Annotated in this window: 58 protein-coding genes, 1 tRNA gene, 1 pseudogene and 2 riboswitches (1 of these 62 only partly in view); of the genes and pseudogenes, 23 read left to right on the top strand and 37 right to left on the bottom strand. The window is 70.2% G+C overall.

Annotation, left to right across the window (positions count from 1 at the left end; genetic code table 11):
* The 4 genes in view from ACZ56E_RS24450 to ACZ56E_RS24435 are tightly spaced (at most 11 nt apart) and all read right to left on the bottom strand, a layout consistent with a single transcriptional unit that may run on beyond the window.
* Positions 1-449, bottom strand: partial view of a DUF1707 SHOCT-like domain-containing protein gene (locus ACZ56E_RS24450; RefSeq protein WP_471217305.1) — the 5' portion only. 280 nt of this gene lie to the left of the window's left edge; only the first 449 of its 729 coding nucleotides appear in the window; the start codon lies at positions 447-449; its stop codon lies off the left edge, out of view.
* Between the two features lie 11 nt (positions 450-460).
* Positions 461-1,471, bottom strand: a complete 1,011-nt coding sequence (locus ACZ56E_RS24445; RefSeq protein ID WP_471217303.1) for an ABC transporter ATP-binding protein — start codon at positions 1,469-1,471, stop codon at positions 461-463.
* 6 nt (positions 1,472-1,477) lie between these two features.
* On the bottom strand, positions 1,478-2,299 hold the full coding sequence (locus tag ACZ56E_RS24440; protein WP_471217302.1) for an ABC transporter permease: 822 nt from the start codon (positions 2,297-2,299) through the stop codon (positions 1,478-1,480).
* A complete protein-coding gene (locus ACZ56E_RS24435) occupies positions 2,292-3,113 on the bottom strand; it encodes an ABC transporter permease (RefSeq protein ID WP_471217301.1) in 822 nt (273 codons plus the stop codon). Before ACZ56E_RS24435 ends, ACZ56E_RS24440 begins: the two co-directional genes overlap by 8 nt.
* A 209-nt stretch (positions 3,114-3,322) precedes the next feature.
* Between ACZ56E_RS24435 and ACZ56E_RS24430 the strand changes: the two genes are divergently transcribed.
* Positions 3,323-5,896 (top strand): transglycosylase domain-containing protein, encoded by a 2,574-nt coding sequence (locus ACZ56E_RS24430; RefSeq protein ID WP_471217299.1) that lies wholly within the window; start codon positions 3,323-3,325, stop codon positions 5,894-5,896.
* 47 nt (positions 5,897-5,943) lie between these two features.
* Here the strand turns inward: ACZ56E_RS24430 and ACZ56E_RS24425 are convergent, their stop codons facing one another.
* From ACZ56E_RS24425 to ACZ56E_RS24415, 3 genes are all read right to left on the bottom strand, one after another.
* Positions 5,944-6,264 (bottom strand): DMT family transporter, encoded by a 321-nt coding sequence (locus tag ACZ56E_RS24425; protein WP_361166116.1) that lies wholly within the window; start codon positions 6,262-6,264, stop codon positions 5,944-5,946.
* Between the two features lie 47 nt (positions 6,265-6,311).
* Positions 6,312-6,373: riboswitch (guanidine-III (ykkC-III) riboswitch) on the bottom strand.
* Positions 6,374-6,452: 79 nt separating this feature from the next.
* Positions 6,453-6,755, bottom strand: coding sequence for a GroES family chaperonin (locus ACZ56E_RS24420; RefSeq protein WP_125517739.1), 303 nt, complete (start codon positions 6,753-6,755; stop codon positions 6,453-6,455).
* A 116-nt stretch (positions 6,756-6,871) separates the two neighbouring features.
* Positions 6,872-7,192: a DUF3618 domain-containing protein gene (locus ACZ56E_RS24415; protein WP_471217298.1), complete on the bottom strand. Its 321-nt coding sequence runs from the start codon at positions 7,190-7,192 to the stop codon at positions 6,872-6,874.
* Positions 7,193-7,340: 148 nt separating this feature from the next.
* Between ACZ56E_RS24415 and bcp the strand changes: the two genes are divergently transcribed.
* The 3 genes from bcp (at position 7,341) to ACZ56E_RS24400 (ending at position 9,587) form a co-directional block, all read left to right on the top strand.
* A complete protein-coding gene (bcp, locus tag ACZ56E_RS24410) occupies positions 7,341-7,808 on the top strand; it encodes a thioredoxin-dependent thiol peroxidase (RefSeq protein ID WP_471217296.1) in 468 nt (155 codons plus the stop codon).
* Positions 7,809-7,934: 126 nt separating this feature from the next.
* Positions 7,935-9,437, top strand: coding sequence for a glycine betaine/L-proline transporter ProP (gene proP, locus ACZ56E_RS24405; protein ID WP_471217295.1), 1,503 nt, complete (start codon positions 7,935-7,937; stop codon positions 9,435-9,437).
* A 66-nt stretch (positions 9,438-9,503) separates the two neighbouring features.
* Positions 9,504-9,587: transfer RNA gene (locus ACZ56E_RS24400), tRNA-Leu, on the top strand.
* Between the two features lie 59 nt (positions 9,588-9,646).
* On the opposite strand, the gene rdgB is transcribed toward ACZ56E_RS24400, so the two are convergent.
* From rdgB to ACZ56E_RS24380, 4 genes are all read right to left on the bottom strand, one after another.
* The gene (rdgB, locus tag ACZ56E_RS24395; protein ID WP_471217293.1) at positions 9,647-10,249 is read right to left on the bottom strand and encodes an RdgB/HAM1 family non-canonical purine NTP pyrophosphatase; all 603 of its coding nucleotides are present in this window, start codon (positions 10,247-10,249) and stop codon (positions 9,647-9,649) included.
* Between the two features lie 49 nt (positions 10,250-10,298).
* Positions 10,299-10,694, bottom strand: coding sequence for a hypothetical protein (locus ACZ56E_RS24390; protein ID WP_468601564.1), 396 nt, complete (start codon positions 10,692-10,694; stop codon positions 10,299-10,301).
* 122 nt (positions 10,695-10,816) lie between these two features.
* Positions 10,817-11,563: a ribonuclease PH gene (rph, locus tag ACZ56E_RS24385; protein WP_398298222.1), complete on the bottom strand. Its 747-nt coding sequence runs from the start codon at positions 11,561-11,563 to the stop codon at positions 10,817-10,819.
* Positions 11,564-11,640: 77 nt separating this feature from the next.
* A complete protein-coding gene (locus ACZ56E_RS24380; RefSeq protein WP_079075054.1) occupies positions 11,641-11,940 on the bottom strand; it encodes a PTS sugar transporter subunit IIB in 300 nt (99 codons plus the stop codon).
* 143 nt (positions 11,941-12,083) lie between these two features.
* Here ACZ56E_RS24380 and ACZ56E_RS24375 point away from each other — a divergent pair, with 143 nt between their 5' ends.
* Positions 12,084-13,397 carry a PTS transporter subunit EIIC gene (locus tag ACZ56E_RS24375; protein WP_471217291.1) on the top strand — a complete coding sequence of 438 codons (1,314 nt, stop codon included), beginning with the start codon at positions 12,084-12,086 and terminating at the stop codon, positions 13,395-13,397.
* Positions 13,398-13,621: 224 nt separating this feature from the next.
* Positions 13,622-14,899 (top strand): PTS transporter subunit EIIC, encoded by a 1,278-nt coding sequence (locus ACZ56E_RS24370; protein ID WP_365367034.1) that lies wholly within the window; start codon positions 13,622-13,624, stop codon positions 14,897-14,899.
* A gap of 83 nt (positions 14,900-14,982) precedes the next feature.
* Here the strand turns inward: ACZ56E_RS24370 and ACZ56E_RS24365 are convergent, their stop codons facing one another.
* Positions 14,983-15,735 (bottom strand): MBL fold metallo-hydrolase, encoded by a 753-nt coding sequence (locus ACZ56E_RS24365; RefSeq protein WP_468601575.1) that lies wholly within the window; start codon positions 15,733-15,735, stop codon positions 14,983-14,985.
* 196 nt (positions 15,736-15,931) lie between these two features.
* On the opposite strand from ACZ56E_RS24365, the gene ACZ56E_RS24360 reads away from it, so the two are divergent.
* A complete protein-coding gene (locus ACZ56E_RS24360; RefSeq protein ID WP_471217289.1) occupies positions 15,932-16,402 on the top strand; it encodes a type II toxin-antitoxin system PemK/MazF family toxin in 471 nt (156 codons plus the stop codon).
* Positions 16,403-16,488: 86 nt separating this feature from the next.
* On the opposite strand, the gene ACZ56E_RS24355 is transcribed toward ACZ56E_RS24360, so the two are convergent.
* The 10 genes from ACZ56E_RS24355 to clpS all read right to left on the bottom strand — a co-directional run bounded on the left by ACZ56E_RS24355 (position 16,489) and on the right by clpS (position 24,360).
* Positions 16,489-17,442 (bottom strand): PLP-dependent cysteine synthase family protein, encoded by a 954-nt coding sequence (locus ACZ56E_RS24355; protein ID WP_471217286.1) that lies wholly within the window; start codon positions 17,440-17,442, stop codon positions 16,489-16,491.
* A 12-nt stretch (positions 17,443-17,454) separates the two neighbouring features.
* A complete protein-coding gene (locus ACZ56E_RS24350) occupies positions 17,455-17,733 on the bottom strand; it encodes a MoaD/ThiS family protein (protein ID WP_468082708.1) in 279 nt (92 codons plus the stop codon).
* 146 nt (positions 17,734-17,879) lie between these two features.
* Positions 17,880-17,987 carry a putative leader peptide gene (locus tag ACZ56E_RS24345; RefSeq protein ID WP_398298238.1) on the bottom strand — a complete coding sequence of 36 codons (108 nt, stop codon included), beginning with the start codon at positions 17,985-17,987 and terminating at the stop codon, positions 17,880-17,882.
* A gap of 66 nt (positions 17,988-18,053) precedes the next feature.
* Positions 18,054-18,833: an ABC transporter ATP-binding protein gene (locus tag ACZ56E_RS24340; protein ID WP_471217284.1), complete on the bottom strand. Its 780-nt coding sequence runs from the start codon at positions 18,831-18,833 to the stop codon at positions 18,054-18,056.
* On the bottom strand, positions 18,830-19,831 hold the full coding sequence (locus ACZ56E_RS24335; RefSeq protein ID WP_471217282.1) for a FecCD family ABC transporter permease: 1,002 nt from the start codon (positions 19,829-19,831) through the stop codon (positions 18,830-18,832). The genes ACZ56E_RS24340 and ACZ56E_RS24335 overlap by 4 nt, the downstream gene beginning before the upstream one ends.
* Before the next feature lie 23 nt (positions 19,832-19,854).
* Complete coding sequence (locus tag ACZ56E_RS24330) at positions 19,855-20,817, bottom strand: ABC transporter substrate-binding protein (RefSeq protein WP_471217280.1); 963 nt, start codon at positions 20,815-20,817, stop codon at positions 19,855-19,857.
* Between the two features lie 44 nt (positions 20,818-20,861).
* A riboswitch (cobalamin riboswitch) is annotated at positions 20,862-20,993 on the bottom strand.
* 3 nt (positions 20,994-20,996) lie between these two features.
* The gene (locus tag ACZ56E_RS24325; protein ID WP_362987207.1) at positions 20,997-21,419 is read right to left on the bottom strand and encodes a M67 family metallopeptidase; all 423 of its coding nucleotides are present in this window, start codon (positions 21,417-21,419) and stop codon (positions 20,997-20,999) included.
* Positions 21,420-21,536: 117 nt separating this feature from the next.
* Positions 21,537-23,045, bottom strand: a complete 1,509-nt coding sequence (locus tag ACZ56E_RS24320; RefSeq protein WP_471217277.1) for an amino acid permease — start codon at positions 23,043-23,045, stop codon at positions 21,537-21,539.
* Positions 23,046-23,417: 372 nt separating this feature from the next.
* The gene (locus tag ACZ56E_RS24315) at positions 23,418-24,020 is read right to left on the bottom strand and encodes a DUF2017 domain-containing protein (RefSeq protein ID WP_468601587.1); all 603 of its coding nucleotides are present in this window, start codon (positions 24,018-24,020) and stop codon (positions 23,418-23,420) included.
* A gap of 25 nt (positions 24,021-24,045) precedes the next feature.
* On the bottom strand, positions 24,046-24,360 hold the full coding sequence (gene clpS / locus ACZ56E_RS24310; RefSeq protein ID WP_398298252.1) for an ATP-dependent Clp protease adapter ClpS: 315 nt from the start codon (positions 24,358-24,360) through the stop codon (positions 24,046-24,048).
* 91 nt (positions 24,361-24,451) lie between these two features.
* Here clpS and ACZ56E_RS24305 point away from each other — a divergent pair, with 91 nt between their 5' ends.
* The 3 genes from ACZ56E_RS24305 to ACZ56E_RS24295 all read left to right on the top strand — a co-directional run bounded on the left by ACZ56E_RS24305 (position 24,452) and on the right by ACZ56E_RS24295 (position 27,733).
* Entirely contained in the window at positions 24,452-25,780 is a 1,329-nt protein-coding gene (locus ACZ56E_RS24305; protein WP_468601589.1) for a nicotinate phosphoribosyltransferase, read from the top strand.
* Between the two features lie 134 nt (positions 25,781-25,914).
* Positions 25,915-26,499, top strand: coding sequence for an isochorismatase family protein (locus ACZ56E_RS24300; RefSeq protein WP_471217272.1), 585 nt, complete (start codon positions 25,915-25,917; stop codon positions 26,497-26,499).
* Between the two features lie 193 nt (positions 26,500-26,692).
* Positions 26,693-27,733 carry a YVTN family beta-propeller repeat protein gene (locus ACZ56E_RS24295; protein WP_471217270.1) on the top strand — a complete coding sequence of 347 codons (1,041 nt, stop codon included), beginning with the start codon at positions 26,693-26,695 and terminating at the stop codon, positions 27,731-27,733.
* A gap of 47 nt (positions 27,734-27,780) precedes the next feature.
* Here the strand turns inward: ACZ56E_RS24295 and ACZ56E_RS24290 are convergent, their stop codons facing one another.
* On the bottom strand, positions 27,781-28,095 hold the full coding sequence (locus tag ACZ56E_RS24290) for a hypothetical protein (RefSeq protein WP_468601595.1): 315 nt from the start codon (positions 28,093-28,095) through the stop codon (positions 27,781-27,783).
* 123 nt (positions 28,096-28,218) lie between these two features.
* Positions 28,219-30,594 carry an immune inhibitor A domain-containing protein gene (locus tag ACZ56E_RS24285; RefSeq protein ID WP_471217759.1) on the bottom strand — a complete coding sequence of 792 codons (2,376 nt, stop codon included), beginning with the start codon at positions 30,592-30,594 and terminating at the stop codon, positions 28,219-28,221.
* A gap of 540 nt (positions 30,595-31,134) precedes the next feature.
* Here ACZ56E_RS24285 and ACZ56E_RS24280 point away from each other — a divergent pair.
* On the top strand, positions 31,135-31,407 hold the full coding sequence (locus ACZ56E_RS24280; RefSeq protein ID WP_468601597.1) for a hypothetical protein: 273 nt from the start codon (positions 31,135-31,137) through the stop codon (positions 31,405-31,407).
* Here ACZ56E_RS24280 and ACZ56E_RS24275 read toward each other — a convergent pair.
* Together ACZ56E_RS24275 and ACZ56E_RS24270 are read right to left on the bottom strand one after the other, a co-directional pair.
* Positions 31,397-32,059 carry an RDD family protein gene (locus ACZ56E_RS24275; RefSeq protein ID WP_471217268.1) on the bottom strand — a complete coding sequence of 221 codons (663 nt, stop codon included), beginning with the start codon at positions 32,057-32,059 and terminating at the stop codon, positions 31,397-31,399. The genes ACZ56E_RS24280 and ACZ56E_RS24275 overlap by 11 nt on opposite strands.
* Positions 32,060-32,134: 75 nt before the next feature.
* Entirely contained in the window at positions 32,135-33,148 is a 1,014-nt protein-coding gene (locus ACZ56E_RS24270) for an RDD family protein (protein ID WP_471217757.1), read from the bottom strand.
* Positions 33,149-33,307: 159 nt separating this feature from the next.
* Between ACZ56E_RS24270 and ACZ56E_RS24265 the strand changes: the two genes are divergently transcribed.
* Positions 33,308-33,628: a hypothetical protein gene (locus ACZ56E_RS24265; RefSeq protein WP_471217796.1), complete on the top strand. Its 321-nt coding sequence runs from the start codon at positions 33,308-33,310 to the stop codon at positions 33,626-33,628.
* A 216-nt stretch (positions 33,629-33,844) separates the two neighbouring features.
* On the opposite strand, the pseudogene ACZ56E_RS24260 reads toward ACZ56E_RS24265, so the two are convergent.
* A pseudogene (locus tag ACZ56E_RS24260) lies at positions 33,845-33,967 on the bottom strand (DUF2510 domain-containing protein); the annotation flags it as partial.
* Between the two features lie 254 nt (positions 33,968-34,221).
* Between ACZ56E_RS24260 and ACZ56E_RS24255 the strand changes: the two are divergent.
* Complete coding sequence (locus tag ACZ56E_RS24255; protein WP_468601603.1) at positions 34,222-34,707, top strand: SsgA family sporulation/cell division regulator; 486 nt, start codon at positions 34,222-34,224, stop codon at positions 34,705-34,707.
* Positions 34,708-34,747: 40 nt separating this feature from the next.
* On the opposite strand, the gene ACZ56E_RS24250 is transcribed toward ACZ56E_RS24255, so the two are convergent.
* Positions 34,748-36,118 carry an FAD-binding oxidoreductase gene (locus tag ACZ56E_RS24250; protein ID WP_471217266.1) on the bottom strand — a complete coding sequence of 457 codons (1,371 nt, stop codon included), beginning with the start codon at positions 36,116-36,118 and terminating at the stop codon, positions 34,748-34,750.
* 107 nt (positions 36,119-36,225) lie between these two features.
* Here ACZ56E_RS24250 and ACZ56E_RS24245 point away from each other — a divergent pair, with 107 nt between their 5' ends.
* Complete coding sequence (locus ACZ56E_RS24245; RefSeq protein ID WP_471217265.1) at positions 36,226-37,683, top strand: tetratricopeptide repeat protein; 1,458 nt, start codon at positions 36,226-36,228, stop codon at positions 37,681-37,683.
* Here the strand turns inward: ACZ56E_RS24245 and ACZ56E_RS24240 are convergent.
* Positions 37,669-38,124, bottom strand: coding sequence for a MarR family winged helix-turn-helix transcriptional regulator (locus tag ACZ56E_RS24240; RefSeq protein WP_471217262.1), 456 nt, complete (start codon positions 38,122-38,124; stop codon positions 37,669-37,671). The genes ACZ56E_RS24245 and ACZ56E_RS24240 overlap by 15 nt on opposite strands.
* An 82-nt stretch (positions 38,125-38,206) precedes the next feature.
* On the opposite strand from ACZ56E_RS24240, the gene ACZ56E_RS24235 reads away from it, so the two are divergent.
* Positions 38,207-38,764 (top strand): quercetin 2,3-dioxygenase, encoded by a 558-nt coding sequence (locus tag ACZ56E_RS24235; protein ID WP_468601610.1) that lies wholly within the window; start codon positions 38,207-38,209, stop codon positions 38,762-38,764.
* Positions 38,761-39,642 carry an alpha/beta hydrolase fold domain-containing protein gene (locus tag ACZ56E_RS24230; protein WP_471217258.1) on the top strand — a complete coding sequence of 294 codons (882 nt, stop codon included), beginning with the start codon at positions 38,761-38,763 and terminating at the stop codon, positions 39,640-39,642. Before ACZ56E_RS24235 ends, ACZ56E_RS24230 begins: the two co-directional genes overlap by 4 nt.
* An 82-nt stretch (positions 39,643-39,724) precedes the next feature.
* Here ACZ56E_RS24230 and hppD read toward each other — a convergent pair whose 3' ends face one another.
* On the bottom strand, positions 39,725-40,870 hold the full coding sequence (hppD, locus tag ACZ56E_RS24225; RefSeq protein WP_468601614.1) for a 4-hydroxyphenylpyruvate dioxygenase: 1,146 nt from the start codon (positions 40,868-40,870) through the stop codon (positions 39,725-39,727).
* 121 nt (positions 40,871-40,991) lie between these two features.
* Here hppD and ACZ56E_RS24220 point away from each other — a divergent pair, with 121 nt between their 5' ends.
* The 6 genes from ACZ56E_RS24220 to ACZ56E_RS24195 all read left to right on the top strand — a co-directional run bounded on the left by ACZ56E_RS24220 (position 40,992) and on the right by ACZ56E_RS24195 (position 45,972).
* Complete coding sequence (locus tag ACZ56E_RS24220; protein ID WP_030794967.1) at positions 40,992-41,462, top strand: Lrp/AsnC family transcriptional regulator; 471 nt, start codon at positions 40,992-40,994, stop codon at positions 41,460-41,462.
* A gap of 31 nt (positions 41,463-41,493) precedes the next feature.
* Positions 41,494-42,141, top strand: a complete 648-nt coding sequence (locus ACZ56E_RS24215) for an ABC transporter permease (RefSeq protein ID WP_468601874.1) — start codon at positions 41,494-41,496, stop codon at positions 42,139-42,141.
* A complete protein-coding gene (locus tag ACZ56E_RS24210) occupies positions 42,134-43,411 on the top strand; it encodes a betaine/proline/choline family ABC transporter ATP-binding protein (RefSeq protein ID WP_471217256.1) in 1,278 nt (425 codons plus the stop codon). The genes ACZ56E_RS24215 and ACZ56E_RS24210 overlap by 8 nt, the downstream gene beginning before the upstream one ends.
* Before the next feature lie 26 nt (positions 43,412-43,437).
* Complete coding sequence (locus ACZ56E_RS24205; RefSeq protein ID WP_471217754.1) at positions 43,438-44,310, top strand: ABC transporter permease; 873 nt, start codon at positions 43,438-43,440, stop codon at positions 44,308-44,310.
* Entirely contained in the window at positions 44,307-45,275 is a 969-nt protein-coding gene (locus ACZ56E_RS24200) for a glycine betaine ABC transporter substrate-binding protein (RefSeq protein ID WP_471217254.1), read from the top strand. Before ACZ56E_RS24205 ends, ACZ56E_RS24200 begins: the two co-directional genes overlap by 4 nt.
* A gap of 76 nt (positions 45,276-45,351) precedes the next feature.
* Positions 45,352-45,972: an ArsR/SmtB family transcription factor gene (locus ACZ56E_RS24195; RefSeq protein ID WP_471217252.1), complete on the top strand. Its 621-nt coding sequence runs from the start codon at positions 45,352-45,354 to the stop codon at positions 45,970-45,972.
* A gap of 148 nt (positions 45,973-46,120) precedes the next feature.
* Here ACZ56E_RS24195 and ACZ56E_RS24190 read toward each other — a convergent pair whose 3' ends face one another.
* From ACZ56E_RS24190 to ACZ56E_RS24165, 6 genes are all read right to left on the bottom strand, one after another.
* Positions 46,121-46,927, bottom strand: a complete 807-nt coding sequence (locus ACZ56E_RS24190) for a S16 family serine protease (protein ID WP_471217249.1) — start codon at positions 46,925-46,927, stop codon at positions 46,121-46,123.
* Between the two features lie 153 nt (positions 46,928-47,080).
* Positions 47,081-47,722, bottom strand: a complete 642-nt coding sequence (locus ACZ56E_RS24185; protein ID WP_362987159.1) for an IclR family transcriptional regulator — start codon at positions 47,720-47,722, stop codon at positions 47,081-47,083.
* A 316-nt stretch (positions 47,723-48,038) separates the two neighbouring features.
* The gene (locus ACZ56E_RS24180; protein WP_468601624.1) at positions 48,039-49,838 is read right to left on the bottom strand and encodes a DEAD/DEAH box helicase; all 1,800 of its coding nucleotides are present in this window, start codon (positions 49,836-49,838) and stop codon (positions 48,039-48,041) included.
* A 181-nt stretch (positions 49,839-50,019) separates the two neighbouring features.
* Positions 50,020-51,579: an MFS transporter gene (locus tag ACZ56E_RS24175; protein WP_471217247.1), complete on the bottom strand. Its 1,560-nt coding sequence runs from the start codon at positions 51,577-51,579 to the stop codon at positions 50,020-50,022.
* A gap of 71 nt (positions 51,580-51,650) precedes the next feature.
* Complete coding sequence (locus ACZ56E_RS24170) at positions 51,651-51,932, bottom strand: DUF397 domain-containing protein (protein ID WP_471217245.1); 282 nt, start codon at positions 51,930-51,932, stop codon at positions 51,651-51,653.
* Complete coding sequence (locus ACZ56E_RS24165; protein WP_471217243.1) at positions 51,929-52,780, bottom strand: helix-turn-helix domain-containing protein; 852 nt, start codon at positions 52,778-52,780, stop codon at positions 51,929-51,931. Before ACZ56E_RS24165 ends, ACZ56E_RS24170 begins: the two co-directional genes overlap by 4 nt.
* 156 nt (positions 52,781-52,936) lie before the next feature.
* Between ACZ56E_RS24165 and ACZ56E_RS24160 the strand changes: the two genes are divergently transcribed.
* The gene (locus ACZ56E_RS24160; RefSeq protein ID WP_471217241.1) at positions 52,937-53,383 is read left to right on the top strand and encodes an ATP-binding protein; all 447 of its coding nucleotides are present in this window, start codon (positions 52,937-52,939) and stop codon (positions 53,381-53,383) included.
* Position 53,384: 1 nt separating this feature from the next.
* Here the strand turns inward: ACZ56E_RS24160 and ACZ56E_RS24155 are convergent, their stop codons facing one another.
* Positions 53,385-53,933 (bottom strand): DinB family protein, encoded by a 549-nt coding sequence (locus ACZ56E_RS24155; protein ID WP_471217239.1) that lies wholly within the window; start codon positions 53,931-53,933, stop codon positions 53,385-53,387.
* Between the last annotated feature and the right edge of the window lie 217 nt (positions 53,934-54,150).

Raw genomic sequence — 54,150 nt, 5'->3', positions numbered from 1 at the left:
ACGTCGCGCTCCGTGAACCGTGCCTCGCGCAGGTCGATCTCGCCGCCGCCCCACAGCGCGAACCCGGTGAACTGCCGGCCGACCACCCAGCCGCCCTTGCGGCTGAACCCGCTCCAGATGGCGATCCCGACCGTCGACGTCGGTTCGCCGGTCGTCATCCGCTCGTCCCAGTCGATTGCGGCGGGGTTGTCGTCGGTCGGCCGCTTCACCATGGACACCTTGGCCCCGTGCGAGGGCAGGTCGCGGGTGAGGGGCTCCAACTCCCCGTACGTACGGGCCTTGTACGTCGCGTCCAGGCGCTCCTCGAACTCCGTCATGTCGAGGCGTCCCTCGGCCATCGCGTCCCGGAGCTGTTCGGCCACCCGCTCACGGTCGGCGTCCGATGCCCGCAGGTCGGGCAGGGCCGGCCGGTCGGGCGGGTTGGGCAGGTCGGTGAGGTCGTCACTCATAAGCCAGAAGCCTACGAGGTCGGCTTCTCGGCGTACATCTTCGCGATGACCGCCTCGATGTCCGGCTCCCTGACCGAGAGGTCGGCCAGCGGATAGCGCGCCGCGATCCGCGCGACAAGCGGAGCTGCCGACTCCGCCGCCGGGAAGGCGAGCCACTGCCGCGGACCCTCGACCTTCACCACCCGCGCCGACTCCGAATCCACCTCGATCGGCGGGAGTTCGCGTTCGAAGTCGACCACCAGCGTGCGCTCGCTCTCGCCCACCTCGTGCAGGCCCGCCAGCGGCCCGTCGTACATCAGACGCCCGTGGTCGATCACCATCACGCGCTTGCAGAGCTGCTCGATGTCGGTCAGGTCGTGCGTGGTGAGCAGGACCGTCGTCCCCGCCTCCTCGTTCAAGTCCCGCAGGAAACCACGGACCTTCGCCTTGCTGATGACGTCGAGGCCGATCGTCGGCTCGTCGAGGTACAGCACCTCGGGGTCGTGCAGCAGCGCCGCCGCGATGTCGCCGCGCATCCGCTGACCGAGGGAGAGCTGGCGTACCGGGACGTCCAACAGGGCGGACAGTTCGAGGAGTTCCACGCAGCGGTCGAGGTTCTCGGCGTAACGCGCGTCCGGGATGCGGTACATGCGGTGCATCAGGCGGTACGAGTCGATCAGCGGCAGGTCCCACCAGAGCGTCGTGCGCTGGCCGAAGACCACGCCGATGCGGCGGGCGAGCTTCGCGCGCTCCCGCGACGGGTCGATGCCCGCCACCCGCAGACGGCCGCCGCTCGGCGTGAGGATGCCCGTCAGCATCTTGATCGTCGTCGACTTGCCCGCGCCGTTCGGGCCGATGTAGCCGACCATCTCGCCGCGCGGCACGGTGAAGGAGATGTTGTCGACGGCCCGCACCTCGTGCCGCTCGCGCCGCAGGAAGCCCGTCTTCCTGCGTACGTCGAAGACCTTCTCGACGCCGTCCAGCTCGATGAGGTCCGTCTGGCCCTTCAGGTCTGTGGGCGAGTCCGTCAGGTCTGTGTGCAAGGCGCTTCAGCTTCCTGTGCTGCGGTACGAACGAAGACCCGTCCGCCAGGCGAGGCCGGCGAGCGCGAGACACCCCGCGGCCACCAGCGGCGGCGTGAACGCCACCCACGTCGGCAGGTCCAGCGGATAGGGCCGCCCGAGGACGTACAGCGCGGGCAGCCAGTTGACGAAGGCGAGCGGCAGAATGAAGGTGACGCCGCGCACCAGGTCCTTGGCGAAGACGGTCGGCGGGTACTGGAGCAGGGTCGTACCGCCGTACGTGAAGGCGTTCTGCACCTCGGCCGCGTCCTGCGCCAGGAACTGGAAGGCCCCGCCCGCCACGAACACGGCCGCGAAGATGCCCGCCCCGCTCAGCAGCATCAACGGCACCATCAGGACCTTCAGCGGCGTCCAGTCGAGGTCCAGGACCACGAGGGCGTACGCGAGGACCAGCGCGCCCTGCGCGAGGCGGCCGATCCTGTGCAGCCCGAAGCGGTCGGCGGCGACCTGCGCGATGACCGGGGCGGGCCGCACCAGGAGCGTGTCGAGCGTGCCGTCGCGCACCCGCCTGCCGAGCCGGTCCATGGACCCGATGGCCAGGTCCGCGAGGCCGAACGCGGTGCACGAGGCGCCGTACAGGAAGGCGATCTCGGAGAGCGAGTAGCCGCCGAGCCGGTCCACCTGGGAGAACATCAGCAGGATGGCGACGAAGTCGAACGCGGTCACCGCGAAGTTGCCGAGCGCCGTCATCGCGAACGACACGCGGTAGGCCATGAGGGAGCGGATCCACATGGCGGAGATCAGCCGGTAGGCGCGCAGCCCCTCGCGCACCTGTCGCAGGTCAGCCACCCTGGACCACCACCCGTCGCGTGGCCGCGCCCTGCAGCAGCCGCCCGGCCGTGAGCAGCGCCGCCGCCCAGCCGAGCTGGAAGGCGTACGTCCGCAGCAGCGCGGCGCCCGAGCGCTCCCCGAGGAACACGTCGGCGGGCACCTGGAGCAGCGCCGACCAGGGCAGCGCGCGGGCGAACTCGCCGAGCGCGCCGGGGAAGACGTTCAGCGGGAGCAGCATTCCGGAGAAGAAGGTGCCCGCGAGCATCGCCACCTGGGTGGTGCCGGCGCCGTCCATCAGCCAGAAGGCGGAGAGCGCCACCAGGAATCTGATCGCGAAGCTGACCACCGCGCCGAGCAGCACGGCGGTCAGGAACGCCAGCCAGCGCAGCGCGTCCGGTGGCAGCGTCAGGTCGAAGACGAGCGCGCCGAAGATCATCGGCACGATCCCGCGTCCGAGCAGCTGGAACGCGGCCCGGCCCAGGTCGGTGGCGAGCCACCAGGCCTGGAGGTCGGCGGGCCGGTAGAGGTCGACGGCGATGTCCCCGGTGCGGATCCGCTCGATCAGCTCGTTCTCGAAGCCGCCGCCCATCAGCGCCATCGCGGTCAGGAGGCCCTGGCCGAGCCAGACGTAGATGAGCGCCTGGGACTGGTCGTAGCCGCCGAGGCCGGGCCGCTCGTCCCAGAGCGCCACGTAGGTGTAGGCGAGAATGAGGCCGAAGACCGTATTGGTGAACACCCCGGCAGCCGTCGCCACCCGGTACGTGGCGTACCTGCGGAAGCTCCCGCCGGTGACGGCCGTGTACAAACGGAACCGTCCTGCACGCACGAGCATCCCTTTCACCGTGGGCTTCGTCCCGAACCGGGCCAAAGCGCTGGAGCCTAGTGCGATCGGGGTCGCTCGTGCCAGGCATTTTCGGCGTACGGGCGCGTGCCTGGTCAAGAAGGCGTGTGACCAGGGTGTGCAATGGGGTGGCAATGGGGTTGCCATGGGGTTTACGAGGCGTGCTGGATGTACGACGCTAACCGGGAGTTCCGCAAGACATGAGTGACGAGCCGCAGCAGCAAGGTCCTGCCGGGCAGCAGGGTCCTGCCGGGCGCCGGGGCTGGCAGCCCCGTGAGCCGCAGGACACGCCCGAGGACGCGGCGACCGCCGACGACAAGACTCCCGCCGAGGCGACCCCTGCCGAGGCGACCCCCGCGGCCTCCGAAGCCTCCACGGCCTCCATGGCCTCTGAAGCCTCCGCGGACTCCGGCGACGGCCCGACGGACAAGAAGGCCAAGAAGGCCAAGCGTCCCAAGCGCAAGGGCTGGCGGCGGATCTTCCCGACCTGGCGGATGGTCCTCGGCGGCTTCATCCTGATCGTCCTGCTATGCGTCGGCGGGTTCATGGCGGGCTACATGCTGGTCGACATCCCGCCGGCGAACGCCGCGGCCACCAAGCAGAGCAACGTCTACCTGTACTCCGACGGCACCCAGATCGCCCGCGACGGCGAGGTCAACCGCGAGAAGGTGCCCCTCAAGCAGGTCCCGCTCACCGTCCAGCACGCCGTGCTCGCCGCCGAGGACCGCGACTTCTACGGCGAGTCCGCGGTCGACCCGAAGGCGATGATCCGCGCGGCCTGGAACACGGTCACCGGCAAGGGCAAGCAGTCCGGCTCCACCATCACCCAGCAGTACGTGAAGAACTACTACCTGGGCCAGGAGCAGACGGTCACCCGCAAGGTGAAGGAGTTCTTCATCTCGATCAAGCTGGACCGCGAGGTGAGCAAGAACGACATCCTCGAGGGCTACCTCAACACCAGCTACTTCGGCCGCAACGCGTACGGCATCCAGGCCGCCGCCCAGGCCTACTACGGCAAGAACGTCCAGAACCTCACGGTCGGCCAGGGCGCCTACCTCGCCACCCTCCTCAACTCCCCCAACGCCTACGACGTCGCGACGCACCCCGAGAACAAGCAGCGCGCCGCGGGCCGCTGGAACTACGTCCTGGACGGCATGGTCAAGGAGGGCTGGCTCAGCCGCCCCGACCGGGCGAAGACGAAGTTCCCGATGCCCGACGAGGCCAAGGGCGCGGCAGGCCTGTCCGGGCAGCGCGGCTATGTGGTGAAGGCCGTCGAGGACTACCTCATGGCCAACAAGATCATCGACGAGGACACCCTCGCCAAGGGCGGCTACCGCATCACCACGACTCTCCAGAAGGACCGCCAGGACGCCTTCAAGAAGGCCGTCGACGAGCAGGTCATGTCGAAGGTCGACAAGGGCGCCCGCAAGGTCGACCGGAACGTCCGCGCGGGCGGCGCCTCCATCGACCCGGCCACCGGCAAGGTCGTCGCGATGTACGGCGGCATCGACTACACCAAGCAGTACGTCAACAACGCGACCCGCCGCGACTACCAGGTCGGCTCCACGTTCAAGCCGTTCGTCTTCACCTCCGCGGTGGAGAACGGCTCGGTCACCCAGGACGGCCGGCCGATCACCCCGAACACCGTCTACGACGGCACCAACAAGCGTCCCGTCCAGGGCTGGAGCGGCGGCACGTACGCCCCCGAGAACGAGGACCACGTCAACTACGGCGACATCACCGTCCGCACCGCCACCGACAAGTCCGTGAACTCGGTGTACGCGCAGATGGCCGTCGATGTCGGCTCCGACAAGGTCAAGGACACCGCCGTCGCCCTCGGCGTCCCCAGGACCACGCCCGACCTCACCGCGTCCCCGTCGATCGCGCTCGGCCCGTCCACGGCGAGCGTCCTCGACATGACCGAGGCGTACGCGACGCTGGCGAACCACGGCAAGCACGGCACGTACACGCTCGTCGAGAAGATCACCAAGAACGGCGACGAGATCACGCTGCCGGAGCCGAAGACCCGGCAGGCCGTGAGCCGCGAGGCCGCCGACACCACCACCTCGATCCTGCAGAGCGTCGTCCAGGGCGGCACCGGTACGGCGGCGCAGGGCGCGGGCCGGCCCGCCGCGGGCAAGACCGGCACCGCGGAGAACGACACGGCGGCCTGGTTCGCGGGCTACACGCCCGACCTCGCCACGGTCGTCGCGGTGATGGGCCAGGACCCCGAGACCGGCGCCCACACCCCGCTGTACGGCGCGCTCGGCGAGCCCCGCATCAACGGCGGCGGCTATCCGGCACGCGTCTGGGCCGAGTTCACCAAGGACGCCCTGGAGGGCAAGCCCGTCAAGGACTTCGACCTGGAGCTGGAGCAGGGCGCCGACGTGCCCGAGGTGCCCGACCCGACGACCGGCGGCACCGACGAGCCCGGCACCGGCGGCACCACGGACGGTGGCGCCACCACCGGCGGCGAGCAGGACACGGGCGGCGCCCAGACGGGCGGTCAGGACACCGGCGGCGGCGCCACCACGGGCGGCCAGGACGGCGGCGCCCAGACGGGCGGCCAGACCGGTGGGCAGGACGGCGGCCAGACGGGTGACCCGACCGGCGGCCAGGACCCCGGCGGAGCCGCCGACGGAGGCGCCGCCGACGGCGGACCGACCGACGGGGGCGCCCAGGGCGGGCCGACGGGTGGCGGCACCGACACGGGCGGCGGGGCGGTCGACGGCGGCATGGACGACGGGGGCGCGATCGGCTTCCCGGAGGGCTAGCGGCTCACTGGGAGGCCGGGGGCGCACCCGGCCTCCCCCAGTGCCCTTCAGTGGCCCGAGGTCGCCTTCAGGCCGACCACGGCCACCAGCAGCAGACAGACGAAGAAGATCCGGGCGGCGGTGACCGGCTCACCCAGGATCACCATGCCGAGCACCGCCGCGCCGGCCGCGCCGATACCGACCCACACGCCGTACGCCGTACCGATGGGCAGCGTCTTGGCGGCCTGCGACAGCAGCATCATGCTGGCGACGATGCCCACGCCCGTGAACAGGCTGGGCCACAGCCGCGTGAAGCCGTCCGTGTACTTCATCCCGATCGACCAGCCCACTTCGAGCAGTCCGGCGACGATCAACAGAACCCAGGCCATGACGGCACCTCCGACGAGTAGAAACGCTCAGCGCGTTACCTGATGGGGGTGCGTCGTCTTTGCGATAACCCGGTACGGCGCGTCTCGTCGGGGTCCTTCCAAGGTAGCAAAACCCATGGACAAGGGCTGGTGACGATGGTCACCAGCCCCTCAGGTCATCAGTCCCGCACCCGGACGTGCGCTGTGCGCTACAGGTACAGGCCCGTGGAGTCCTCCGACCCCTCGAAGCGGTCGGCGGCCACGGCGTGCAGGTCGCGCTCCCGCATGAGGACGTAGGCCACGCCCCGCACCTCGACCTCGGCGCGGTCCTCCGGGTCGTACAGAACCCGGTCGCCCGGCTCGACCGTCCGGACGTTCTGCCCGACGGCGACCACCTCGGCCCAGGCGAGCCGCCGGCCCACGGCCGCGGTCGCGGGGATGAGGATGCCGCCGCCGGAGCGCCGCTCGCCCTCGCTGGTGTCCTGCCGCACGAGCACGCGGTCGTGCAGCATGCGAATGGGCAGCTTGTCGTCGTGGGGGGTCTGGGAGGTCTTCTCGCTCACGACCCCGAACCTACCTGGCCCGGCCGGGGCCGTGGGCTCCCGGGTGGGCACTGTCTTCGGCGGGCTCAGTGGCCGCGGCGCCGCGAGCTCACCACGAGAAGGCCGACGAGGCCCACGGCCACCAGGGCGACCGGCACGATCCGCTCGATGCGCGGCGAACCGTCCGCCGAGACGAGCTGGCCCCGCAGGTCCGAGACGATGCGGTTCGCACCGACGTACGCCCGGCCGAGGGAGTTGTCCACGCTGGAGACGACCTTCGCCTTGGCGTCACCGACGATCGTCTTCGGGTGGACACGCACCCCGATCTCGTCGAGGGTCTCGGCCAGCTGGTCGCGCCGGCGCTTGATGTCCGCCTCGATCTGCGCAGGGGTCCTGGCATCCGACACCGCGCTGCCTCCGTGGTCGTATCGATGATGTGGACGTGATCTGTGACCACAGTCTGTCAGCTTCGCGCGCGCCGCACCCCACGGCACCCCTATTACGCTCGACTCCGTCACCCACCCTTTGCGAAGCACGCGTACGAGGAGACCGACCATGAGCGAGCGACTGCAGCCCGGCGACACCGCCCCCGCCTTCACCCTGCCCGACGCCGACGGCAAGGACGTCTCGCTGGCCGACCACAAGGGCCGCAAGGTCATCGTCTACTTCTACCCGGCGGCCCTCACCCCCGGCTGCACCAAGCAGGCCTGCGACTTCACGGACAACCTCGACGTGCTCGCCGCCGCCGGTTACGACGTGATCGGCGTGTCGCCGGACAAGCCGGAGAAGCTCGCCAAGTTCCGTGCGCAGGAGAACCTCAAGGTCACGCTGGTCGGCGACCCCTCCAAGGAGACCATGGAGGCGTACGGCGCCTTCGGCGAGAAGAAGCTGTACGGCAAGACGGTGACCGGGGTGATCCGCTCGACCGTGGTGGTCGACGAGCAGGGCAAGGTCGAGCACGCGTTCTACAACGTGAAGGCGACGGGCCACGTGGCGAAGATCATCAGGGACCTCGGCGTCTGAGCCGTTCCGGCCGCCCGCGCCGCGATGTGACGAAGCCCCTCTCGCGAGGGGCTTTCGTTTGCAACGGCCATCTTCGAGCAAGTGATCCCCCGGGGAACTTGTACGAAGAACGAAAGGAACCACTCCATGGCGGCCCACGAAGAGCTCGACGCCGAGGCCGACCCGGAGGCGATCAGACGCCACCGGACCCTGTTCCGGGCCGTGAAACGCCGCAGGAACCCTCCCCTGCGCCGCACGGACATCACGGTCACGGACGAGGCCGCCGTCAAGCGGGCCGTCAAAGCGGCCTCGCTCGGCAACGCCATGGAATGGTTCGACTTCGGCATCTACAGCTATCTGGCCGTCACCATCGGCCATGTCTTCTTCCCTTCCGGGAACGAGACGGCACAGCTGATCTCCTCCTTCGCCACCTTCGCGGTCTCCTTCCTGGTCCGCCCCATCGGCGGCATGGTCTTCGGCCCGATGGGCGACAAGATCGGCCGCAAGAAGGTCCTCGCGCTGACGATGATCCTGATGGCGATCGGCACGCTCGCCATCGGTCTGATCCCGTCCTACGCGACGATCGGCTTCTGGGCGCCGGTCCTGCTGATCTTCTTCCGCCTTGTGCAGGGCTTCTCGACGGGCGGCGAGTACGGCGGCGCCTCGACCTTCATCGCCGAGTACGCCCCCGACAAGCGCCGCGGCTACTTCGGCAGCTTCCTCGAGGTCGGCACGCTCGCCGGCTACACGGGCGCGGCGGGCCTGGTCCTCATCCTCAACACAACCCTCGGCTCGGACGCCATGGACTCGTGGGGCTGGCGCATCCCGTTCCTCGTCGCGGGTCCGCTCGGTCTCGTCGGCCTCTACCTCCGGCTGAAGCTGGACGAGACCCCGGCCTTCCAGAAGATGGAGGACGCGACCTTCCACTCGGCCTCCGAGGGCGCCTCCACGGTGGAGACCACGGCCAAGGGCGACCTGGCGAAGATCTTCCGCGACTACTGGCCGACGCTGATCCTCTGCATCGCGCTGGTCGGCGCGTACAACGTCACGGACTACATGCTCCTGTCGTACATGCCGACGTACCTCTCGGACGAGCTCGGGTACGACGACTCGCACGGTCTGCTCATCCTCATCGGCACGATGATCGTCCTGATGCTGATCATGAACCAGGTCGGAAAGCTCTCCGACCGGTTCGGCCGCAAGCCGCTCCTGATGACGGGCATGCTGAGCTTCCTCGTCCTCTCCGTCCCCGCCTTCCTGCTGATCAAGCAGGGCAGCCTGCTGGCGGTCTCCGGCGGCATGCTGATGCTCGGCCTCTCCCTGGTCTGCCTCCTCGGCACGATGTCGGCGACCCTGCCCGCCCTCTTCCCCACCTCGGTCCGCTACGGCTCCCTCTCCGTCGGCTACAACCTCTCCGCCTCCCTCTTCGGCGGCACGGCCCCCCTGGTGATCACGTCCCTGATCAGCATCACGGGCACGGACATGGTCCCGGCGTACTACTCGATGGCGGCGGCCCTGGTCGGCGTCATCGCGGTGGCCTGCATGAAGGAAACGGCCCAGAAGCCCCTGTCGGGTTCGCCGCCTTCGGTGGAGACAAAGGAGGAGGCAGCAGAAATGGTCGAGGCCCAGGCAACGGCACCGAGGTTCTGACCTCGGCCCTGTGGCGAAACCCGTGATCAGCCGGAGCCGCCTGCCCGGTACGATGGCAGGCGGCTGGCGGCGGTGGCGCAACGGCGACGCAGCAGACTTAGGATCTGTGGCCCTTGATCGGGCTTGAGGGTTCGAATCCCTTCCGCCGCACGTGAATGGCCTGCGAATCAGCAGAATGATTCGCAGGCCATTTGTGTGCGCCGTTCAGTTCAGCCCAACAGCTCCCGCACCACCGGCGCCAGCGCCCGGAACGCCTCCCCCCGGTGGCTGATCGCGTTCTTTTCTGTTGGCGTCAGCTCCGCGCATGTGCGGGTCTCGCCGTTCGGCTGGAGGATCGGGTCGTAGCCGAAGCCGCCCGTGCCCGCGGGGGTCGTGCGGAGGGTTCCGCGGAGTTGGCCCTCGACCACTCGTTCCGTGCCGTCGGGGAGGGCCAGGGCCGCCGCGCACGCGAAGTGGGCGGTGCGGTGGGGGGCGGAGATGTCCGACAGCTGGGCCAGGAGCAGGTTCAGGTTCGCGGTGTCGTCGCCGTGGCGGCCGGCCCAGCGGGCGGAGAAGATGCCGGGGGCGCCGCCGAGGACGTCGACGCAGAGTCCCGAGTCGTCGGCGACGGCGGGCAGGCCGGTGGCCTTGGCGAGGGCGTGGGCCTTGAGGAGGGCGTTCTCCGCGAAGGTGACGCCGGTTTCCTTGACGTCGGGGATCTCGGGGTAGGCCTCCGCGCCGACGAGCTCGTGGGTGAGGCCTGCGTCGGCGAGGATCGCCCTCAGTTCCGTGATCTTGCCGGTGTTGCGGGTGGCGAGGATGAGGCGGGTCATGTCCTCAGTATCGCCGCCGCCCGCTCCCCCCTCCGGGCCGGGCGCTCTCTTACGGCGTGCAGACCTTCGTCAGTTCGCCTGCCGCGTCCGTGACGCCGGAGACGTCCGGGGTGGCGTCGCCCTTGTCGATGGCGTCGCGGACGTTGTCGACGGCCTTGTCGAGGTCGTCGACCGCCTTGTTCACGTCGGTGTTGTCGGTCTTGTCGCCGATCTTGTCGAGATTCTTGCCGATGTCGTCGAGTGCCCTGTCCGCCTCGGCCGGGTTGTCACCGGCGTTCTCGACGGCCGTCTGCAGGTCGGTGACGCTGTCGGCGATCGTGTCGGCGGTCTGGACACAGTCGAGCGCCTTCTCGACGGCGTCGCAGCCGACGAGGCCGGCACCGGCCGGGATGACGATCAGGGCTGTGACGACGGCGGTGGCGATACGTCGGTGGCGCGCGGCCATGGTTCGGTCCCTCCCCAGGGTGTGGACGGGCGCGCGGCTTTGCCCGCGCGCCCGTACTCGTAACAACGCCCGGCAGGGGGTTGTTGGTTGCTTGCGTGACCTACGTCGCGTGACCCGCGCCGCTAGCGCGTCGCCTCCAGCGCCTCGCGCTGGAGCGCGGCGAGGTCCTCGCAGCCGCCGACCGCGAGGTCGAGGAGCGCGTTGAGCTCCTTGCGGGCGAAGGGCTCGGCCTCGGCGGTGCCCTGGACCTCGACGAAGCGTCCGTCGCCGGTGCAGACGACGTTCATGTCGGTGTCGGCCCGCACGTCTTCCTCGTAGCAGAGGTCGAGGAGCGGTACGCCGCCGACGATGCCGACGGAGACGGCGCTGACGGTGTCGGTGAGGGGCTTGCGGCCGGCCTTGACGATCTTCTTGCCCTGGGCCCAGGCGACGGCGTCGGCCAGCGCCACGTACGCGCCCGTGATGGCGGCGGTGCGGGTGCCGCCGTCGGCCTGGAGGACGTCGCAGTCGAGGACGATGGTGTTCTCGCCGAGGGCCTTGTAGTCGATGACGGCGCGCAGGGAGCGGCCGATGAGGCGGCTGATCTCGTGGGTGCGGCCGCCGATCTTGCCACGGACGGACTCGCGGTCGCCGCGGGTGTTGGTGGAGCGGGGAAGCATGGAGTACTCGGCGGTGACCCAGCCCTCGCCGCTGCCCTTGCGCCAGCGCGGGACGCCTTCGGTGACGGAGGCGGTGCAGAAGACCTTGGTGTCGCCGAAGGAGATGAGGACGGAGCCCTCGGCGTGCTTGCTCCAGCCGCGCTCGATGGTGATCGGGCGGAGCTGTTCGGGGGTGCGGCCGTCGATGCGGGGCGAGGGCGTAGAGGACATGGGCTGAGCCTATCCGGACATGAGTGAGGGCCCCTTCCCCTTGTCGGGGAGGGGCCCTCACGGGTGAGTCGGGGGACTCACATCATGTCTTCGATGTCCGCCGCGATGGGGTCGGCGTCGGTGCCGATGACGACCTGGATGGCGGTGCCCATCTTCACGACGCCGTGGGCGCCGGCGGCCTTCAGGGCGGCGTCGTCCACCAGGGCCGGGTCCTTGACCTCGGTGCGCAGGCGCGTGATGCAGCCCTCGACCTCTTCGATGTTGTCGATGCCGCCGAGCCCGGCAACGATCTTCTCAGCCTTGCTGGCCATGTGTTTCTCCCTGTGTTTCTCGCGGCCGGGGGACCGCTTTGTCACGGTAACGCACGGTTGGACCATCTTCGCGGGCGGTTACGTCAGTCGTGCCCAATGATGACGATCAAGGTGCCGGTCCCTGCCGGGCGGCGCTCCCCACGTACCGCAACTGGTCTACACCAGTTTTCAACGACCGCCAAACCTGGCTTGTTCCGGGAGGGACGCCGATGAGTTCCCCAGCCGCGGCGGTGCCGCAGAAGAAGTGGTGGAACGGCCTGTTCCAGGGCCTGCAGAAGATGGGCCGCAGCCTCCAGCTGCCCATCGCGGTACTGCCCGCCGCCGGCATCCTGAACCGCCTCGGACAGCCCGACGTGTTCGGCGAGGACGGTCTCGGCTGGACGAACGTCGCCAAGGTCTTCGCGGCGGCGGGCGGTTCGCTGCTCGACTCCACGCTCGGCCTGCCGCTGCTGTTCTGCATCGGTGTCGCGATCGGCATGGCGAAGAAGGCGGACGGCTCCACGGCCCTCGCGGCGGTCGCGGGGTTCCTCGTCTACTACGGGGTGCTGCGCGCCTTCCCCGACGACTGCCCGCAGGACACGGTGTTCGGCAGCGCGGGCATGTGGAGCGGGGTGTGCGTGGCGGAGGACGGGACCGTGGCGCAGGCCGCGTACCAGAATCCGGGGGTGTTCGGCGGCATCGTGATGGGCCTGCTCGCCGCCTGGTTCTGGCAGCGCTACCACCGCGTGAAGCTGGTCGACTGGCTCGGCTTCTTCAACGGCCGCCGCCTCGTGCCGATCATCATGGCCTTCGTCGGCCTGGTCTTCGCCGGTCTCTGCGTCTGGATCTGGCCGCCCGTCGGCGACGCGCTGACCAGCTTCTCCAAGTGGCTCGTCGACCTCGGCTGGCTGGGCTCGGGCATCTTCGGCGTCGCCAACCGCGCGCTGCTCACGGTGGGGCTGCACCAGTTCCTGAACACGTTCGTCTGGTTCCAGTTCGGCGACTACACGAAGCCGGACGGCACGGTCGTCCACGGCGACATCAACCGCTTCCTGGCGGGCGACCCGACGGCTGGCCAGTTCACCTCCGGGTTCTTCCCGATCATGATGTTCGCGCTGCCCGCGGCGGCCCTCGCGATCACGCACTGCGCGCGTCCCGAGCGCCGCAAGGTGGTCGGCGGTCTGATGCTCTCGGTCGGTCTGACGTCGTTCGTCACGGGCATCACCGAGCCGATCGAGTACTCGTTCCTCTTCATCGCGCCGGTGCTGTACGCGATCCACGCGGTGCTCACCGGCGTCTCGATGGCGGTGACGTGGGCGCTGGGGGTGAAGGACGGCTTCAGCTTCTCGGCGGGACTGATCGACTACGTCATCAACTGGAGTCTCGCGACGAAGCCATGGCTGATCATTCCGATCGGTCTGTGCTTCGCCGTCGTGTACTACGCGCTGTTCCGCTTCGTCATCACGAAGTTCGATCTGCACACGCCCGGACGCGAACCGGAGGAAGAGGCGGAGGCAGAGGACCGGGAGCAGACCAAGGCGTGACCACCGGGGCGTAACTCCCCTGCGGGCGGCGCTTTCCTCCGGCATTTCCGGATATGGCCCAGGTAACAGGAATCGCAGGTTCCTTACGCCACCTTCACCGTGCTACAACAGGTCTACACCACTAATGGTGTAGACCACGCGGCCGTTCTGGCCGCGTCCCCCGGAGACGCCGCCGTCCCCCACTTCCATGTCCCCGGGCGGCGCCTTGCCCACTGGAGGAAGTTGTGTCCACGGCCAGTTCCGCTCCCGCGGCCGAGAAGAAGAAGGGCGCAGGCGTGATGGCTGTCATGCAGCGCATCGGCCGCAGCCTCATGCTGCCGGTCGCCGTGCTGCCCGCCGCAGCCCTCCTGGTCCGTTTCGGCCAGGACGACATGCTCGGCAAGGAGTCCTTCCCGACCTTCGTCAACAAGCTCGCGAGCTACATGGCGGCGGGCGGTGGCGCACTCCTCGACAACATGGCGCTGCTGTTCTGCGTCGGCATCGCGATCGGCTTCGCGAAGAAGTCGGACGGCTCGACGGCCCTCGCGGCCGTGACGGGCTACCTGGTCTTCCAGAAGGTGCTCGCCACCTTCACGGACAAGAACCTGCCGAAGGTCGCCTCCGTCGTCGACGGCAAGATCGTCATGAACGAGGCGCCGGTCAACGCCGGTGTGCTCGGCGGCGTCGTCATGGGCATCATCGTCGCGCTGCTCTACCAGAAGTTCTACCGGACCAAGCTGCCCGACTGGGCGGGCTTCTTCGGCGGCCGCCGTCTCGTGCCGATCCTGTCCGCATTCGCGGGCCTGGTCGCGGGCATCGTCTTCGGCCTGATCTGGCCGGTCCTCGGCACCGGCATTCACAACTTCAGTGAGTGGCTGGTCGGTTCGGGCGCCGTGGGCGCCGGTGTCTTCGGTGTCGCCAACCGCGCGCTGATCCCCGTGGGCATGCACCACCTCCTGAACTCCTTCCCCTGGTTCCAGGCGGGCACGTACAACGACGGCGGCGTCGACTACCACGGCGACATCGCACGTTTCCTGCACCACGACCCCTCCGCGGGCCAGTTCATGACCGGCTTCTTCCCGATCATGATGTTCGCCCTCCCCGCGGCCTGCCTCGCGATCGTGCACTGCGCCCGTCCCGAGCGCCGCAAGGTCGTCGGCGGCATGATGTTCTCGCTCGCGGCCACCGCCTTCGTGACCGGTGTGACCGAGCCGATCGAGTTCACCTTCATGTTCATCGCCCCGGTCCTGTACGCGATCCACGCGGTCCTCACCGGTGTCTCCATGGCGCTGACCTGGGCGCTCGGCATGAAGGACGGCTTCGGGTTCTCGGCGGGGGCCGTCGATTTCCTGCTCAACCTGGGCATCGCGAAGAACCCGTGGGGCCTGGCCCTGGTCGGCCTCTGCTTCGCGGCGGTCTACTACGTGGTCTTCCGCTTCGCGATCACCAAGTTCAACCTGCCGACGCCGGGCCGCGAGTCCGACGAGGAGCTCGCCGAGCTCCAGAAGGCCGAGGCGAAGTAGCCTCCGCCGCACCGGCTCGCACGAAGCTCGCACGAAAGAGCCCCGCACCGTCAACGCGACGGTGCGGGGCTCTTTCGCTGTCGTCAGATCTCGTACGTCGCGCCCGGCGCCGCCAGCGCGGTGGGACCCTCGTACACCGCGCGCGCGTCGGCGAGGTTCACCTGCGGGTCCGTCCACGGCGGGATGTGGGTGAGCAGCAACCTTCCTGCACCCGCGCGCCGGGCGGACTCGCCGGCCTCGCGGCCGTTCAGGTGGAGGTCGGGGATGTTCTCCTTGCCGTGCGTGAAGGCCGCCTCGCACAGGAACAGGTCGGTGCCCGCGGCGAGTTCGTCCAGCGGCTCGCAGGGCCCGGTGTCCCCGGAGTACGTGAGGGACCTCCCGGCGTGCTCGACCCGGATGGCGTACGCCTCGACCGGGTGGCACATCTTCTCGGTGCGCACCGAGAACGGGCCGATCTCGAACGAGCCCGGCTTGACCGTGTGGAAGTCGAAGACCTCGCTCATCGAGGAGGCGGAGGGCGTGTCGGCGTACGCGGTGGTCAGGCGCTGCTCGGTGCCTTCGGGGCCGAAGACCGGGATGGGGGCGCAGCGGCCGCCCTCGTGCCGGTAGTAGCGGGCCACGAAGTACGCGCACATGTCGATGCAGTGATCGGCGTGCAGATGGCTGAGGAAGACCGCGTCCAGGTCGTACAGACCGATGTGGCGCTGCAGCTCGCCGAGGGCGCCGTTGCCCATGTCGAGCAGCAACCGGAAGCCGTCGGCCTCGACGAGGTAGCTCGAGCAGGCCGACTCCGCGGACGGAAACGACCCCGAGCAGCCGACGACGGTGAGCTTCATGAAGCTGGAACCTCCGCGCTGGCAGGAGAGCTGGGGAGTGTGCGGTGGATCGAGCGTAAGGCGCAAAAGCCCTGGTCGCTCCTCCGTCGCGGGCCGTTGTGGGGGAACTCACCTGCGCTGTCACCGGTTCGGGGGGCTCGTGGGGCCGGGGGGAGGCGGCGGGCGCCACGGGATCGCCACCGGTACCGTCGTGCGTATGGACACGTCGTGGTGGCTCGCGTTGGCAGCCGTGGTGGTGCTGGCGTTCGTCGTCACGCTGGTGGACGGCTGGGGGCGCGGACCGCGTAAGCGGAGCAGCCGCCCGGCGGGCCGGACGCGGCCGCCGCGGGGTCCGCGGGGGCCCCGGCAGCGGCTGCCCGCGCCGCGGCCGGCGGAGATCTGGTGGGCCCGGGTGCCGTACGAGGACGGGCCGGGCGGCAAGGACCGGCCGTGTCTGGTGCTGTCCGTGCGCGGGCGGCGCGCGCGGGTCGCGAAGATCACCAGCAAGTACCACGAGGAGCGCGCGGGCGTGATTCCGCTGCCGCCGGGTTCGGTGGGCGACGCGCACGGGCGGCCCAGTTTCCTGGAGACGGACGAGCTGCGGGACGTGCCGCTGAGCGAGTTCCGGCGCAGGGCCGGGGTGGTGGACCCGGTGCTGTGGGACCAGATCCGCTATCTGGCGGGCTGACCCGCCGTGTCCACGGGGCTCCGCCCCGGCCCCCGCTCCTCAGACCGCCGAAGGGGCTGGATCTTCCCCCTCCGGCGGTCTGAGGTCTACGCCCAGAGCTGGCCCTGCAGCGTCTCGATCGCCGCCTCCGTGGTCGGGGCGGTGTAGACGCCCGTCGAGAGGTACTTCCAGCCGCCGTCGGCGACGACGAAGACGATGTCGGCCGTTTCGCCCGCCGCCACCGCCTTCTTGCCGACGCCGATCGCCGCGTGCAGCGCCGCGCCGGTGGAGACGCCCGCGAAGATGCCCTCCTGCTGGAGGAGCTCCCGGGTGCGGGTCACCGCGTCGGCCGAGCCGACGGAGAAGCGGGTGGTGAGGACGGAGGCGTCGTACAGCTCGGGGACGAAGCCCTCGTCGAGGTTGCGGAGGCCGTAGACGAGGTCGTCGTAGCGCGGCTCGGCGGCGACGATCTTGATGTCGGGCTTCTGCTCGCGCAGGTAGCGGCCGACGCCCATGAGGGTGCCCGTGGTGCCGAGGCCCGCCACGAAGTGGGTGATGGAGGGGAGGTCGGCGAAGACCTCGGGGCCGGTCGTGGCGTAGTGGGCGCCCGCGTTGTCCGGGTTGCCGTACTGGTAGAGCATGACCCAGTCCGGGTGTTCCGCGGCCAGCTCCTTGGCGACGCGGACGGCGGTGTTGGAGCCGCCGGCGGCCGGTGAGGAGATGATCTCGGCGCCCCACATGGCGAGCAGGTCGCGCCGCTCCTGCGAGGTGTTCTCCGGCATGACGCACACGATGCGGTAGCCCTTGAGCTTGGCCGCCATGGCGAGCGAGATACCGGTGTTGCCGGAGGTCGGCTCCAGGATCGTGCAGCCGGGCGTCAACCGGCCGTCCTTCTCGGCCTGTTCGACCATGTGCAGCGCGGGCCGGTCCTTGATGGAGCCGGTCGGGTTGCGGTCCTCCAGCTTGGCCCAGATGCGGACGTCGGCCGAGGGCGACAGGCGCGGCAGGCGGACGAGCGGCGTGTTGCCGACCGCGGCGAGCGGGGAGTCGTAGCGAGGCATCCGGGATCGGGCCTAGACCATGCCGCCGGCGACGGCCGGCAGGATCGTGACGTTGTCGCCGTCGGAGAGCTTCGTGGAGATGCCGTCGAGGAAGCGGACGTCCTCGTCGTTCAGGTACACGTTCACGAAGCGGCGGAGCTTGCCGTCGTCGACGATGCGGGCGGCGATGCCCTCGTGCCGCGAGTCGAGGTCCGTGAAGAGCTCGGCGAGGGTGTCCCCGCTGCCTTCGACGGCCTTGGCGCCGCCGGTGTAGGTGCGGAGGATGGTCGGGATGCGGACCTCGATGGCCATGGCTGTGGGCTCCTGTCGGGGGGCGGGAAAGTGCGGACGGTGGGCGCGCGGCGGCGCTGTGCTTGCGGGGTGGTGCGTGGCGTACGCGGGGGTGCGCCCGGGTACGGGGTGCGGCGCCGCGGCCCAAGGCCGGGCGGCGGATCGGTTCAGCGGGAACAGATCGCGCTGGCGAGGCGGCACAGGTCGACGTGCAGCCGCGCGACGAGCAGCAGGGGTGCGCTCGGCGTCTCTTCGCTCACGTCATGGGGAACCATGCGGTCATCGTATCGATTCCCGGTCCGGATCCCGGAATGTGATCTCACCTGCTGGACGGAAACCGTTCAGGATGCGGGCGGCGGCAGATAGACGACGGTCGGGGCACCGGTCAGCGGATGCGTGCTGACCTCGGCCGTCACGCCGTACACGGTGGCGAGCAGCTCGGCGGTGAGGACCTCCTTGGGCGCCCCGGAGGCGACGAGGCGGCCGCCGTCGAGGACGTAGAGGCGGTCGCAGTAGTACGCCGCGAGGTTCAGGTCGTGCAGGGCCAGCAGGTTCGTCGTGCCCAAGTCGCGCACGAAGGAGAGGATTTCGAGCTGGTAGCGGATGTCGAGGTGGTTGGTGGGCTCGTCGAGGACGACGAGGGTGGGCTGCTGCACCAGGGCGCGGGCCACCAGGGCGCGCTGGCGCTCGCCGCCGGACAGGGAGGGGAACGCGCGGTCGGCGAGCTCCTCGACGCCGACGCGGGCGAGGGCCGCCGTGACGAGTTCCTCGTCGGCCGCCGTGTCCGCCTCCCAGAACCGCTTGTGCGGGGAGCGGCCCATCGCGACCACCTGCCGGACGGTCAGCTCGAACGCCGCCTGCCCGTCCTGCGGCACGGTGGCCAGGCGCCGGGCGCGGGCCTTCGGGGTCATCGTGTGCAGGTCGTCGCCGTCGAGGAGGGCGTGGCCCGCGGTGGGGCGCAGCGTGCCGTAGACGCAGCGGAGCAGCGTCGTCTTGCCGCTGCCGTTGGGGCCGACGACGCCGACGGTCTCGCCGGGCGCTGCGGTGAGGTCGACGGCGTCGACGAGCCGTCTGCCGTCGATCTCGTACGAGAGGGCCTGCGTGCGCAGCTCGCCGGTCATGCCGGGACTCCTTCGGTACGCCGCCGCAGCAGCCACAGGAAGAACGGGCCGCCGGTCAGCGCGGTGAGCACGCCGACGGGGACGTCCTGCGGCGCGGCGACGGTGCGTGCGGCGAGGTCGGCGACGACCAGGAACACCGCGCCCATCAGCGCCACCACCGGGAGCAGCGCGCGGTGCGCGGCGCCGACCAGCATGCGGGCGGCGTGCGGCACCATCAGGCCGACGAAGCCGATGGCTCCGCTGTACGCGACGAGGACGCCGGTCAGGAGCGAGGCGAGGACGAAGACGCCGGCGCGGAAACGGGAGGCGTGCAGGCCGAGGACGGTGGCGCCCTCCTCCCCGGCGAGGAGCAGGTCGAGGGGCCGGGCCATGGAGACCAGGAGGGCCGTGCCGACGGCGAGGGTGGCGCAGGGCAGGGCGAGCATGTCCCAGCGGGCGCTGCCGAGGCCGCCCAGCGTCCAGTACAGGACTTCGCTGAGGTGGTCCGCGCTGTCGGCGGTGACGAGGATGAGGCTGGTCAGCGCGGTCAGGATGTACGAGACGGCGACGCCGGCGAGGATCAGGCGCCCGGTGGCGAAGCTGCCGCCGCCGCGGGCCAGGGCGTAGACGAGGACGAGGGAGAGCAGCGCGCCCACGAAGGAGGCGGCCGGGATCGTGACGGTGGTGGACAGGGCCGCGCCGAGGCCGAAGACGCTGCCGAGCACGATCGCGCAGACCGCGCCGACGGAGGCGCCCGAGGAGACGCCGAGCAGGAACGGGTCGGCGAGGGGGTTGCGGACGAGGGCCTGCAGGACGGTGCCGATGACCGCGAGCCCGGCGCCCACGGTCGCTCCGAGCAGGACTCTGGGCATGCGGACGTCCAGCACGATGGTGCGAAACGGGGAGGGTTCCGCGCGGCCCGTGAGGATGTCCAGGACGTCGGCGGTGGGGATGCGGACGGAGCCGAGGGCGAGACCGGCCACGAGCGCCACCGCGAGGGCCGCGCAGAGGGTCGTCATGACCGTGGCGTAGCGCAGGCGCTTCACAGCTGTGCCGCCAGCTTCCTCACCGCCTCGGGTGCTCGTACGCCCGTGACCACGTCCGAGAGGCGCAGGACCGCGAAGCGCTTGTTCTTGACGGCTGGGACGTCCTTGAGGACCGGGTCCTCCAGGAGGCGCTTCTTCTTCTGGGCGACCGTCGTGGCGCCGTAGTCGAGGATCAGGATGGCCTCGGGCCTGCGCTCGACGACCGATTCCCAGGAGGCGTCGCTGAAGGACTTGTCGACGTGGGCGAAGATGTTGCGGCCGCCCGCCCGCTCGATGATGTCGTTGCCGATGCCCTGGCCGCCCGCGGTGAACGCCGTCTTGTCGCCGCTGTCGTAGACGAAGACGGAGAGCGGCTTCTTGTCCTTGGACTTGTCGGCGGTGGCGGCCAGTTCGCGCTGGGCGCCCTTCACCCAGCGGTCGGCGCGGGCCCGCACCCCGAAGGTGGCGCCGACCTCGCGGACCTCGCGGTAGACGTCGTCCATGGAGACGGGCTTCTTGGCGCAGCCCTCGACGTTGAGGCGGCTCTCGATGCCGGACTTGGCGAGTGCCGAGCGGCTGCGGCCGTCGCCGGCGAGGAAGGCGCTGGCGTAGCCGCCGTAGACGAAGTCGGGGTTGGCGGAGAGCAGCTTCTCGTAGGAGGGGTACTCCTTGGCGAGCACCGGGAGCGACTTGTAGGCCTTCTCATACTTCGGGAGGACCTTGTCGTCGAGGTAGGCGGTGCCGGCGATGTGGTCCTTCAGGCCGAGTTCCAGCATCACTTCGGTGGTGTGCTGGTTCATGGTGACGGCGCGCTTCGGTGGTGCGTCGTACGTCGTCTTCACACCGCAGTTGGTGACGGTGTACGGGAATCCGGCGGCCTTGGCCGCGGGCTTGCTGTCACCGCCGGAGCCGGACGAGGAGCACGCGGCGAGCGGGACGAGCAGGGCCGCGGCGGCCAGGGCACGTATCGGTCGGGACATGGCTGAACTGCCTCCTCCAGGGGATTTCCGCGTCCCCTGCGTCGTGTGGAGGAAGGCGGCAGGTCAGTTCCTGACTCCCCCGCTCCGGCCGGCGTGTGCCGGTGGGGCGGGGTCACAGTGGCGGGACCGTGCCGGATTCGCACCGGCTTCCTGGGTCCTGCCGCCCTCATGAGTAAAGCTCAGTATGCCTGTACGACCTTTACCTCTTCCTCGGTGACCTCGCCGTCGACGATCCGGTACGAGCGGAACTGGAAGGGGCCGGCGTCGTCGGTGTCCGCCGTGGAGACCAGGACGTAGTGGGCGCCGGGCTCGTTGGCGTACGTGATGTCGGTGCGCGAGGGGTAGGCCTCGGTCGCCGTGTGCGAGTGGTAGATGATCACCGGCTCCTCGTCGCGGTCGTCGAGATCGCGGTAGAGCTTGAGCAGGTCGCCCGAGTCGAACTCGTAGAACGTGGGCGAGCGCGCGGCGTTGAGCATCGGGATGAACCGCTCGGGGCGGCCGGTGCCCGCCGGGCCCGCGACCATGCCGCACGCCTCGTCGGGGTGGTCCTGGCGCGCGTGCGCGACGATCTGGTCGTGGAGGGCCTGGGTGATGGTCAGCATGGCGCCAGGATAAGCAGAGGGGCCCTCGCGTACCGGAGTGTGGTACGCGAGGGCCCGAATGCTGGACAGCGGCCTTGGGGAGCCGGTCAGTCCTGGCGGTCGGCCTTGGAGAGGCGGTCAGTCCTTGGAGAGGCGGTCGCCGTCGGAGGCACCCGCGGAGGCGTCCTCGGAGAGGCCGATCTTCCGCTTGTTGAACGCCGCGGCCTGCGGGTTGCGGCTCTTGAGCACCAGGTAGGAGACGCCGAGGATCGCGGCCCAGACCGGAGCGGCGTACAGCGAGATCCGCGCGTCCTTGTCGACGCCCATCATCACGATGACCATGCCGATGAAGAGGAGGGCGAACCAGCTGGTGTACGGGGCGCCCGGGGCCCGGAAGGTGGACTGCGGCAGCTCGCCGCGGTCGGCCTTGCGGCGGTAGCGGATCTGGCAGGCCAGGATCATGATCCAGGCCCACATGCCGGAGATGGTCGCGAAGGAGACGACGTAGTTGAACGCCTCGCCCGGCCACTGGTAGTTGATCCAGACGCCGACCAGCATGAACGCGGCGGAGGCCGTGGTGCCGATCAGCGGCAGGCCGTTCTTCGTGAGCTTGGTGAAGAACTTCGGGCCCTGGCCGTTCATCGCCAGGTCGCGCAGCATGCGGCCGGTGGAGTACATGCCGGAGTTGCAGGAGGAGAGCGCGGCGGTGAGCACCACGAAGTTCACGATCGCGGCGCCGACGCCGAGGCCCATCTTCTCGAAGGCCGCGACGAACGGCGAGACGCCGGGCTGGAAGTGCGTCCACGGCACGACCGACAGGATCATGATGAGCGCGCCGACGTAGAAGACGGCGATGCGCCACGGCACGGTGTTGATGGCCTTGGGCAGGACGGTCTTCGGGTCCTTGGACTCGCCCGCGGTGACGCCGACGAGCTCGACGGCGAGGAAGGCGAACATCACGATCTGGAGCGTCATCAGCGTGGAGCCGATGCCGTTCGGGAAGAAGCCGCCCTGGTTCCACAGGTGGGCCACGGTCGCGGTGTCACCGGCGTCGGAGAAGCCGATGGTGAGGATGCCGATGCAGATCAGGATCATGCCGATGATGGCGGTGACCTTGACCATCGAGAACCAGAACTCCAGCTCGCCGAAGAGCTTCACGGAGATGAGGTTCGCGCCGTACAGGATGACCGTGAAGATCAGCGCGTACGCCCATTGCGGGACGGAGTTGTGTGTCCAGTACTGCATGTACTGGGCGGCCGCGGTCACTTCCGTGATGCCGGTGACGACCCAGAAGAGCCAGTACGTCCAGCCGGTCACGAATCCGAAGAACGGGCCCATGAACTCACGGGCGTACTCCGAGAAGGAGCCGGACACGGGCCGGTACATGAGGAGCTCGCCGAGCGCCCGCATGATGAAGAAGATGACGAGGCCCGCGATGGCGTACGCCAGGATGAGGCTGGGGCCGGCCTTGTGAATGGCCTTGCCCGCGCCGAGGAACAGGCCGGTGCCGATGGCACCGCCGATCGCGATCATCTGGATCTGCCGGGCTCCGAGCCCGCGCTGGTAGCCCTCGCCGGACGAGCCGTCCTGCGCGACACCGTTGCCGCCGTGCTCGTCGTGGTGCTCTTCGACCTGCACTGAGGTCATGGTGACGCCTTTCTCCATGCTGATCCGCGCCCGCACATCTGCGTTGTGGCTGCGGATCAGGTCCTGATCCCCCCGGATACGAATGGAGTGCTACCGGCGGTCTGCCGGCTCGAGCGCCCTCGGCGACATGGGTGGCGTAGCCGAGTGGTCGTGAAGATTTATCACGGTGGCAACAGTGAGGGAATGAGCCACCTGTGGCACACGCCACAAGAAGAAGCGGACAAAGTTCACTTGCCGCAGCAAAAGCGGACAATGAAGTGACGGGATCGTTATCCGGATTTGAGGCTCCGCTGAGCGAACGACCCGCCGCGTGAACAGAACCTGTCCACTACAACAAATTTCGCTGCCGTCTGCACGGATTTCTGCCCGGAATCAGTCCAGCAACGTCCCGACCAGCGTCTCCTGCAGTCCGCCGAGCCAGAGATAGGCCATCACCATCGGCTTGCGGGGGTCGGAGTCGGGCAGCCGGTAGAGCAGATCGGCGTCCTCCTCGTCGCTGACCTCCAGGCGCGTGCCGATCGCGAGGCGGAGGTCGTTGAGGGCTCCGAGCCAGTGCCGGGACTCCTCGACCGACAGTTTCAGGACAGCTCCGCCCTCGCCCGACGCCGTCATCGAGTCGAGCGAGCGGATCACGGCCAGGGCGTCGTCGCGCTTCTTGGCCCGCAGGTCGTTCTCCGTGAAACGGCGGAATTCCGATGAATACGCCCGGAGTTCGTCCGCGTCGCCCGCCGCGTCCTCGCTGCCCGGGCCGCCGTACGCGTCGGGCAGCAGGCGCCTCATCACCGGGTCGGACGGCGGCTCGCTCGGCCCCTCGGCGAAGAGCTCCGCGAGCGGGTCGTCGGAGGCCTCCCCGCCCGGCCCCGGCCCGATCAGCTCCAGGAGCTGCACGGCGAGGGAGCGGATGATCGAGATCTCGACCTCGTCGAGCGCGACGGCGGCGCCGCCCCCTGGAATCGCTTCGAATTGTCCTGGCATCAGATGCGTCGCTACTTCCGGTCCGCTACTTGCGGTCCTGCTGAAGGGTGGCCCACAGCCCGTACCCGTGCATGGCCTGAACGTCGCGCTCCATCTCCTCGCGGGTGCCGCTGGAGACGACCGCACGGCCCTTCTGGTGCACGTCCATCATCAGCTTCGTGGCCTTCTCCTTCGAGTACCCGAAGTACGTCTGGAACACGTACGTCACGTAGCTCATCAGGTTGACCGGGTCGTTGTGCACGAGCGTGATCCAGGGGACGTCCGGTTCGGGGACGACGAGCGCCTCTTCGTCCGATTCCGGGCGCGTGATTTCTGCGGGAGCCGTACTCACTCGTCCCATGCTGCCACCCCGGAGGGCCCCTCGCACAAATGGCCTCCCGCCCGGGCTTTGAAATCGTCAGAGTGACGAGATTGGGGGTAGCATCCGTCGTATGAACACAGCGGACCTTGGGCTGCCGGTGGATGTTCCGTCGACGGCGCTCTTCACGGACCAGTACGAGCTGACGATGCTGCAGGCCGCGCTGCGGGCCGGTACCGGCGACCGGCGTTCGGTCTTCGAGGTCTTCACCCGCAGACTGCCCGAGGGGCGGCGCTACGGCGTGGTGGCCGGCACCGGCCGCGTCCTGGACGCCGTGGAGAACTTCCGCTTCGACGCCGACGTCATCGGCTTCCTGCGCGAACGCGCCATCGTCGACGAGGCGACCCTCGCATGGCTCTCCGGCTACCGCTTCCAGGGCGACATCTGGGGCTACCCCGAGGGCGAGGTCTACTTCCCCGGCTCGCCGATCCTGCGGGTCGAGGGCTCCTTCGCCGAGTGCGTGCTCCTGGAGACCGTGATCCTCTCCATCCTCAACCACGACTCGGCCATCGCGGCCGCCGCCTCCCGCATGTCCTCGGCCGCGGGCGAGCGCCCGCTGATCGAGATGGGCGCCCGCCGCACCCATGAACTGGCCGCCGTGGCCGCCGCCCGCGCCGCGTACGTCGGCGGCTTCACGACCACCTCGGACCTGGCCGCCGGATTCCGCTACGGCATCCCGACCGTCGGCACCAGCGCCCACGCCTTCACCCTGCTGCACGACAACGAACGCGACGCGTTCCGCGCCCAGGTCGACTCGCTCGGCCGCGGCACGACGCTGCTCGTGGACACCTACGACGTGACCGAGGCCGTCCGGATGGCCGTCGAGGTCGCCGGGCCCGAGCTCGGCGCCGTCCGCATCGACTCCGGCGACCTGCTGCTCGTCGCGCACCGGGTGCGCCAGCAACTGGACGAGCTCGGCGCGACGGACACGAAGATCGTCGTGACCTCCGACCTCGACGAGTACGCCATCGCCTCGCTCGCCGCGGCGCCCGTCGACGCGTACGGCGTGGGCACGCAGCTCGTCACCGGCTCCGGGCACCCCACCGCCTCGATGGTCTACAAGCTGGTGGCCCGCGCGCACTCGGCGGACCCGAAGGCCCCCCTGGAGCCCGTGGCGAAGAAGTCGCTCGGCGCCAAGTCCTCGGTCGGCGGCCGCAAGTGGGCCGCGCGCAGGACCGACGAGCACGGCGTCGCCGAGGCCGAGGTCGTCGGCACCGGCCCGGTGCCGCCCGCGCTCGCCGACCGGCAGCTCCTGGTCGAGCTGGTCAAGGGCGGCACGGTCGTGGCCCGCGAGCCGCTGGACGCCGTCCGCGACCGCCACGCCGCCGCGCGCGCCGGGCTCCCCCTGTCGGCGACGCAGCTGTCCCGGGGCGAAGCGGTCATCCCGACCGAGTACGTGTGACCCGCGCCGGGCCGGGTCTCTGTGATCCCGCCCGGCCGGACCGTGTGATCCCGCCCCGGGCGCTTCGGCCGCCCCCTCCCACAACGCACCCGAAGTCTCTACGCTCGTAGTCCCCCAGCAGAAGGACACCCGCCATGCGCCGCGCACTGATCGTCGTAGACGTGCAGAACGACTTCTGCGAAGGCGGCAGCCTCGCGGTCGCCGGCGGCGCGGACGTGGCCGCCGGCATCACCGAGCTGATCGGCCAGGCCCCGGCGTGCTACCGCCATGTGGTGGCCACCCGCGACCACCACATAGATCCCGGCGCCCACTTCTCCGACCGCCCGGACTTCGTGGACTCCTGGCCGCCGCACTGCGTGGCCGGCACGGAGGGCATCGGCTTCCACCCGAACTTCGCGCCCGCGGTCGCCTCCGGCGGGATCGACGCCGTGTTCGACAAGGGGGCCTACTCCGCGGCGTACAGCGGTTTCGAGGGCGCCGACGAGAACGGGGTGTCGCTGGCGGACTGGCTGCGGGAGCGGGACATCACCGAGGTCGACGTGGTGGGCATCGCCACGGACCACTGCGTGCGGGCCACGGCGCTCGACGCGGTGCGCGCGGGCTTCCGTACGCACGTGCTGCTCGACCTCACGGCCGGGGTGGCCGAGGCGACGACGGAGCGGGCCCTGCAGGAGCTGCGGGCGGCAGGCGTGGAGCTCACCGGCAAGCCGGTGCTGTAGCCCCGTCACACCCTCGGCCCGTCACACCCTCGGCCCCCTCATGTCGCGGAATGGGGTCATAGCCGAATTGGCCCACCTGGCGCAGGCGAAAGAGCGAATTCACACTCCTGCCGTGCGCTGATCACCCGCCGTGCGTTTGAACGGATGTGTCCGTAGAGGTCCTTCCGAACGCCAGCTCCAAGAGGTGGGAATCATGCAGCGCCCTTCCGTAACCGGCCGTTTCCGTTTCCGTGCCCGGCTGACGCTCGGTGCCGTGCTCACGGCCGTGGCGTGCACGTCGGCCGCCGCGGCTCCCGGGCCGCCCGTGTCCCCGGCGGCGGGACCGAAGGGCGGGCCCGGCGGCGACTTCCCGATGCGGATCGTCGCCTACGTGGCGAGCAGCGGTTCCGGGACCGCACCCTCGTACGACGTACGGCTCGAGCGGCGCGTCACCAGCACGGAGGTGGGCAACGGGCCGACCGGTGTGGGCGCGGCCCCGGACGGCTCCACCGTGTACGTGGCGAACGGCCAGTCCGACACGGTCTCCTTCATCGAGACCACGCATCACAAGGTAGTGGCGACCGTGCCGGTCGGTTCGTATCCGTTCGCGGCCACGCCGAGCCGGGACGGGCGGCGGGTCATCACCGCGAACTGGGGCAGCGACACCGTGTCGGTCATCGACACCTCATCCCGCAAAGTCGTCGCGACCATTCCCGTGGGGGAGCTCCCGCACAGCGTCACCACGCTGCCCGGCGGGGTCTCCTACGTCAGCAACAGCGGCACCAACGACGTCACCGTGCTGTCCAAGGAGGACCGCGCGGTGGGCCGCATCCCGGTGGGTGACTTCCCCAGCGGCATCACCAGCACCGGCAAGGGGGACCGGGTGTACGTCGCCAACACGGGGTCGGGATCCGTCTCGGTCATCGACACCGGCACCCGCAAGGTGACCGCCACCTGGGCGGTCGGCAAGGGCCCGCTGGGCCTGGGTCTCAGCCCCGACGGGCTGCGTCTGTACGCCGCCGACTCCGCGGCCGACAGTCTCCTGGTCATCGACACCTCGACCGGGCGGGTCGTCCAGCAGGTGCCCGTCGGCCGGACGCCGCAGGGGCTCGCGGTCAGCCCGGGCGGCAACCGGGTCTGGGTCACCAACGAGGGCTCGGACACCGTCTCGGTGGTCAGCCCGGCGACGGGGAAGGTACGGGCGACCCTGCCCACCGGGAACCAGCCCGAGGGCATCGCCATCACTCCCAGGTGAGCGCGTGAGCGCGTGAGCGCGCGCCTCCGCCTCGCCCGTGGCGGGCCCTAGGCGGCGGCGCGCCGCCCGAAGAGCGCCCGGACCGGATGCCACAGCTCGTTCACCATGTCGGGCGCCGTGCGCCATATCAGGCCGTCCGGATGGTGCAGGACCGCCGTGATCTCGTCCGGGGTGGGCGGCTCGGCGTTGCCCCGGAGGTAGACCGCCCGCAGGCCGAGGTTCCGCAGCCGGGTCAGGGCCCTGGCGCGGTTCACGGCGTGCACGATCATCCTGACCGTGCCGCCGCCCGGCGCCGGGCTCGGCAGCGTCAGCGCCACCACCACGCTGCCGTTGGGCAGCTTGCAGAAACCACCTGCGGACATGCTCGGTCACACCCCCGTGAAACGTCGCGTCAATAAGACAGTCACAGGACGCACCTAAACACGATCGGCCGCCGCCCGCTAGGGGGCGACGGCCGATCATGGCTTGACCTGCGGAAATGCAGATTACTTCGTCGAGCGACCCACCTGGACCGTGATCGTCGAGCCGTCCTTGGGCTGCTTGATGATCTTGATCTGCGTGTTGGTGTCAGTGACCTTCACGCTGCCCGTGGGGTTCGAGGCGTACCAGTAGGTGCCCTTGCGGTCGTCGAAGACCGGGACGCCCTTCTGGGACTTGATCTTCAGCGCGACGTCCGCGTTGTGGAGCGTGAACTTGTCCGTCGCGTACTTGCTGAAGGGCGCGTCGAACGGCTGGATCTTGTTGCGCAGGAGCGAGCCGTCCTTCCACTTCAGCGGCTTGGCGTGCGCGTCGACCGGCAGGATCAGACCCTGGCCGGGGTGCTGGCTGGTGTTGTTGTCCTTCTGGGAGGTGTCCCACTGCCAGACCATCAGGCCGGTCTGGTACGGGTAGTGCTCGACCCAGTCGGGACGGGACTGCGAGAAGCCGAAGTTGTACGGGCCGACCTTCAGGGTCTTGTCGTACGACACGTACTGGCGGTTCTCGGCGAGGTAGTACTGGTCGTACTTCTTGGTGAAGGACTCACCGATGCGCGAGAAGCCCTTCGCCGTCCAGCCGTTGTCGTCGCCCTCGGCGCCGTCCTCGAACAGCTTGGCGCCGTCCGCGGTGACGGCGAGAGCGTCGGCCGTGAAGCCCTTGCCGCCCGCGCCGCCGTCCGTGGCGTAGCGGAAGCGGATGTCGATCTTCTTGCCGGCGTAGGCGTCGAGCGGGAAGACCAGCTTCTTGTACGCGCCGGAGACACCGGTCAACGCGGGCTTGTCGCCGGCGTCACGGGTGATCGGCTTGCCGTCCGCGGTGCCGTCCACCGGCGTGTAGTTGGCGCCGCCGTCCGTCGAGACCTCGGTGTAGAGGTAGTCGTAGTTGGCCTCGATGTCCCACCAGCCGCTCAGCGAGAGCTCGGCCTTGGACTTGCCGGTCAGGTCGACGGAGCGCGTGAGGGTGTTCTTGAGGTCGTCGCCCTGGTCGCTCCACCACTGCTTGGCGCCCTCGGCGGGCTTCACGACGGTGGTCTTGACGGCCTTCTTCGGCAGGTCGACGAGGAGCGCCTGGCGGTGGCGGGTGTTGTACTCCGCGACGCCCAGCTTGTGCTCGGACGTCGTGGCGGCCTTCGCCTTGGCGTAGTCGAGCCAGCCCAGCTGGAACTTGTCCCAGGCGGTCATGTCGCCCGGCATGTCGCCGATGGCGTCCTTGCCGGTGCCGAGCCAGGAGCCGGCCGACATCAGCGACCAGAAGCCGACCGAGTTCTCGCCCTTGCCCGTGGTGTCGTACAGGTCCGGCAGACCGAGGTCGTGGCCGTACTCGTGGGCGAAGACGCCGAGGCCGCCGTTCTCCGGCTGCATCGTGTAGTCGCCGACCCAGATGCCCGAGTCGCCGATCTGGGTGCCGCCGGCCTTGTTGTTGCCGGGGCCCGTGCGGCCCGCGTCGTTGCCGTACGCGTACCAGCGGTGCGCCCACAGGGCGTTCTCGCCCTCGGCGCCGCCGCCGGCCGACTCGTCCTCGCCCGCGTGGACGATCTGGAAGTGGTCGATGTAGCCGTCGGACTCGTTGAAGTCGCCGTCGTTGTCGAAGTCGTAGCGGTCCCAGAGGTCGTACTTGGCCAGGTCCGCCTTGATCTGCGCGTCCGTGCGGCCCTGGGCCTTCTGCGCCTTGGTCCAGGCGGTCACGCCGTCCTTGACCGCGTCCCAGACGTTGGCGCAGTTGGTGTCGCCGCAGTAGTTCGAGCCGTACCGCGCCTCGTTGTAGTCGACCTTGACCCAGTCGGAGACCGCGCCGTCGACCGAGTAGCGGCCGGAGGAGGTCTTCTCGTAGTAGGTCTTCAGCGAGTGCTTGGTCTTGCCCTTGCTGTCCTTGCCCTCACCGAAGTAGAGGTCCTGGAAGTGCTTGCGGTTGTAGTCCTTCTGCCAGGCCGTGCTGTTGTCCTTCGCACGGTCCGGCTTGGCTATCTTGTTGTGCAGCGGGCCGGGCTTGCCGCCGTACTTCTTGACGGGCTGCTCCGGACCTTCGGGGCCGTCCGGGTCGTACATGGTCGTGTCGTCGACCTTGTCCCCGAACTCCACCAGGATCGTGAAGATCTTGTCGGTCTTCTCCCGGCCCAGCTCGACGTACTTCTTGTCGTCGAGCTTGACGACCTTGGAGGCGCCCCGCTTCTGGACCTTGGCGTCGCCCTCGACGACCTGCTGCAGGGCGGCCTTGCGCTGCTGCGCCTGCTGCTTGCTGAACGGTCCGTCCAGGTCGTGGTCGACGTGCGCCTTCGGGTGCGCCGGGTCCTGCCGGTCGATGGCCGGCGCCCCACCCGAGGCACCGTCCTCCGCCGAGGCCGTCGCTGCCGTCGCCGCCGAGAACGTCGCGGCGGCCGCGGCCATCGCCACGGCCACCGCGGTGGCTCTGAACGTCCGTGTTCTGGCTGTCACTTGATGTTGTCCTCCCCCGCGCCCGCGCGAAAATGGCGGACCGAAATTCCCGGTCGGAGGAGGTCCGCGCGCGATGTACGCGTCACAAGTGACGACATTCGACCGGAAGTACGAGAGAAAAGACAGTCCTTGACTTGGACAGGCCAAGTGCACTATGCAGACGCCGGGGTCCGGTATCCGGACATGGGGCACTGCCCCACGCGTAAGGTCAACAGGCGCGCCGCGCCGTCCACTTACTGGACGCCATGAACCCGTGCGCCCCCTGTGCTGCGGCACCGTGGGTTAGGTCACGCTTACTGCCCGTTCCCGTCGGGCATGGAGCGTCATAGAGTCAATCGACGGTGCGCCACCGCGCGAGGCGGCACATCCCAAGTCGCCGCCGTCGAGGCCCCTTTGATTCGTAAACGTTCGTTCACACATCCGCATCCGCCCCCGCGGTCACAAACCGTGGGGGGATCACTGCCGAGGACGGATCACGTCATGCCTCGTCCCATGCCACGTCCGACCACCGCACAGATCACCTACGGTTCGGTGACCGTCGTCTTCTCGACCCTCGCGATGCTGCTGCTCTCCCGGACCGCCTCGGGAGTCGGTATCGCGGTGATAGCCCTGGCCGCGCTCGGCCTCGGCTTACTGGTCGCCATGACGGTTCCGCTGCCGAGGCGCCCCGAGAAACCCGCGGCGCCCCTCACGCGCACCGTGCCGGCGGCCGCCCCCGCCGACGCGCGCGTACCGGCGCGGCACGCCGCGGTGCCTAGGCGCTGACCACCACCGTCTTGGCGGCCTTGTCGTGCAGGCCCTGCTTGTAGGGCTTGTCGAAGAAGCTCCAGCCGCCGCAGATCACCGTCCAGACGCAGGCGCAGCAGAACGCGAACGGCAGCCAGAGGACGGCCGCGCGGGCCAGCGCGGTCTGCAGGGTGGGCGTGGCACCGTCGTTGAGGTTGGCGACCCGCATCCCCAGCCACTTCTTGCCGAGCGTCTGCCCGGTCCTGGAGATCATGAAGGTGTCGTACGCGATGTAGAGCACGGCGGCCAGCAGCGACTGGCCGAACGACTTGCCCGTGTTCACCTCGTCCGGGTCGATGTCGTACGCCGCCGTGCCGAACAGCCACGACAGCAGGCCGACGACGATGCCCACCAGAACCATGTCGATGATGCGGGCGAGCACACGCTTGCCGCTGTCGGCGAGCGGAGGCATCCCGGCGAGGGGGTCCTGCCCGCCGTAGCCACCGGGTCCGCCGCCGTACGGGTCGCCGTCGTACGGCGGGGGCGGGGCGCCGTACGGAGAGCCACCGCCCGCTCCCGGGGGCGGGGTGTCGTACGGGGACCCGCCGCCGCCCTGCGGGGGCTGCTGCGGCGGCCGCTTCTTGAACGGGTCGTCGTCCGGTGACGGGTATTGCGGCGGTTCGGTGCTCATGGCCCGAGTCGACCGCGCCGGTCCGGACTCCGCATCCGGCGAGCGGCCGACCGGGTTACGCGACCTCGGCGCTGCTCACCCCGCGACGAAGGTGTTCGCCGCCTTGTCGTGCCAGCACTGACGCCACGGCCGGTCGAAGAGGCACCAGACCACGCCGACGACGCCGATCACCAGTACGCCCGGCACGCTGTACACCAGCCAGCGCTTCAGCGCCGCTCCGAACGTCGGCGCCTCGTGCTCCTCGATGTCCCGCACCTCGATGCCGCACACCTTCTTGCCCAGGGTGCGGCCCCACCTGGCGGTGGGCAGCGCCTCGTACACGACGCCGAAGAGCAGCAGGACGGCGAGGATCATGCCGAGGTATCCCGCGGTGGTGCCGTCGAGGAGCCAGACCGTGGTCTTCTCACCGGAGAGCTTCGCCGCGTCGATCTTGCTGTCGATGTGGTCGGCGGCCTTGGTGCCGAGGGGCAGCGCGGCGGCGCCGGTGACGACGGCGAGGACGACGGTGTCGAGGAGCCGTGCGGTGAGGCGCCTGCCGAGTCCGGCGGGGCGGGCGGCGGCCTGGGCCTGCGCGACGGCGAGGAACGGGTCCGCGGCGACGGGCTTCCACGGCACGACGGGCTGACCCTCGCCCTGCTGGGCGGGGGCCGGTTCGGCCGGGCCCTGCGCGAGCTGGTGCACCTGCTGAGCCCACGACTGCGAGCCACCGCCGGGCCCGGAGGTGACGGGCGCGGGGGCTCCACCTTGCTGCGGCACGGAGGACTGCGCCGGCGACGGCGTCTGGGCCTGCGGGGCCTGCGCCTGCGGGGCCTGGGCCGGGGCCTGCTGAGGCGTGGCCGCCTGCGGAGGTACGCCACCCTGCTGCGGTACGGAGGGCTGCGCGGACTTCGGCCGGATCGCGCGGATCGACATGGTGCCGTCGGTGCCGGCCGACGGGGTGGGCCGCCGGAACGTCACTGTGCCCTCGCCTGCGGTCGGCTTGGCGGCGCCCGGCTTTATGGCGCGGATGGTGACCGTGCCGGGGTTGCTGTCGTCGTGCGAGGGGCTCTCGGCGGCGGCTTCGGCGCGGGGCGCCGCGTCCTCGGTCACCCGCGGATCGCTCCGCTCCTGGGCCTCACCCCAGGAAACCCGTCGCTCCTGCTCACCCCCGAGCCCGCCCTGCCGCCCCGCATCGGCCCCCCAGCCGGCCCCAGCCCCGGGCCGCCCCCCGTGCTGCCCCTGCCCGGCCCCGGCTTGGCCGGACCCGGCTTGGCCCGACGCGGACTGTCCCGGCACGGATTGGCCGGACGCGGGCTGCCCCTGCGCGGCCTGACCGGGCGCGGACTGCCCCTGCCAGCCCTGCCCGGACGCGCCTTGGCCCTGCGCGGCCTGCCCCTGGCCGGCCTGCCCGGCCACGGACGGCCCTTGCGCGGCGGCCTGACCGGACGCGGCCTGGCCCTGCGCTCCCTGGCCCGGCACGGAGTGCGCGGGCGGGAACTGCCCCGGCACAGCGGGACCCGGCGCGCCCTGCGCCGCCTGGCCCTGCGCTGCCTGGGATCGACCCACCGCGGGCGAGCCCGCCCCGGGTGAGCCCGGCGCAGACGGACCCGTGCCGGACGGCGCCGTCCCGGGCGTGCCCTCCGTGAGCGGAGCCGTCGCGATCGGGCCCGTGTCAGGGGGGCCCGTTTCGAACTGGCCCGTCCGGGGGTGGTGTTCGTCGAAGAAGACGGGGCCCGTTTCCTCCGCGCGGGAGGGGGCCGGTACGCCCGGCGGGGGCGGGAGGGGTTCTCCGTCGGACGGGGCGGGGCGGCTCGTGCCGGGGACCCAGGCGGTACCGTTCCAGTACCGGACATATCCGGGAATGGACGGATCGGGGTAGTAGCCTTCGCGGGGCCGTTCGTCGCCTGGGGCCGGAGTTGGGGCGCTCATGTCCGTCGTCCCGTATCTGCTCGGGGGTCTTCTGGGGGCACCACATCTATCAGACCTCCGTGTCCCACCGGGCAGCTCCCGCCCTTCCGAACCACTTTCCGGGCACGCTCCCCACACTTCCCCCGCGTCCCCCGCACCCCGCCCCGAAGTCGTACGAAGAAATTTCCCGAAGCCGCGTAATGCTCCGGCGATCCCGCCCTCTCCACTCGTACGGGTCCGCTCCCAGGACCCCCGCAGAGAAGAAGGGCATCGACATGCACTCCGTGGTGGAACGCGAGCTGGAGCTCAAACTGGTCCTCTCGCCGGAACGGGCCATCCCCGTCCCGGCCCGTCTCACCTACCGCACCGCCGACCCCTACGCCGTCCACATCGCCTTCCACATCGGCTCCGAGCACCCGGTGCACTGGACGTTCGCCCGCGAGCTCCTGGTGGAGGGGGTGTTCAGGCCGTGCGGCCACGGCGACGTACGCGTATGGCCGACGAAGGTGGAGGGCCGCAGCGTCGTCCTGATGGCTCTCAGCTCGCCGGACGGCGACGCGCTCCTGGAGGCGCCGGCCGCCGCCGTGTCCGCCTGGCTGGAGCGGACGCTGCGCGTGGTCCCGCCGGGCTCCGAGGGCGAGCAGCTCGGCATCGACGACGGCCTCGCCGAGCTGCTCGCACCCGCCTCGGGCCGAGGCCGCGTGGACGAGCTGTGGCTGCGCGACCCGTGGCCGTCGGACGAGTCCAAGGACGGTGAGTGAGCTCCGCCGCCACGGGGGCGACCACGGAGCGGACACACCGTCAGAAGAGCTTGCCCGGGTTGAGGAGTGAGTGCGGGTCGAAGGCCGCCTTGACGGCCCGCTGCATCTCCACTCCCACCGGGCCGATCTCGCGCGCCAGCCACTCCTTCTTCAGGATGCCGACCCCGTGCTCGCCGGTGATCGTGCCGCCGAGCTCCAGACCGAGGGCCATGATCTCGTCGAAGGACTCGCGGGCGCGCCTGCTCTCGTCGGGGTCCGCCGCGTCGAAGCAGACGGTGGGGTGGGTGTTGCCGTCGCCCGCGTGCGCGCAGACCCCGATGGTCAGACCGTACTTCTCGCCGATGCGCTCGACGCCGTCGAGCATCTCCGCGAGCCGGGAGCGGGGCACGCACACGTCGTCGATCATCGTGGTGCCCTTGACGGCTTCGAGCGCGGTGAGCGACAACCGCCGCGCCTGGAGCAGGAGTTCCGACTCGGCGGCGTCCTCGGCCGGGACGACCTGCGTGGCGCCCGCGGCCTCGCAGAGCGCGCCGACCGCGGCGAGGTCGGCCGCGGGGTCGGGGGTGTCGAAGGCGGCGAGGAGCAGCGCTTCGGTGGTCTCGGGCAGGCCCATGTGGGCGAGCGCGTTGACGGCCTTCACCGTCGTACGGTCCATCAGTTCGAGGAGCGAGGGGACGTGGCCGCCCGCCATGATCGCGCAGATGGCGTCGCAGGCGGCCCCGGCCGTCGGGAACTCCGCCGCGAGGACGAGCTGGCGCGGCGGCTCGGGCCGCAGGGCGAGGACAGCGCGGACGACGATGCCGAGGCTGCCCTCGGAGCCGACGAAGAGCCGCGTCAGGTCGTATCCGGCGACGCCCTTGGCGGTGCGGCGCCCGGTGCTCATGAGGCGCCCGTCGGCGAGGACGACGTCGAGCCCGAGGACGTACTCCGCGGTGACGCCGTACTTCACGCAGCACAGGCCGCCGGAGGCGGTGCCGATGTTCCCGCCGATGGTGCACATCTCCCAGCTGGAGGGGTCCGGCGGGTAGTACAGGCCGTGCTCGCCGACCGCGCGCGACAGCGTGGCGTTGACGACGCCGGGCTCGACGACGGCGATCCGGTCGACGGGGCTGATCTCCAGGATGCGGTCCATCTTGACGAGGGACAGGACGATGCAGCCCTCGCTGGCGTTGGCGGCGCCGGACAGGCCGGTGCGGGCGCCCTGCGCGACGACGGGGACGCGCAGCTCGGTGGCGGTGCGCATCACGTGCTGGACCTGCTCGACGGTGCGCGGCAGGACCACGACGGCCGGGGCGCCCGCGTCGCAGAAGCTCGCCATGTCGTGGGAGTACGCGGAGGTCACGTCCGGGTCGGTGAGGACCGCCTCGGCCGGCAGGCCCTCCTGAAGGAGGTCGATGAGGGTGCGGCTCATGATCACAGCCTCGCACCCGGGGCCATCGGTGTGAACCCGTGTGCGACGCCGTTCCGCACGCCGGGATGTGCTCTTCGTATGGACGGCAGTGGCGCACAGTGAGCGTCATGAGGCCTTCGGTGAAGCGTGTGCTGATCGGCTCCGTGGCGGGGAGCGTGGTGATCGGCAGTGCGTACGTGCTGCTGCCGCGGGACGGCGGGGACCCGGCGCCGCCCGCGCTCGGCCCCGCGGGGCGGGCGATGGTGGCCGTGGGGGCGGGGATGCCCGCCGCGCTGCCGGATCTGACGGCGCTGATCGGGGAGCGCGAGGCGCATCTGCGGGCGCATCCCGGCGACGAGCAGTCCTGGGCGGTCCTCGGCTCGGCGTATGTGGCGAAGGGCGTGCGGACCGCGGACTTCGCGAACTATCCGAAGGCCGAGACCGCGCTGCGCACGTCGCTCAGGACGCGGCCCGAGGGGAATCCGGAGGCCCTGACGGGTCTCGCCGCGCTCGCCAACGCCCGGCACGACTTCCGGGCGGCCCGCAAGTGGGGCGAGCTCGCGGTGCGGCAGGCGCCGAAGCGGTGGACGGCGTATCCCGTGCTGATCGACGCGTACAGCGGCCTCGGGGACACGAAGGCGGCCGGCAAGGCCCTGGAGTCCCTGCAGAAGCTGGGTTCGGGCGCCGCGGTCCTGACGCGGACCGGGCAGGTCTACCGCAACCGCGGCTGGCGCGAGGACGCGAACGCGGCGCTGACCGACGCGGCGGCGCTCGCGGAGGCCCCGGCGGAGAAGGCGGCGGCGCTGCACCGGGTCGGGGAGCTCGCGTGGGAGCGGGGCGAGCCGACGGAGGCGCTGCGCTATTACGACGTGGCGCTCGCCACGGAGGCCGACCACCATCCGTCGCTGGCGGGCCGGGGCCGCGCCCTCGCCGCGCTGGGCCGCACCTCGGAGGCGCTGCAGGCCTACCGGTCGGCGCTCACCCGGCATCCGCTGCCCGAGTACGCCCTGGAGCTGGGCGAGTTGTACGAGTCGTTGAAGCTGGGTCCCGCGGCGCGCGCGCAGTACGACGTGCTGCGGACCCGCGTGCGGCAGGGAGGTGCGGGCGGCGTCAACAACCAGCGGATCCTCGGCCTCTTCGAGGCGGACCACGGTGACGCGGACGCGGCGGTGAAGCGGCTCACCGCGGAGTACAAGCGGCACGGCAGTCCGGAGACGGCGGACGCGCTGGGCTGGGCGCTGCACAGGTCCGGGGACGGCGAGGCGGGCCTGAAGCTGGTCACGAAGGCGATGGACAAGGGGCCGCGCAGCGCCCTGTTCGCCTTCCACCGCGGTCAGATCGAGCGGGAGCTCGGCTGGTACGGCGCCGCGCGCCGCCATCTGCGGGAGGCGCTGCGCGTCAACCCGTACTTCTCGCCGCTCGGCGTGCCCGCGGCGAAGAAGGCCCTGCGGGCGCTGGGCGAGCCGCCGGAGGGCGGCCCCGAGCAGGTGTACGCGCCGAGCGGGGAGGTGGCTCCGCCGCTGCCCCGGCCACGGCAGACGACGCCGCGCAAGCAGCCGCAAGCCCAGCCGTCACCCCGCGACTGAGTCCGGTCCCGGCACGGGACCCCACGGCGCTTCGAGCGCGGCCCGCAGCGCGTCGGCCGGGGCCGGGCCGATGCGGGCGGCGAGCAGTTCCTCCAGGCGGGTGAGGACGGTGGTCGCCTCGTGGTGGGCGCGCTCGCCCCGGGGGGTGCGGCGGATGAGCCGCTGCCGGGCGGAGGCGGGGTCGGGGACCTGTTCCAGGAGCCCGGCGCCGACGAGGCCGTGCACGGCCTGGTGGGCGGTCTGGCGGGTGACGCCCATGCGGCGGGCCAGTTCGGAGACGGTGGTGCCCTCGTCGTCGAGGACGGCGAAGAGCTGCACCTGCGTCAGGGACACGGGCGGGGTGCCCGTCGTCTCCATGGTGGCGAGGAGGCCCTCCTCGAACCAGCGGCGGGCTTCGCCGAGGAGCTGGGGCAGGTTGCGTCGAACGGGTTTCTCGGTCATTAATGTCAGGGTACCTGACATTGCTGGGCCGTCCGGTGTCCCGCGATGCCCCCAGTGCCCGAGCCGCGAGGAGCGCGCCCCCATGACCATCGAGTACGCCACCCGCTACCGCCGCACCTCCCACATCCCCCCGGAGCCCGGCAAGCCCTACTTCATCGAGAAGGGCGACGGCGACCGCGCCCACCTCTTCGGGGACCTCGTCACCGTCTACGCGGGCGGCGAGCAGACCGAGAACACCTTCAACTTCTTCACCGTCGAGGGCCCCAAGGGCGACCTCATACCGGCCCATGTGCACGCCGACACCCACGAGGTCTTCTACGTCACCCAGGGCGCCGTCCGCCTCTTCGTCGAGGACACCGAGGGCATCCAGCAGGAGAAGCTGCTCACCCCCGGCGACTTCGGCTTCGTACCGAAGAACTGCACGCACGCCTACCGCATGGAGCGCCACCACAGCCAGGTCGTCGGCGTCGCCGCGGGCCCCGGCGGCACGTTCGAGCGCTTCTTCGAGAACCTCGGCGCGCCCGCGGAGGAGCACGGCCTGCCGCACCGGCCGCTGATCCCCGAGCCCCACAAGTTCGGGACCGTCCCCGAGCAGTACGACGTGAACTTCCTGCCCGGTCACCAGTGGCGGACCCGGTGACGGGGCCCGCGCTCCGCGAGCTGATCGCCGCGCCCCACCCGGACGTCGCTCCCCTGCCACCCGCGGCGGTCCGCCCGCCCGGCGTACGCGAACTGCGCGGCGTCCCCTACCGCCAGCACCCGGGCAGCCGCCCCCTGGAACTCGACCTGTGGCTCCCGGGCACCGCCCCCGACTCCGCTCCGGCGCCACTGGTCCTCTTCGTGCACGGCGGTGCCTGGCTCCAGGGGCGCCGCGACGACATGGGGATGCGCACCCGGCACTGGTCGCCGGGGCCGTTCGCGCGGATCGCCGCCGCCGGTCTCGCCGTGGCCTGCGTGGACTACCGGCTCAGCGGTGAGGCCGGCTTCCCCGGTCCGCTGGACGATCTGCGGGACGCGCTGCGCTGGCTCACCCTGCGCGGCGCGGAACTGGGCGTCGACGCCGGACGGACCGTGATGTGGGGCGAGTCGGCGGGCGGCCACCTCGCCTCGCTCCTCGCACTGGCCGAGCCCTGCGTCGCGGGCGCGGTGATCTGGTACGGCCCGAGCGACCTGACCACCGCGCGGGGCCACTTCACCCCGGAGGACCCCGCCACCCCGGAGGCGCGCCTGCTGGGCGCGGCCCCGGCGGCCGCCCCGGAGCGGGCCCGGGCGGCCAGCCCCGTGGCCCGGGTCGCCCCGGGGTCCCCGCCGTTCCTCCTGGTCCACGGCGACGCGGACACCATGGTGGACCACTCGCACAGCGCGTCCCTGGCGGCCGCGCTCCGGCGGGCCGGTGCCGAGGCGGAACTGTGGACGGTCCCGGGCGCGGACCACGCCTGGCACGGTGTGGCCGACGCGGAGGTCGACCGGGTGTTCAGGCGTTCGCTGGAGTTCGCGCGGCGACGCACGTCGGCCTGAACGTCAACGCCGGACAGGCTGGGGGAATCCAGCCTGTCCGGCGTTTGAGGACGAGCAGGGCACAGCCCGCGATCAACGGTGCCTAAAGGTTGCCCCGCTTCTCCTGCTCCCGCTCGATCGCCTCGAAGAGCGCCTTGAAGTTGCCCTTGCCGAAGCCCATCGAGCCGTGCCGCTCGATCATCTCGAAGAAGACGGTCGGGCGGTCCTGGACCGGCTTGGTGAAGATCTGGAGCAGGTAGCCGTCCTCGTCGCGGTCGACGAGGATCTTCAGCTCGCGCAGGGTCTCGACGGGCACGCGGGTCTCACCGGCCCACTCGCCGAGGGTGTCGTAGTACGAGTCGGGGGTGTCGAGGAACTGGACGCCCTGCGCGCGCATGGTGCGCACGGTCTCGACGATGTCGTTCGTGGCGAGGGCGATGTGCTGGACGCCGGCGCCGCCGTAGAACTCCAGGTACTCGTCGATCTGCGACTTCTTCTTGGCGATGGCGGGCTCGTTGATCGGGAACTTGACCTTCAGCGTGCCGTCGGCCACCACCTTCGACATCAGCGCGCTGTACTCGGTCGCGATGTCGTCGCCCACGAACTCCTTCATGTTCGTGAAGCCCATGACCTTGTTGTAGAAGCCGACCCACTCGTTCATCTTGCCGAGCTCGACGTTGCCGACGCAGTGGTCGATCGCCTGGAAGGTGCGCTTGGCGGGCGGCTCGACGATCGGGTTCGCGGGCACGAAACCGGGCAGGTACGGGCCGTCGTAGTCGGTGCGCTCGACCAGGGTGTGGCGCGTCTTGCCGTAGGTGGCGATGGCGGCGAGCACGACCGTGCCGTTCTCGTCCTTCTCCTCGTACGGCTCGGTGATGCCGCGCGCGCCGTGCTCGACGGCGTAGGCGTACGCGGCACGCGCGTCCGGCACTTGGATGGCGAGGTCGATGACGCCGTCGCCGTGCTCGGCCACGTGGGAGGAGAGGAAGTGACCCCAGTCCGTGGAGGGCTTGATGACGGAGGTGAAGACGAAGCGCGCACCGCCGTTGGTCAGGACGTAACTCGCGGTCTCGCGGCTGCCGTTCTCCGGTCCGGAGTAGGCGACCAGCTTCATGCCGAACGCCGTGGAGTAGTAGTGCGCGGCCTGCTTGGCGTTGCCCACGGCGAAGACGACCGCGTCCATTCCCTTCACCGGGAAGGGGTCGGCCTCGCGCGCGGTGTCAGGGGTGTGAGTGGTGGTCTCAGTCATGCTGTGAGACTCCCGCCGAACCGCAAGGTGCGCAATAGTTCGCGTTTTCAGTGGTCAATCTGCCCAGTGGGTGGCCAGGATGGGCAGGCTATCTGTACATCATGACCACCGTGGAGGCGTCATGGCGATCGATCATCTGGACGGCAGACTCATCGTGCTGCTGGCGCGGGAGCCGCGTATCGGGGTTCTTGAGGCGTCCCGCAGGCTCGGGGTCGCGCGCGGCACGGTGCAGGCGCGGATGGACCGGCTTCAGTCCAATGGAGTCATCCGGGGTTTCGGCCCCGAGGTCGATCCGGCGGCGCTCGGCTATCCCGTGACGGCCTTCGCGACGCTGGAGATCAAACAGGGCCAGGGCGCGGACGTACGGGCACATCTGGCGACCGTCGCCGAGGTGCTGGAGCTGCACACCATCACCGGTCACGGCGATATGCTCTGCCGCCTCGTGGCCCGGTCGAACGCCGATCTCCAACGTGTGATCGACCGGGTCGTGGGCTTTGATGGCATCGTCCGGGCTTCCACGGCGATCGTCATGGAAAACCCCGTTCCGCTGCGGATCATCCCGCTGGTGGAGCAGGCGTCCGAAGACCCCTGAGTTCCTTCGGAAAGACGAGGTGAGCACTTCAGTGAACTTCTGGGACTACCTCGGCAACCGCCACCAGCAACTGCTGACGGACGCGTATCAGCACGCGAGCGCCGTCTTCCAGTGCATGGTCGTCGCCACCGTCATCGGCGTACTGATCGGCGTCCTCACGTACCGCAGCGAGTGGGCGGGCAATCTCGCCACGACCGTCACGTCCACCATCCTCACCGTGCCCTCCCTCGCCATGATCGGCCTGCTGATCCCGGTGGTGGGGCTCGGGGTCGCGCCGACCGTCGTCGCGCTGACCCTGTACGGGCTCCTGCCGATCGTGCGCAACGCCATCGTCGGGCTGCGCGGTGTCGACCCCTCCCTTGTCGACGCCGCCAAGGGCATCGGGATGTCCCGTGCCGCCCGGCTCTTCAGGGTGGAGCTGCCGATCGCCTGGCCGCCCATCCTCACCGGCATCCGCGTCTCCACGCAGATGCTGATGGGCATCGCGGCCATCGCCGCGTACGCGTCGGGGCCCGGGCTCGGCAACGAGATCTTCCGCGGCATCGGCTCGCTCGGCAGCAAGAACGCGCTCAACCAAGTGCTCGCGGGCACGCTCGGGATCATCGTCCTCGCGCTGCTCTTCGACGCCGCGTACGTCCTGATCGGCAGGCTGACCATTTCGAGGGGGATCCGTGCCTGAGACCACCACCCCATCCGGGGCGTCCGCAACCTCCGGGGCCTCCGCCACCTCCGGGGCCACGATCGAGCTGGAGAACCTCACCAAGCGCTATCCGGGCAGCGGCGAACCCGCCGTGGACAGCGTCAGCATGGAGATCAAGGCGGGCGAGACGGTCATCCTCGTGGGTCCTTCCGGCTGCGGCAAGTCGACCACCCTGAAGATGATCAACCGCCTGATCGAGCCGACCGGCGGCCGCATCCGCATCAACGGTGAGGACGTCACCGACATCGACCCGGTGAAGCTGCGCCGCAAGGTCGGGTACGCCATCCAGTCCTCCGGCCTCTTTCCGCACATGACCGTCGCGCAGAACATCGCGCTCGTGCCGAAGATGGTCGGCTGGGGCAAGGCGAGGATCGCGTCCCGGGTCGAGGAGATGCTCGACCTGGTGGGGCTCGACCCGGCGGAGTTCCACCACCGCTACCCGCGCCAGCTCTCCGGCGGCCAGCAGCAACGCGTCGGCGTGGCACGGGCGTTGGCCGCGGACCCGCCCGTGCTCCTGATGGACGAGCCGTTCGGCGCCGTCGACCCGATCACCCGCGACCACCTCCAGGACGAGCTGATCCGGCTCCAGCACGAGCTGCACAAGACGATCGTCTTCGTCACGCACGACTTCGACGAGGCCATCAAGCTCGGCGACCGCATCGCCGTCCTCCGGGAGCGCTCGCACATCGCGCAGTTCGACACCCCGGAAGCGATCCTGACCAACCCCGCCGACGACTTCGTGTCGGGCTTCGTGGGCGCGGGCGCGGCGCTGAAGCGTCTCAACCTGACCCGCGTACGGGACGTGGAGATCGCCGACATCCCCACGGTCACCGTCGACGACCCGCTCCAGGACATCTTCGACAAGCTGCGCGGCAGCAACACCAACGAACTGCTCCTGCTCGACAAGCGCCGCCGCCCCTACAAGTGGCTGCGGCGCGGCGACCTGATGCGCGCCAAGGGTTCCCTGGCCCGCGCGGGCACCCTCGTCCACGACACGGTGACCCGCGACGCCACCCTGCGCGACGCGCTCGAAGCCGTCCTCACGGACAACGCGGGCCGGGTCGCGGTGACCGGGCGGCGCGGCGAGTACACGGGCGTCGTCGACATGGAGACGCTGATGAACTCCGTCCACGAGATGCTGGAGGCCGACCGCCTCGAAGCCGTCGAGCACCAGCACCAGCTGGAGGAGCGGCGCGCCCGGCTGACCCACTTCGAGCAGGAGGGCTACGGCGGGGAGGCGAAGGCGTGACAGACCCCACCGGGGGCACGCCCCGGATCCCCGACCACAAGCCCTCCCCCAGGGAACCGTCCCGCCCCGAGGGCGAGCACGAGGTCAAGGGCCTCGCCTTCCGCGACGAGGGCGAGGCCGAACTGGAGGCCCCGCCGGCCGCGCTCCCCGCGCACCGGCCGCGCAGGGTCACCTGGCAGAAGCTGACGTTCCTGCCCGCCGTGCTCGTGGTGGTCCTGCTCGCGACCTGGTGGTGGTTCCAGCAGGCCGACCTCGACTCGATCTCCCGGAACGCGCTGGCCGACGGCAACGTCTGGCTCAGGCTGCGCCAGCACATCGAGCTCACGGCGATCTCGACGTTCTTCGTCCTCATCATCGCCATCCCGCTCGGCATCCTGCTCACCCGCAAGAGGCTGCGCAAAGGCGCCCCGGTGGCGATGGCCCTGGCCAACACCGGCCAGGCGACCCCGGCGATCGGCCTCCTCGCGCTCCTGGTGATCTGGCTCGGCATCGGCGAGAAGGCCGCACTGATCGGCATCATCATCTACGCCGTCCTGCCGGTCCTCTCCAACACCATCGCGGGCCTGAAGGCGAACGACCCGACGCTCCTGGAGGCGGCTCGCGGTATCGGCATGTCACCGCTGGGCGTCCTGTCCAAGGTCGAACTCCCCCTCGCTGTCCCGCTGATCCTCGCGGGCGTCCGCACGGCGCTCGTCCTCAACGTCGGGACGGCGACCCTCGCCACGTTCGGCGGTGGCGGCGGCCTCGGCGACCTGATCACGACGGGCATGACCAACCAGCGGATGCCGGTCCTCATGCTCGGCTCGATCCTGACCATCGCGCTGGCGCTCCTGGTGGACTGGCTGGCGTCGCTGGCGGAACTGCTGCTGCGCCCGCGCGGCCTGGAGGCGGACGCATGAGGATCACAGCCCGCACGGCCGTCGCCGCCGTCCTGGCCGGTTCGCTGCTCACCGCCTGCGGCCTGACGAGCGGCAGCCCGATGGTGGACGACGTGAAGCCCGGCACCGTCGGCAGGGGCCTGCCCCTGAAGGGCGCCGATCTCACGGTCACCTCCAAGGAGTTCACCGAGCAGCTGATCCTCGGCGCGATCATGGGCATCGCGTTCCAGGCGGCCGGAGCGGACGTGCTGGACCGCACGGGCATCCAGGGTTCCATCGGCGCACGCGAGGCGGTCAAGGGCGGCGACGCGGACGCCATGTACGAGTACACGGGCACGGCCTGGATCACGTACCAGGGCAACACCGACCCGATCACCGACCCGCAGAAGCAGTGGCAGGCGGTGCACGACGCGGACCTGAAGAACGGCGTCACCTGGCTGCCGCCCGCCACGCTCAACAACACCTACGCCCTCGCGATGAACGAACGGAACGCGTCCAAGTACAAGACGAAGACCCTCTCGGACGTGGCGAAGCTGTCGAAGTCGAATCCCGAGGCCGTATCGCTGTGCGTGGAGAGCGAGTTCGCGGCGCGGGAGGACGGACTGCCCGGCATGCAGAAGAAGTACGGGATGCATGTCCCCTCCTCCAGCATCACCAAGATGGACACCGGGATCATCTACACCCAGGCCTCCAAAGGAACGTGCACCTACGGCGAGGTCTTCACGACGGACGGCCGCATCAAGGCGATGAGCCTGACGACGATGGAGGACGACAAGCACTTCTTCCCCAACTACAACGCGGCCCCCGAGATCAACAGCAAGTCGCTGAAGGAGCACCCGGAGATCGCGGAGGTCCTGGCCCCCATCACGAAGAAGCTGAACAACACGGTGGCGCGGGAGCTCAACTCCAAGGTGGACGTGGAGGGTCAGGACCCGCACGAGGTGGCGAAGGACTGGCTGATCGAGGAGGGCTTCGTCAAGGAGTAGGTTCGGCCATAGTTACAAAGACTCCGTTGCAAAGAAAGCATTGCAACGGAGTCTTTGCGTGCTTACGCTGACGGACATGACGGAAGAACAGGCGAGAGAACAGGCGAGAGAACAGGCGGGCCGCAAGGTCCACCACCTCGACGCCCGCACGCTGCGCGGCCTCGCGCACCCGCTACGCATGCGGCTCCTCAGCTCCCTGCGGCTCGACGGCCCGGCGACCGCGTCCCAACTCGCCGCCCGCCTCGGCGAGTCGAGCGGCGCGACCAGCTACCACCTGCGGCAGCTCGCGGAGTACGGCTTCGTCGAGGACGACCCGGAGCGAGGCAAGGGCAGGGAGCGGTGGTGGCGGTCGGCGCACCAGGGCACGTACACCGATGAGGAACTCATTCGCGACCAGGACCCGGAAGTTCGCGGCGCCCTCAGCACCCTCCTGCACGAGTACGCGACACAGCACGCGCAGGAGGTGAACACCTGGATCGCCACGCGGCACGAGTGGTCACAGGAATGGGACGAGGCCGCGGACATCAGCGACTACACCCTGGACCTGACTCCGGCGCTCGCATCCGAGCTGGCCCACAAGATCCAGGACCTCGTCGAGAGCTACCGCGCATCGGTACCGGAAGGCGCCCAGGACGTCGCGAAGGTGCGCGTGCACGCCAATGTCTTCCCGAGCCGGCCGAAGGCCGAAGGCACCTGAGAGGGGCTGGTCATGCACCCGGACATCTACCTGAAACTGCACCACGAGCGTGCGCGCGAGTTACACCGCGCTGCACCCGTACGCCACCGCGGACCCCACTTCCGCACTCAACTGGGCTGGACCCTGGTCGAATTGGGCCTGCGCCTGGTCAGCAGCTCGGAACCTTCCCGCCCTTCTCCAGGGCGCGCAACGCGTCGACCGTTCCCGTCAGCGTCGTGATGGGGACCAGCCGAAGCCCCTTGGGCAGCTCCGCCTGAGCGTCCGAGCACTCGTCCTTCGGTACGAGGAAGACGGTCGCGCCGTCGCGCCGCGCGGCCTGCGTCTTCAGGGCGACACCGCCGACCGGCCCGACCTTGCCGTCGGCCGTGATCGTGCCGGTGCCCGCGATCGTGCGGCCGCCCGTGAGGTCGCCGCCGCTGCCGTCGCCGTCCACCTTGTCGATGATGCCGAGCGTGAGGAACAGTCCGGCGCTCGGCCCGCCGATCTTGCCGAGGTCGGCCTTGACCTTCACCTTGTCGGTGCCGTCGACGCCGTTCGCCTTCAGATACCGCAGCGCCGCGTCGGTGGCGGCGTCCTGCGACTTCTTCATGTCCCCGAGATTGTGCTTCTCGACTTCCTTCACGTCGTCCCCGACGGGGTAGACGGAGTCCTTCGGCATCACGGCCCGGTCGCTCCGGAAGAACCCGTCGACGACGTCGTCGAGGTAGATGTCCATCTGGGGCCCGGTGGCGACGATCGTGGTCATCCGGAGTTCGCCCTTGGTCTCCCGCGTGGGCACGCCGGACACCGTCAGGACGGGCTTTCCCTCGTGCTTCCCGAGGACGTCCGCCGTCCCGCCCGGCTGAGCCACGGCGAACGGCAACGGCGCGAGCCCCGCGACGGCGAGCAGAGCCACGACGGGCAGGGCGCAGACGGCGAGGGCCTGGGGGCGCGTGAGACGAGAGAACGAGAACACGGGATCAATCTAACGTGAGTGGAGAACATGCATCCCGCCCGGCGTCCGAGGACGGGTGCGAGGGCGGAATATCAAGCCCGCCCGGCGCTTGAGGACGAGCTCGGCGCAGCCGGCGACAGACCGAGCCCCGTGACTCCGCCCGCCCGCGCGGCCTCAGCGCAACGCATCGGACACCTCCCGCGCCGCGTCCACCACCCGCGGCCCCACCCGCTCCGGCACCGAGTCCGCCAGCATGACGACGCCGACGCTGCCCTCCAGGCCGGTCACCCCCACCAGCGGCGCCGCCGCCCCGCTCGCCCCGGCCTCCAGCTCCCCGTGCGTGAGCGCGTAACCGGGATCCGTCACCAGCCCCTGCCGCGCCGCGAGGATCGCGCGGCCCGCGGCGCCCCGGTCCAGCGGGTGCCGGAACCCGGTGCGGTACGCGACGTGGTAGTCCGTCCACGTCGGCTCGACCACCGCGACGGCGAGGGCCTCCGAGCCGTCGACGAGGGTGAGGTGGGCCGTCGCCCCTATGTCCTCAGCGAGGGAGCGCAGCGCGGGCAGCGCGGCCTCCCGCACCAGCGGATGCACCTGCCGGCCGAGGCGGAGCACGCCGAGGCCGACGCGAGCCCGACCGCCCAGGTCCCGTCGTACCAGCGCGTGCTGTTCGAGGGTGGCGAGCAGGCGGTACACCACGGTCCGGTTCACCCCGAGCTTGTTGGACAGCTCGGTGACCGTGAGGCCATGGTCGGTGTCGGCCAGCAGCTTGAGGACGCGCAGTCCTCTGTCGAGCGTCTGGGAAGTCTCCGCGGTCACGACGCCCACTCCTTAGGTGAGGGTCGGCGGCCCCCTTACGCGGCGGTTGCGCCGCCGGTCCCGTGGGCGACGCGCGTCAGAGGCCGCCGGTCGGAACACCGGCTGCGCTCCGCGGCGGCGCTGCCACGGGGCGTGTACGTTGCGGGGACAGTAGCGAGGCCGTCCCGCTCAGCGGAAGACTTCGTCCAGAATCCGGGCACCGGGACGCCCCTAGCGCCCCCATCTGCCCCGTTACGCGGGGCGCCGCCAAAAAGACGTACGCGCGAGATCCACACAAGCCCTCCGCACTCGGAACGCCCCGCTCCTTACTCGAACGTCACTTCATGCGGGTGGCCCACTCCTGGACCTTCTCGATCCGCTGCCGCAGCTGCCCGGCCGTGGCCTCCGCGCTCGGCGGCCCGCCGCACGTGCGCCGCAGCTCGGTGTGGATCACCCCGTGCGGCTTCCCGCTCTGATGGACGTACGCGCCGACCATCGTGTTGAGCTGCTTGCGCAGCCCGAGCAGCTCCTTGTGCGAGACCACCGGCCGCCGCTCGGCGGGCAGCTCCAGGAGGTCCGCCTCCTCGTCCGGCTTCTTCCTGCTGTGGGCGATCTGCCGGGCCTGCCGCTTCTGGAGCAGCATCTGCACCTGGTCGGGTTCGAGGAGCCCGGGAATGCCCAGGTAGTCCTGCTCCTCCTCGCTCCCCGGGTGCGCCTGCATGCCGAACTCGGCACCGTCGAAGAGGACCCGGTCGAAGACGGCCTCGGACTCCAGCGCCTCGAAGGAGAACTGCTCCTGCTCCCCGGTGTCCTCGTCCTCCTGCTTGTTCGCCTCGTCCATCTCCTTCTCGGACTCGGCGTAGGGGTCCTCCTCCCCCTCCTTCTTCGGCTTGTCGAGGGCGTGGTCGCGCTCGACCTCCATCTCGTTGGCGAAGGTGAGGAGGTCGGGGACGGTCGGCAGGAAGACGGACGCGGTCTCGCCGCGCCTCCTGGACCGTACGAAACGGCCGACGGCCTGCGCGAAGAAGAGCGGCGTGGAGATCGTGGTCGCATACACACCCACCGCGAGGCGCGGCACGTCGACGCCTTCGGACACCATGCGGACGGCGACCATCCACCGGTCGGTGCTTGCGCTGAAGTCGTCGATGCGCTGGGAGGCGCCGGTGTCGTCGGAGAGGACGACGGTGGCCTTGGTGCCGGTGATCTCGCGGATGAGCTTGGCGTAGGCGCGCGCGGAGTCCTGATCGGAGGCGATGACGAGCCCGCCCGCGTCGGGGATGGCCTTCCTGACCTCGGTGAGCCGCTTGTCGGCGGCCTTCAGGACGTTCGGCATCCACTCGCCGCGCGCGTCCAGGGCGGTCCGCCACGCCTGCGACACGGCGTCCTTGGTCATGGGCTCGCCGAGCCGCGCGGCGATCTCGTCGCCCGCCTTCGTGCGCCAGCGCATGTTGCCGGAGTACGAGAGGAAGATGACGGGCCGCACGACGCCGTCGCCGAGTGCGCTGCCGTAGCCGTAGGTGTAGTCGGCGGCGGAGCGCCGGATGCCGTCGTTCCCCTCCTCGTACGTGACAAAGGGGATGGGGTTCGTGTCGGACCGGAACGGCGTACCGGTGAGCGCGAGCCGCCGCGTCGCGGGCTCGAAGGCTTCAAGGCACGCCTCACCCCACGACTTCGAGTCACCGGCGTGGTGGATCTCATCGAGGATCACGAGGGTCTTGCGCTGCTCGGAGCGGTTGCGGTGCAGCATCGGCCGCACGCCGACGCCCGCGTACGTCACGGCGACGCCGTGGTACTCCTTGCTGAGCGGTCCCGCGCTGTACTCGGGGTCCAGCTTGATCCCGATACGGGCGGCGGCCTCCGCCCACTGCTTCTTCAGGTGCTCGGTGGGCGCGACCACGGTGACCTGCTGCACGACATGGTGGTGCAGCAGCCAGGACGCGAGCGTGAGCGCGAACGTCGTCTTTCCGGCGCCGGGGGTGGCGACGGCCAGGAAGTCTCGCGGCTGCTCCTGGATGTACTTCTCCATCGCGCCCTGCTGCCAGGCGCGCAGCTTGTTGGCGGTGCCCCAGGGGGCGCGGCCGGGGAAGGCGGGAGAGAGGTGGTGGGAGGAGTTGGCGGCGGCGCTGGTGGTAGTCACGGTCTCCGGGTTCGCAAGGTCGGCGGCACGTATGACAACCGGGCCACCTTACCGGTGATGCGGGGGCGTTCCGCTGTGGGCGAGGCGGTGCGGGAGGTCGGTGCGACGGGTCTCACACGGAGGTGCGGGGCCGGCGTGTGCCGGTGCGGATGTCCCTCCGTGAGCCGTACGCCGCGTCCCCTTACCCGTCCGCCCGCGCGTCCGTCCGTACGTCCCGTACGTCCCCTGCGTCCGACGCCGCGTCCGACAGCACGTCCATCCGTACATCCGTCACCACGTCGGTCACCACGACCCCCGTCTCGTCCGCCGCCGGGACCGCCGCCGCGTCCGGCACCCGCGCCGCCTGGAGCCTCGTCCCCACCCAGGCCCCGAACAGGGCGACCACCGCCATCGGCAGGAAGACGGCGACGAACGCCGCCGGGTGCGAGCCCGTGGCCTCCCCCGCCCCGTGCCCCGCACCCACCGTGCCGCCGCCCAGCGCGGCGAAGGCGGCGCCGCCCGCGGCGAGCAGGATCACGTTCGACAGTCCGTCGGAGATCTGGAGCGCGGCCGAGTTCGACCCGGCGTCCGCGGGCGCGGAGAGCCGCAGCAGCAGCACGCTGGTCGAAGCGATCACCATGCCCATCCCGAAGCACCCGAAGCCCCACGCCACCCCCACGATCCACACGGGCACGGACTCGATCAGCACGGTCGGCACGGCGAGGATGGCCACCGCGACCAGCACCATCCCCGCGGCCACGAGCCGCCCCCGGTACGGCTCCATGGCGGGCCGCGACTGGACGTACGACCCGAGCGCCCAGGTCGCCCCGCCCACCGCCAGCGAAAGCCCGGCCATGGTGGGGCTCAGCCCGCGCTGCGTGACGAGCATCAACGGTACGAAGGACTCGGCGGCCACGAACGACCCGGCCGCGACACCGCGCAGCAGCACGACAGAGGGCAGCCCGCGCGCGGCCCGGTACGTCCCCTTGGGCAGCAGCCCCAGCACCGCCGGCACGAGGACCGCCCCGCCGACCACGGCGGGCAGCAACGACAGCCAGCTCAGATCCTGCCCCGCGTACTGCAGGAGCCCCGCGCCCAGCGAGATCCCGAGCGCGAGCCGGATCCGGCGCCGGTCGAACGCGGCGACCGGTGCGTCCGGGTCGACCGGCCCGGCCGCCGTCCGTCGTATCGCGGGCAGTGCGAGGGCGAGCGGCGCGAGTACGAGGACCGGGATGCCGACGAAGACCCACCGCCACCCGAGGTGCTCCGTGACCGTGCCGGAGATCAGCGGGCCCACCACGGACGGCACGACCCAACTCGCCGCGAACGCCGCCATGATCGACGGCCGCAGGTGCTCCGGGTACGCCCGGCTGACGATGACGTACAGCCCGACGATGACCAGGCCGCCGCCCAGCCCCTGCACGGCCCGCCCCAGAATGAACAGCCACATCGCCCCTGCGGTCCCGCTCAGGAGCAGGCCCGCCGCGAACAGCGCGATACCGGTGGCGAGCGGTCCCAGTGGGCCGCGCCGGTCGGCCCACTGGCCGCTGAGCACCATGCCGAAGAGGCTCGTCGTGAAGTACCCCGAGAAGGCGAAGGCGTACAACGACACGCCGTCCAGCTCGCGGGCCGCCACGGGCATCGCCGTCCCGACGGCCGTCGCCTCGAAGGCGATCAGCAGTACGACGGAGACGATGCCGATGCTCAGGGCGCGGTAGGGCTTGCTCAGTACGCCGTGGGCGTCCTCGGTGTCCTCACTCATGCACGCCACAGTAAGAGGCGTGGGGCAGTTTTACCCCTGTCCGGGGGTGGGGGTTTGCTCGTCCCTTGGTCTTACGCCTCTGAGTTCCGTGAGGCGTACGTGATGAAGTGGGACCAGGTGGAGGGGGTCAGGGTGAGGTGGGGGGCTTGGGGGGTTTTGGAGTCGCGGATGTGGATGGTGTCGGGGGTGGTGGCTATTTCGACGCAGTCGCCGGACTCGTTGCTGTCGCTGTAACTGCTCTTCTGCCACTCCAAGGCGACTTCGAGACAGCTGTCACTTTCACTGCCGCTGCTGTAGCTGCTCTTGGACCAGCTCAGCTCGACAGCGTCCCCGGCAGAGGCCTTGCGGATCATGTCTCTCCCAGCATTTCTTCGATGAAGACCAGTGACGCTCCTGGCGTCAGCGCCTGGGCCCGGATGATGCCATAGCGCAGTTCGAGGATTCGGAGCTGCTTCGGATCGGAGACTGGGCGCCCGCCGAAGGCACCATCGGAGCGTCCTACCGCCTTGCCGTCCGCGAACTTCAACATCTGGATGAGGCCGCCCATTCCGGCGTGATCCGTGCAGCGCGTCGGCATCACCTGGATCTCGACGTTACGCAACTGTCCCACTTCCAAAAGGTGTTCGAGTTGGCGGCGCAGAACCATTGTGCCTCCGATTGGGCGCCTCAGCGTTACCTCTTCCTGCACGAAGCTGAGCGCGGGGGCAGGTGACCTCTCGAAGATCGCTTGTCGCGCCATACGGGCGGTCACGTCTCGCTCGATCTGATCCTGCGAGTATGCGGGCCGCCGCATCTCGAACAGCTCCTGCGCGTAGTCCCTCGTCTGCAACAGCCCATGCAGATTGTGGTTCCCGTAGGAGCACAGCTCGACCGCCTGAGCCTCCAACTTCGCCAGGTCCCGGACCTTCTTCGGGTACCGGGCTTCCCGCATCTCCTTCTTCATCGCGGAGACGACTCCCCGCGCGTCCACCACCTCGTCCACTCGGTCCAGGTACTCGGGGCGGGGGATGCGCGCCCCGCGTTCGACCTTGCGGACGAGGTCCTCTCCGTAGCCGATCGCCACCGCGAAGTCGGCGACACGCATCCCCGCCGCTTCTCGCCAGGTCTTCAGCTGGTGGCCGACCATTTCCACGACCGCGCTGATCTCGTCTTCGGGGTCGACGTCCCAACCCGGCTCATCCGTACCGCCATTGCGATCCATCGCGCCACCTCCACCGTCCCGTCCAAGCCCAACGCGCACACGTACCCGCACGTCACCCGGGACAGCCGGGACAAGGCAGGACAAGCGTGGGACAAAATCGGTACGCACAGCGCGGACCGCTACCCGCACCGCGCTCGGGCCGCCACGCTGAGTGACGTGAACCAGAAAACAACTCGGGCTCAAACCCCCGCACCCGTACACCAGTTCACGATCCTGCTCTCCGCGACGCGAAGAGGCGCTCGTCTGGCCCGGCTCCTGACGAGGGAGCAACTGCGCAGCTGGGAGCGGCCCTCCGCCAACGCGGAGCAGATCGTCGCCGAGCTGGCGAACAACGCCGTGCTGCACGGCCACGTGCCCGGCCGGAGCTTCCGGCTGGCGCTGACCGTTGCGGCGACGAACACACTCCGTATCGAGGTGTCGGACGCGCGGGCGGACCGGAGCCCGCCGCTGCACCCCCGGCGGCCCTCGCCCGAAGAGGAGTCGGGCCGGGGCCTGCTCCTGGTCGAGGCCCTGGCCGACCGCTGGGGCACGGACCTGCGGCCGCCCTCGTACGGCCCGTCCAAGACGGTCTGGGCGGAGCTGGACGCGCCGCAGCCGACCTAGCTCAGCCCATGCTGAGGGCACCGTCGAGGGATTCGCGGATGATGTCCGCGTGACCCGCGTGCTGCGAGGTCTCACCGATGACGTGCAGCAGGACGCGCCGGACCGTCCACGACCCGCCGGGCTCCCACCAGGGAGCCTCGGGGAGAGGGTGGGAGGCGTCGAGGTCGGGCAGCCCTCGTACCAACGCGTCCGTCTCGGCGGCGACTTCGGCATAGGCGGCGAGGACGCCCGCCAGCGTCTCACCGGGCAGCATGCGGAACTCGTCCGCGCGCTGGGCCAAGTCCTCGTCGCTCATGGTGGTGAAGTCGCCGAGGGCCGACAGGCCGTCCCGAATGAAGGCGGCCCAGACCCGCTCGACCGAGGTGACGTGCTTGATGATCCCGCCGATGCACAGCTCACTGGCGGTGGTGCGCAGGCCGGCCTGCTCGTCGGTGAGATCGCGTGCGGTGTGGCGGAGCATGGTCCGGTGGTGGTTCAGCGTGTCGAGCAGGTCGGCACGCTCGCCGGTGATTGTCGTGTCAGGGGTGGTCTTGATCGTGACGTCGGACATGGTCACAGCCTTTCCGTTGGTACCGCTCCGTCGGCAGAAGCCACGCTAGAACGCATATAGGCCAGCTCTTGTCCTATTTGCGGCCGACTCGGCACCTTCGGTGGGCCGGTGACGTCGATACGCACCGGGGCCGCCCGGTGTTTTCCGGAGTGTGGCGCCTCCGGGCCGGCAGTAAAGGGCGCTCCTGCGTCGCGTCGGCTGCGCCGATTCCGCTTCG

This window comes from Streptomyces sp. NPDC039480, from assembly GCF_055597165.1.
The sequence above is the reverse complement of the archived record's forward strand: the minus strand, read 5'-3'. Positions and strand labels throughout refer to the sequence as shown.

Bases quoted from the DNA above. Each gene is read 5' to 3' on its own strand.
- ACZ56E_RS24325 (WP_362987207.1), bottom strand. From the start codon at position 21,419: ATGCTGACCATCACCCAGGCCCTCCACGACCAGATCGTCGCGCACGCG.
- ACZ56E_RS24320 (WP_471217277.1), bottom strand. From the start codon at position 23,045: ATGACCTCAGTGCAGGTCGAAGAGCACCACGACGAGCACGGCGGCAAC.
- ACZ56E_RS24255 (WP_468601603.1), top strand. From the start codon at position 34,222: ATGCACTCCGTGGTGGAACGCGAGCTGGAGCTCAAACTGGTCCTCTCG.
- ACZ56E_RS24235 (WP_468601610.1), top strand. From the start codon at position 38,207: ATGACCATCGAGTACGCCACCCGCTACCGCCGCACCTCCCACATCCCC.
- ACZ56E_RS24295 (WP_471217270.1), top strand. From the start codon at position 26,693: ATGCAGCGCCCTTCCGTAACCGGCCGTTTCCGTTTCCGTGCCCGGCTG.
- ACZ56E_RS24340 (WP_471217284.1), bottom strand. From the start codon at position 18,833: ATGACCGGCGAGCTGCGCACGCAGGCCCTCTCGTACGAGATCGACGGC.
- ACZ56E_RS24335 (WP_471217282.1), bottom strand. From the start codon at position 19,831: ATGACGACCCTCTGCGCGGCCCTCGCGGTGGCGCTCGTGGCCGGTCTC.
- ACZ56E_RS24315 (WP_468601587.1), bottom strand. From the start codon at position 24,020: ATGCCAGGACAATTCGAAGCGATTCCAGGGGGCGGCGCCGCCGTCGCG.
- rdgB (WP_471217293.1), bottom strand. From the start codon at position 10,249: ATGACCCGCCTCATCCTCGCCACCCGCAACACCGGCAAGATCACGGAA.
- ACZ56E_RS24155 (WP_471217239.1), bottom strand. From the start codon at position 53,933: ATGTCCGACGTCACGATCAAGACCACCCCTGACACGACAATCACCGGC.
- proP (WP_471217295.1), top strand. From the start codon at position 7,935: ATGGCGGCCCACGAAGAGCTCGACGCCGAGGCCGACCCGGAGGCGATC.
- ACZ56E_RS24375 (WP_471217291.1), top strand. From the start codon at position 12,084: ATGAGTTCCCCAGCCGCGGCGGTGCCGCAGAAGAAGTGGTGGAACGGC.
- ACZ56E_RS24220 (WP_030794967.1), top strand. From the start codon at position 40,992: ATGGCGATCGATCATCTGGACGGCAGACTCATCGTGCTGCTGGCGCGG.
- ACZ56E_RS24170 (WP_471217245.1), bottom strand. From the start codon at position 51,932: ATGATCCGCAAGGCCTCTGCCGGGGACGCTGTCGAGCTGAGCTGGTCC.
- ACZ56E_RS24195 (WP_471217252.1), top strand. From the start codon at position 45,352: ATGACGGAAGAACAGGCGAGAGAACAGGCGAGAGAACAGGCGGGCCGC.
- ACZ56E_RS24165 (WP_471217243.1), bottom strand. From the start codon at position 52,780: ATGGATCGCAATGGCGGTACGGATGAGCCGGGTTGGGACGTCGACCCC.
- ACZ56E_RS24305 (WP_468601589.1), top strand. From the start codon at position 24,452: ATGAACACAGCGGACCTTGGGCTGCCGGTGGATGTTCCGTCGACGGCG.
- ACZ56E_RS24285 (WP_471217759.1), bottom strand. From the start codon at position 30,594: ATGGCCGCGGCCGCCGCGACGTTCTCGGCGGCGACGGCAGCGACGGCC.
- ACZ56E_RS24350 (WP_468082708.1), bottom strand. From the start codon at position 17,733: ATGGCCATCGAGGTCCGCATCCCGACCATCCTCCGCACCTACACCGGC.
- ACZ56E_RS24425 (WP_361166116.1), bottom strand. From the start codon at position 6,264: ATGGCCTGGGTTCTGTTGATCGTCGCCGGACTGCTCGAAGTGGGCTGG.
- ACZ56E_RS24240 (WP_471217262.1), bottom strand. From the start codon at position 38,124: ATGACCGAGAAACCCGTTCGACGCAACCTGCCCCAGCTCCTCGGCGAA.
- ACZ56E_RS24380 (WP_079075054.1), bottom strand. From the start codon at position 11,940: ATGGTCCAACCGTGCGTTACCGTGACAAAGCGGTCCCCCGGCCGCGAG.
- ACZ56E_RS24300 (WP_471217272.1), top strand. From the start codon at position 25,915: ATGCGCCGCGCACTGATCGTCGTAGACGTGCAGAACGACTTCTGCGAA.
- ACZ56E_RS24365 (WP_468601575.1), bottom strand. From the start codon at position 15,735: ATGAAGCTCACCGTCGTCGGCTGCTCGGGGTCGTTTCCGTCCGCGGAG.
- ACZ56E_RS24420 (WP_125517739.1), bottom strand. From the start codon at position 6,755: ATGCTGCACGACCGCGTGCTCGTGCGGCAGGACACCAGCGAGGGCGAG.
- ACZ56E_RS24430 (WP_471217299.1), top strand. From the start codon at position 3,323: ATGAGTGACGAGCCGCAGCAGCAAGGTCCTGCCGGGCAGCAGGGTCCT.
- ACZ56E_RS24390 (WP_468601564.1), bottom strand. From the start codon at position 10,694: ATGGCCGCGCGCCACCGACGTATCGCCACCGCCGTCGTCACAGCCCTG.
- hppD (WP_468601614.1), bottom strand. From the start codon at position 40,870: ATGACTGAGACCACCACTCACACCCCTGACACCGCGCGCGAGGCCGAC.
- ACZ56E_RS24290 (WP_468601595.1), bottom strand. From the start codon at position 28,095: ATGTCCGCAGGTGGTTTCTGCAAGCTGCCCAACGGCAGCGTGGTGGTG.
- ACZ56E_RS24245 (WP_471217265.1), top strand. From the start codon at position 36,226: ATGAGGCCTTCGGTGAAGCGTGTGCTGATCGGCTCCGTGGCGGGGAGC.
- ACZ56E_RS24360 (WP_471217289.1), top strand. From the start codon at position 15,932: ATGGACACGTCGTGGTGGCTCGCGTTGGCAGCCGTGGTGGTGCTGGCG.
- ACZ56E_RS24200 (WP_471217254.1), top strand. From the start codon at position 44,307: ATGAGGATCACAGCCCGCACGGCCGTCGCCGCCGTCCTGGCCGGTTCG.
- ACZ56E_RS24250 (WP_471217266.1), bottom strand. From the start codon at position 36,118: ATGAGCCGCACCCTCATCGACCTCCTTCAGGAGGGCCTGCCGGCCGAG.
- ACZ56E_RS24175 (WP_471217247.1), bottom strand. From the start codon at position 51,579: ATGAGTGAGGACACCGAGGACGCCCACGGCGTACTGAGCAAGCCCTAC.
- ACZ56E_RS24435 (WP_471217301.1), bottom strand. From the start codon at position 3,113: ATGCTCGTGCGTGCAGGACGGTTCCGTTTGTACACGGCCGTCACCGGC.
- ACZ56E_RS24275 (WP_471217268.1), bottom strand. From the start codon at position 32,059: ATGAGCACCGAACCGCCGCAATACCCGTCACCGGACGACGACCCGTTC.
- rph (WP_398298222.1), bottom strand. From the start codon at position 11,563: ATGTCCTCTACGCCCTCGCCCCGCATCGACGGCCGCACCCCCGAACAG.
- ACZ56E_RS24280 (WP_468601597.1), top strand. From the start codon at position 31,135: ATGCCACGTCCGACCACCGCACAGATCACCTACGGTTCGGTGACCGTC.
- ACZ56E_RS24355 (WP_471217286.1), bottom strand. From the start codon at position 17,442: ATGCCTCGCTACGACTCCCCGCTCGCCGCGGTCGGCAACACGCCGCTC.
- ACZ56E_RS24330 (WP_471217280.1), bottom strand. From the start codon at position 20,817: ATGTCCCGACCGATACGTGCCCTGGCCGCCGCGGCCCTGCTCGTCCCG.
- bcp (WP_471217296.1), top strand. From the start codon at position 7,341: ATGAGCGAGCGACTGCAGCCCGGCGACACCGCCCCCGCCTTCACCCTG.
- clpS (WP_398298252.1), bottom strand. From the start codon at position 24,360: ATGGGACGAGTGAGTACGGCTCCCGCAGAAATCACGCGCCCGGAATCG.
- ACZ56E_RS24345 (WP_398298238.1), bottom strand. From the start codon at position 17,987: ATGGTTCCCCATGACGTGAGCGAAGAGACGCCGAGCGCACCCCTGCTG.